The following is a 57,215-nucleotide window of genomic DNA, read 5'->3' on the forward strand; positions in this document are numbered from 1 at the left end:
TCATCCGACTCCGACTCCGACCCCGACTCGGAGTCAGACTCAGACTCGGCGGCGGCCTCGGCCGCGGGCTCCTCCTCGGCCTTGGGCGCGAACACCCACGCCACAAGGGCTCCTGGCACCAGAACCCATCCCGCTGCGGCCAGCACGACCTTGCCCGCCTGCACGGTCACCGGGTCGAACGGCCCACCGCCGAGCCTGCCCCCGGCGAGGAAGGCCAGCACGAACATGGCCAACCCGATCAGCACGGCGGCGACCGCGACGGCCTTCACCCGCTCGATCGGCTCGGGCGAGCACTTGCGGCAGCACCAGCCGACGAGCACGCCGACCAGCAGCGGCAGCACGAAGACCACGAGCCACCACCGGCTGGTGACCGGCGGCAGCGCGGCCAGCAGCGGCACCGAGGGCACCGGCGCCAGCGCCATGCCGATCGGCGCGATCACCGCTTTGCCCACCGCGAAGCCCGATCCGAGCGCGAAGGAACTCGCGGCGATCACGATGTTGGGCAGGTAGGCCAGGCACAGCAACGCGATGCCGAAGAACTCGGCGATGCCCTGGCCGGTGTCCAGGAACATGCCCGCGACCTTGGGCAGGGCCACCAGCAGCCCGACGGAGAACAGCAGCGCGCCCACCGCGAGGAGCGCGCCGAGCCCGAGAACGCCGACGTAGAGGCCGCGTCGCAGCGGCGCGTCCAGCCTGCTGATCAGCTCGGCCAGGCCGCACGTCTCGGCGAGCGCGATGGTCGCGGCGACACCGGAAACCAGTGCGGCACCGACGAAAGCGGTCGTCGGCGTCGCGACGGCCGCGCCTTCCGGCTGCACCGCGGCGAGCACGGCGGCGAAAACCCCGTGCGCTGCGGCGATGGTGCCGATCAGCTGCTGGGTCGGGCCGGGGGCGCGCAACCGCATCCGGCGCGCGGAGGCCCTGGCCGAGCGCGCCACGAGCAACGCCACGATGAGGGTGAGCAGCAGCGGCAGCACGCCGAGCGGGGCGCCGCGCAGGGTCACCGGCACCTGGTGGGCGGCCAGCCACAGCCAGCGGGCCGACGCGAGGACTTCGGGAACGGAGAAGACGGCGAGCGGGGCCGAGCCCACCACGACGGCGGACACGCTCGCCGCGACGAGGAACCCGAGCACCAACGGACCGAGCGCGGCTACTACGAGTAACCGGACCCGCAGGCCCCTCGGAGCCGCCCGCGGTCGCACGACCACCTCGTCTACCCCCTGGTCAGTAGGTTGAGCCGTGGTCATGCGGGCACACTCGCACCGGCGGATCGCCGTCCGGGTGAGGCACGCCGCGTGACCAGCCTCGGAAAAGCCGTCAGGGTGACACCGCGACCGCGGTGCCACCCCGACGAGAGGTCTTGCTCTATTTGATCAGCATCAGCTCTGCTGGAAACCACCGGGCGGGGTTCCGGGCTGACCGAACTGCTGGGTCTGCTGCGGCTGCTGCGGCTGCTGGGGGTAGCCCTGCTGCGGGTAGCCGCCGGGCTGCTGGCCGTAGGGCTGCGGGAATCCGCCGGAGGCCGGGTTCCAGCCGCCGGGCGGGCCGTACTGCGGCTTCGGCTGCAGCTTGATGATCTCGATGTCGGCGAGCAGCGCCACCACCGTCGCACCGGCCTGGAGCAGGCTGGCGATGAAGACCACCACGTACAGGCCGCTGACCGACGAGGACGCGATCAGGCCCTGCAGCAGCTGCAGCGCGGGCACCACGGCCAGCGGCGCGGCCGCCCAGAGCAGCTTGGGAGCCTTGGGCAGCACCGCGAGCCCGGCGAGCACACCGCCGGCGAGCTGGTACGCCGAGACGGCGCCGCGGGCGTCGGTGGCGAAGCCGCAGAAGAACGCGACGAGCGCCAGTCCCGCGGCGACGAGCGAGAGGATGAAGCCGAGGTCGAGGGGCTTTCCCGGCTGCCCGGGCATCCCGGGCTGCTGGGGATGGGGCTGGGGCGCGCCATAGGGCACGGACATGCTGGGTCTCCTCCTCGAACGAGGCGGCCACTGTGGACGCTTGAGGGTTGTGGCAGCGGAACGCTAGCCGATTCCACCGTCAGGACGACATCCGACACCCAGGGCTTCCCCCGGTGTGTCGAACCCGTTCGAGTCAACCACCACCGCTGCGTGACGACAGAGGCCGGGTGACCCGCGAAGGGTCACCCGGCCTCGTGTCCGAAAGCGGCTGTCAGGCGAGGGACTTCATGATCTCGCGCATCAGGTCGGCGGTCGCGGACGGCGTCTTGCCGACCTTCACGCCGGCGGCCTCGAGGGCCTCCTGCTTCGCGGCCGCGGTGCCGGAGGAACCCGACACGATCGCGCCCGCGTGGCCCATCGTCTTGCCCTCGGGGGCGGTGAAGCCCGCGACGTAGCCGACGACCGGCTTGGTGATGTGCTCGGCGATGTAGGCCGCCGCGCGCTCCTCGGCGTCGCCACCGATCTCGCCGATCATCACGATGGCGTCGGTCTCCGGGTCGTCCTGGAACGCCTGGAGGCAGTCGATGTGCGTGGTGCCGATGATCGGGTCACCGCCGATGCCGACCGCGGTGGAGAAACCGAACTCCCGCAGCTCGTGCATCATCTGGTAGGTCAGCGTGCCGGACTTGGACACCAGGCCGATCCGGCCCGCGCCGGAGATGTCGGCGGGGATGATGCCCGCGTTGGCCTTGCCGGGGCTGATCACGCCGGGGCAGTTCGGCCCGATGATCCGGGTCTTGTTGCCCTTGGCGCCCGCGTGGGCCCAGAAGTAGGCGGTGTCGTGCACCGGGATGCCCTCGGTGATGACGACGGCGAGCGCGATGCCCGCGTCGATCGCCTCGACCGCGGCGTCCTTGGCGAACTTCGGCGGAACGAAGATCACGGTGACGTCGGCGCCGGTGGCCTCCATGGCCTCGGCGACGGAGCCGAAGACCGGGACGACGGTGCCGTCGAAGTCGACCTTCTCGCCGGCCTTGCGCGGGTTCACGCCACCGACGATGTTCGTGCCGGAGGCCAGCATCCGCTTGGTGTGCTTGGTGCCCTCGGCACCGGTCATGCCCTGGACGATGACCTTGCTGTTCTCAGTGAGGAAGATAGCCATCTTGTTGTGTCACTTCCCCGCGGCAGCGAGTTCGGCGGCGCGGTCGGCCGCGTTGTCCATGGTGTCCACCACGGTGACCAGCGGGTGGTTCGCCTCGGCGAGGATGCGGCGACCCTCGACGACGTTGTTGCCGTCCAGGCGGACGACCAGCGGCTTGGTGGCCCCGTCACCGAGGATCTCCAGCGCCTTCACGATGCCGTTGGCGACCGCGTCGCAGGCGGTGATGCCGCCGAAGACGTTCACGAAGACGCTGCGCACGTCGGTGTCGGAGAGGATGATCTCCAGGCCGTTGGCCATCACCTCGGCGGAGGCACCGCCACCGATGTCGAGGAAGTTGGCGGGCTTGACGCCGCCGTGCTTCTCGCCCGCGTAGGCGACGACGTCCAGGGTGGACATCACCAGGCCGGCGCCGTTGCCGATGATGCCGACCTCGCCGTCCAGCTTGACGTAGTTGAGGTCCTTGGCCTTGGCGGCGGCCTCGAGCGGGTTCTCCGCGGCCTTGTCGACCAGCTCGGCGTGCGCCGGGTGGCGGAAGCCCGCGTTCTCGTCGAGGGTGACCTTGCCGTCGAGCGCGACGATCTTGCCGTGCGGGTCGCGCACGAGCGGGTTGACCTCGACCAGGGTGGCGTCCTCGGAGACGAAGGTCTCCCAGAGCTTCACGATGGTGTCGGCGACCTGGTCGGCGACCTCGGCGGGGAACTTCGCCGCGGCGACGATCTCGTTGGCCTTGGCCAGGTCGACGCCGGCGATCGGGTCGATCGCGATCTTGGCGAGCGCCTCCGGCTTGGAGACGGCCACCTCCTCGATGTCCATGCCGCCCTCGACGGAGGCCATGGCGAGGAAGGTCCTGTTGGAACGGTCCAGCAGGAAGGAGAAGTAGTACTCCTCCGCGATGTCGGACGCGGGGGTCACCAGCACGCGGTGCACGATGTGACCCTTGATGTCCAGCCCGAGGATGCCCTCGGCCTTGGTCTTGGTCTCCTCGGCGGTCTCGGCCAGCTTCACGCCGCCGGCCTTGCCGCGACCGCCGGTCTTCACCTGGGCCTTGACGACGACGGCGACGCCGTAGTCGGCGGCGATCGCCGCGGCCTCATCCGGGGTGGTGGCCACGGCGCCCGGCAACACCGGGACCCCGTGGGCGGCGAAGAGGTCCTTCGCCTGGTACTCGTACAGGTCCACTCAGAGTCTCCTGATCTCGCCAACGACACCGCTGTCGGACCGGGTGACCCTATCGACCAGCCACTAAGCATTCGCGCCCGCCTGCGGTGAAGTCGGTCACCGCGCACGCGAATCACCAGGAATCGCGTGCTCACTGAGACGAAGGCAACGCCGGGGAATCGTTCAAGTAGTGCGCGTGGCGTCACTCGGGCGGGGGTCGGCGCCCGTGAGCGATTCCACAATCTCGCCGGGTTCCGCTCCTGAGCGGAAGAGCACGACGTCCTCAGCACCCTGCGCCACAAGCAGATCGCGAAGTTCTTCCACGGATTCGGCGGGAACGTCGGTGAAGCCGACGGCGACGGCGTCCTCCTGCACGACGGCCGCGGCGACCTGCGCGGGGTCGCGCGACTCTCCTATGTGGACGACCTCGAAGCCCGCGTCCCGCAGCGCCCGCGCGAGCGGATCGGCACCGGCCCCGCCCGCGACCACCACTCGGGTCATCCGGTGGCCTTTTCCTTTCGGGACAAGGCGATTCCCGCTGCGATGAGCAACACCGCGAAACCACCCAGCGCGAACCACATTCCGGAAGCCGCCGCCGCGCCTTCGACTCGCTGCGCCGTCAACGGCAGTTCGGCGGCGCGCAGGCCCACGACGATCGCGGCTCCGAACAACAGCCCGGCGGCGCGGCGCGGGCGGCAGAACAAGGACAGCGCGCTCGCGGCGACGGCGGTCAGCATCGCGACGAGCACGCCCCACGAGGAGATGCGCAGCGGCGAGAGCAGTCCGGGCGCGATGAAGTCGGGAGCGGAGAGCACGGGCACGACGAAGGCCGCCGCGCTCAGCGCCACCGCGAGCCCGACCGGGGCGAAGAGCGCGTCGTTGCGGATCGGCTCGCTGAGGTCGACCTCGTCCCGCTCGACCCCGCCCGCGAGCCCGGCAGCGGCACCCGCGCCCAGCGCGAGCACCACGGCGGCGATCAGCGCCCAGGTGCCGGAGGCGACCTCGACACCGGCGACCCCGACAGCGCCGACCACCACGTCCAGCGCGACGGCGGCGGCGAGGACGACCCCGGCCCAGGCGACGGCGAGCACGGGGCGCAGCGCCCCGGCGAGACCGCGCACGGTCATCGCCAGCCCCAGTACTAGAAGGACGCCTCCGGCGGGCAGCAGCATCCGGGCCGGGTAGTTCACCAGGCTCGGCAGATCCGGCGGCACCTCGATGGTGTCGAGCAGCCCGCCCGCGAGCGAGGCCAGCCCGGAGAGCACGGCGAGGGCTCCGGCGACCATCTGCAACCGCTCCTGGCCGGGCAGCTCCACGTCATCGGTTCCCGAGGTGGGCTCCCCCCGCCCCCGTCCGGCCGGGATCGCCAGCACCGCGAGCACGAGCGCTCCGGCCAGTGCGACGAACGGCCCCCACGTGATGAAGAACTGGTCGGAGGCGACGGCGGAGGCGATCGGCGGCACGATCAGCCCGAGCACGGCGAGCACCAGGCCGAGCAGCTTGCCGCGGGCGGCGCCGGGCTCGGCCGAGCTGATGGCCAACGCGGCGGAGATCGGCACGGCGACCGCGACCAGGAGCACGCCGACGAGCACCCACGGCGGAGCGTCCAGCACCGCGGCGGGCAGAAGATAAGGATCGGTCGAGCGGAACGGTGCCGCCGCGAGACCGACGGAGACCAGCACGCCGACGCAGAGCGTGAAGGCGAACAGCCCGTGCCTGGGTTCTCCGGCCTCACCGGTCCTGGCGAGCGACTTGGCCGCGAAGAACCCGGCCGCGACCGTGGCGGCGTGGGCGACCAGCAGCGCGAGCAGTCCGGGCCCCGCGCCCAGCACGTTCAGGCTGTGCGGCAACAGCAGCTCCGGACGCGCGGCCAGGCTCGCGCCGTCCAGGAACTGGAGGTCGATCGCGGCGCGTCCGGGAGCGAGCAGCGCCGCCGGGACGAGGACCCCCGCGGCCAGCGCCACGCGACCGCGCGCGCGGGCGATGAGCGCCGCGAGCACGGGCAGCGCCGCGAGCAGGCCCAGCAGCGGCCAGGAGGTGAAGGCGGCGGGTTCGGCGGGCGCCGTCACGCCCAGCACCGGGGCGAGGGCGGCGGCGACCGCGGACAGCGCCGACAGGGCGATCGCCGTGGTCAGCGGCGGGGAGGCCGCGTCAGGACCGGGAGCCCGCGAAGGACTGCGATCCGCCGGAGGAGAAGGTGAGGTGGATGGCCGCGCGGTCACCGCGACCACGCTAGCGAAGTGCGGTGCCAAGAGCAGTACGACGCATCTTTTTCGCGGTGAAGGGGTATCCGCGAAAAGAAACCGATGTACTGACGCGCGAGTGGCGCAGATCACTTACCGTCACTCCATGGGGAAGATCGCGAGGTCCGACGTGCACGAGCTGGGGGAACACCTCCTCGGCCACGCACGCCGAGCCGCGGCCGTCGCCGAGACCGCGAAGGCGGTCGGCGAGGGCGTCGGCGTGGTGCTGCGCGGCATGGCCAGCCTCGGTGGCTTGCGCGGTGCCGCCGTTGAAGCGACCTGGTTGGCCGCGCACGCCGTCCTCTACCCCTGGGGAGCCCTGGCCGAGAAGCTGCGCCCCGGCGGCCACTACGAGCGCTACCGCACCGACGACCTGGCACCGTCGCAGCGCGGCCTCGTCGTCTCCAACCTGGAGGGCGCGGGCACCCCCGTGGTCCTGGTGCACGGCATCGGCGACAACCGCTCGATCTTCACCGTTCTCTCCGGCGCGCTGCGCAGGCGCGGCTTCGGCGTCGTGCACGCCGTGAACTACAGCATCCTGACCGCGGTCACCGGTGACATCAGGAGCGCCGCCGCCGAGCTGGGCGCGCACATCGAGCGGGTGTGCGAGGAGACCGGCTCCGACTCGGTGCACGTGGTCGGCCACTCGCTCGGCGGGATCATCGCCAGGTACTACGTGCAGCGCCAGGGCGGCGACGAGCGGGTGCGCACGCTCATCACGCTCGGCACCCCGCACACCGGGACGCTGTCCGCCTACCTGCTGCCGACCAAGCTCGTCCGCGAGCTGCGGCCCGGTTCGGAGCTGATGACCGAACTGGCCGAGCCGGCCCCCGGGTGCCGCACCCGGTTCGTGGTGGTCTGGAGCGAGCTGGACGAGGTGGTGATCCCGCAGGTCAACGCCCGTTTACGACACCCGGACCTCGACGTCGAGGAGCACTGCCTCCGTGACGTGGGACACCTCTCCCTGCCCATCGCCCGTCGCTGTGTGCACGCGGTGCTGGGCACTCTGACGCAGGTGAAGTACAGACGTCCGACCCGTTCGCACGTTGCTTGTGATCTGGATCACACTACCGAAAACACGCTCCGTTATCGCAGCGGGTCACACTCGTCCGCATGAGCGGCCGAACGGCAGATGACCCGATCAGGGATTTGCCCGTAGGGGTACCCCTTGGCTACTGTCGCCGCCGTCCGTTGTCACGGTCCGGTCACAAACCAGGACGCTGAGTCGGTTCCCATCGACTCGCCGGGATCCCCCGCCCGGAATGTCCGCCCGGACTCCCCGAAGACGGAAGGGCAGGCCTTGGCGCAACACCGCACCCCCGGCGGCAGTCAATCCTCCCCGGCACTCGCAGACGCGTTGTCGCAGACGGGTTCACGGCCCAAGGGAGCTCACCGGCTCCCGCCGCCGCCGTCCGCACTTCGCGGCAGGGTCGTCGTAGCGGCCGTCGCGGCAGGCGCGTTCGTCGCCGCCGGCGCCGGTCAGACCCTCGCGCCGGGCGGGAACTCTGCTTCCGCGTCAGACGAAGTGGCTCCACTGGCATCCGGTCGCAGCGCCGTCGCGGCGCTCGGCATGGGCGGTACCGCGCCCTCTCCCGAGGTCGTTCCGCTGTCCTCGCAGGTCTCCGACCCGTCTCTCGAGGTCGAGAAGCTGGCCAAGAGCCAGCAGCTGAGGGCGGAACTGGCCAAGCGCGCCGAGCAGGAAGCCGAGCGCAACCGGGTCAAGTTCGTGAAGCCCGCCTCCGGCACCTTCACCTCCGGCTACGGCGCCCGCTGGGGCGCGACCCACTACGGCCTGGACATCGCCAACCGCATCGGCACCCCGATCTACACGGTGGCCGACGGCACGATCATCGCGGCGGGCCCGGCGAGCGGCTTCGGCCTCTGGGTCAAGGTCCTGCACCACGACGGCACCACGACCGTGTACGGGCACGTGGACCGCATCCTGGTGAAGGAGGGCAAGAAGGTGAAGGCGGGCGAGCAGATCGCCACCATGGGCAACCGCGGTTTCTCCACCGGCCCGCACCTGCACTTCGAGGTCTGGAACTCGGGCGGGCGCAAGATCAACCCGCTGCCGTGGCTCAACGAGCGCGGCGTGTTCGTCAGGTAGAACCCCGTACGGCCAAGAGGCGATCGCTCATCGAGCGCTCGCCTTTTCGTCGTTCCTCTTTCGGTGACCGGCCTCGCTCCGGGGAGCTTCGGTGGGAGATCCGCAGTCGCCGGGTGTGCCCCCGACCGCACACCCGGCGACTGCGTGTCCCAACCCGTGCGGGGGTCTGCCTCTCACGTAGCCCGCCCGGCGCCCCGCCAAACCTCGCGGAAGCGTCGTTTCACCCGTTTCGACTACCGTCGCCGCCTCGCGCCCTGAGCACGCCGCTGAGCACAGTTCCGCCCACATCCGCCTCACGCGTGGACGAGCCACCCCACCGCACGCCACCGTTGAAGTGGGGGGTCCCCGGAGCGTGCGAAAGCCACCCTCGCCCGCCGAGGCGGGTCCGAGGGTGGCCGGGTGGGGCTCAGAGCTTGGTGAGCGGGACTCCACCGATCAGCATCAGGCGGACGGTGCCGCCGGTGCCGAAGTCGATGGTGGCGGTCGCCCTGGGGCCGGAGCCGTCGGTGGCGACCACGGTGCCGAGGCCGTACTTGTCGTGCGAGACGCGGTCGCCGACGTCGAGCTTCATCGCGGGCGTGTCCTGCCAGCCCTTGAACGGCGTGGAGCGCATGCCCCGCGCGCCCAGGCCCGCCTGAGCGGAGCCGCTGCCCGTCTGCGAGCGGTTGCTGCCCCAGCGGGTGGCCGAGGTCGGCGCGGAGGAGCGCACCGGCTCGACGCGCTTCCACTCGAGGAGGTCGGCGGGGATCTCGTCGAGGAAGCGCGAGGCCGGGTTGGCCATCGGCTGCCCCCACGCGGAGCGCACGAGCGCCCTGGAGACGTAGAGCCGCTGCCGCGCCCTGGTGATGCCGACGTAGGCGAGCCTGCGTTCCTCGGCCAGTTCGGTGGGGTCGCCGAGTGCGCGCTGGTGCGGGAAGAGCCCGTCCTCCCAGCCGGTGCAGAACACCACGGGGAACTCCAGGCCCTTCGCGGTGTGCAGCGTCATCATCGTGACGACGCCGTCGCCCGCGTCCGGGGTCTGGTCGGAGTCGGCGACGAGCGAGACGCGCTCCAGGAACGCCTCCAGCGAGCCCTGCGCGGGCTGCCCGGCGTCGTCGATCTCCGGTTCCTCCGGCTCCGGCACCGTGGCCTCGGCCTGGACGAACTCGCGGGCCACGGTGATCAGCTCGGTCAGGTTGTCCACCCGCGAGGCGTCCTGCGGGTCGTCGCTGGCCTCCAGCTCGCCCCGGTAGCCGGTGCGCTCCAGCACGGTGTCCAGCACCTCGGCGACGTCCTTGCCGTCGGTCACCAGCGCGCGCAGCTCGTCGGTCAGCTCGACGAACCCGGCGATCGCCCGCTGCGAGCGCGGGTTGAGCAGGCTGACCTTGCCGTCGGCCGCGTCGCGCAGCGCGGCGGCGAAGGAGACGCGCTCGCGCTCGGCGTGCGCGGCAACGCACGCCTCGGCGCGGTCGCCGATGCCGCGCTTGGGCACGTTGAGGACGCGGCGCAGGCTGACGGTGTCGTCCGGGTTGGACAGCAGCCGGAGGTAGGCCAGCGCGTCGCGGACCTCCCTGCGCTCGTAGAAGCGGACACCGCCGACGACCCGGTACGGCAGGCCGAGGCGGATGAACACCTCCTCGAAGGCGCGGGAGTTGTTGTTGGTGCGGTAGAAGAGCGCGATGTCGGAGAAGTTCGCGTCACCGGTGTCCACGAGCCGGTCGATCTCCGAGGCGACGAACGCGGCCTCGTCGTGCTCGTTGTCCCCGACGTAGCCGACGATCTTGTCGCCGTCGCCGAGGTCGGTCCACAGCCGCTTCTCCCTGCGGTTGGAGTTGCGGGCGATCACCGCGTTCGCGGCGGTGAGGATCGTCTGCGTCGAGCGGTAGTTCTGCTCCAGCGTGATCGTCCGCGCCTGCGGGTAGTCGCGCTCGAACTCCTCGATGTTGCGGATCGTGGCGCCGCGGAAGGCGTAGATCGACTGGTCGGCGTCACCGACGACGCACAGCTCGCCGGGCTCGATCCCGTCCTCGCCGCCGGTGCCGACGAGCGCGCGCACCAGCTCGTACTGGGCGTGGTTGGTGTCCTGGTACTCGTCGACCAGCACGTGCCGGAAGCGCCTGCGGTAGTGCTCGGCGACGTCGGGCCTGGTCTGCAGCAGCCGAACGGTGCGCATGATCAGGTCGTCGAAGTCGAAGGAGTTCGACTCGGTCAGCCTGCGCTGGTAGGCGGTGTAGACCTCGGCGACCCTGCGCTCCAGGTCGTTGCCCGCGCGGTCGGCGGCCTCGACCGGGTCGATCAGCTCGTTCTTCAGGTTCGAGATGTGCACCGCGAGCGTGCGGGCCGGGTAGCGCTTGGGGTCCAGGTCCAGCTCGCGGGAGACCAGCGTGATCAACCGGCGCGAGTCGTCGGCGTCGTAGACGGAGAAGTTGGAGCTGCGCAGGTCCAGGTTCTTCGCCTCGCGGCGCAGCAGCCGCACGCACATCGAGTGGAACGTGGACACCCACATCACGTTGGCGCGCCCGCCGACGAGCGCGGTGACGCGCTCCTTCATCTCCGCGGCGGCCTTGTTGGTGAAGGTGATCGCCATGATCTGGCCGGGGTGCACACCGCGCGCACCGAGCAGGTGGGCGATGCGACTGGTCAGCACCCGGGTCTTGCCGGAGCCCGCGCCCGCGACGACGAGCAGGGGTGAACCGCTGTGCTCGACGGCGGCGCGCTGCTGGGGATTCAGCCCCTCCAGCAACGCTTCTGGGCCGCGCGCCTGGCGAGCGACGGGACCGTGATCATCTGACTGGGAGACCTCGAACAGGGTGTCCATGGTGGTTCCCAGGCTACTCCGCCGGTCCCGTCGCCCACGCGCCCCCGCGCTCAGCCGACGTGAACGCGCAGCGTGGCCGTGTTGTTGGGGAAGACGTTCTCGGAGCGGCGGAACCCGGCGACGTGGAAGTCCATCGAGATGTCACCGCTGTCCGCCGTCGGGGTCAGCTCGACGCGAACCTTGGGGCGGTCGGTGCCGGGCAGGTGGTCGGCCTCGGAGCGGCAGAACAGGTACTGCCCGGAGGCGGGGTCGACTCGGCAGGCCCATCCGTCACCGCTGGCGGAGGTGATCTGCAGGCCCTCCTTGAACTGGGCCTCGATCCAGTCGCCGCCGTTGGGGACGGTGCCGTGGTTGGTCGCGGTCAGCTCGACGGCGACGCTCTGCCCCTTGGCTGCCTTCACCTCGGCGGGCGAGACGGTGAGCCCGATGTCCTGCTTGCGCTGGAGCACACCGAGATCGAACTTCGGGCAACTGGTCGCGCAGGAGAAAGTCGTTGTCTCCCAACCGTTCCAGTCGAAGTCGGAGTCGCGGGCGTCGTCGCCGGTGTTGGGTCGGGTGACGGTCAGCGCGAACGGCAGCGACTTCGGGCGCAGCTTGTAGGGCCCGCCGCTGAGCGGGAGCGAGTAGTGCCCGGCCTTGTTGGTGACGGCGGTGGCGGCCTCCGTGCCGTCCTCGCGGTAGGCGGCGACGGTGATGCCCGCCTTGCCCGCCTCGCCGCGCTCGCGGACCCCGTCGAAGTCGTCGTCGGCCCAGACGACTCCGGCGACGGCGGATTCGGGTGCTGCCGAAGCGGGCAGGGCGAGCGAGGTGAGCGACAGCAGCGCGAGCGCGGCGATCCCCGTGGTGCGGATGGTGTTTCTCAACTTCCCCTCCAGAATTGAGATGTGCTCGACCACGGTAGGACGCGCGGGGGCGCCACGGGTGGGTTCGGACGAACACGACGTGATCCGCGCGGGGCGCACTCGACTAGGCGAACAGCGCGTGTCAGACTGTCCTCGTGCTTCGCTCTGGCTTCTACTTTTTCTACGGGTACCGGACTCCGGTGCCCGTGGCCGAGTGACCGCACTCTGACACGGAACACCCCGGAGTCCACTGGACCCGGGGCTTTTTGCTGCCGGGGCCGGGAACCTCTCCGAGAACCCACCAGGGAGCATCGACGATGAACGCCACCGCGGACAGCGAGCCCGCAACCCAGCAGAGCACCACGGACGCCGCTCCGGACATCAACGCGCTGCGGCTGGAGATCGACCAGCTCGACGCCGAGATCCTCCGGCTGATCCAGCGGCGCAGCGAGGTCTCGCGCACCATCGGCGCCGCCAGGATGGCCGAGGGCGGCCCCAAGATCGTCTACAGCCGGGAGATGGCCGTGCTCGCCCGCTTCCGCGACCTCGGTCCCGAGGGCCGCGAGCTGGGCATGCTGCTGCTGCGCCTGGGCAGGGGCAGGCTGGGCCGCTAGGGGAACACCCCCGGCCAGTGCGGTGTGAGCGCGGCGAGAACGGCGGCCAGGTCGGCGTCGGTCACCGCCGCGTTGCGCACGGCGTCGTCGGGCACGTAGGCGATCGGATCGGGCAGCAGTGGCTGGGTGATCCCGAGCAGTCCCTCGACCAGCGCGTGCAGGCAGACCGCCGCGTACCCGCGCTGGTAGCCGCCCTCCTGGGTGAGCAGCAGACGACCGCCGGTCAGCTCGTCGGCCAACCCGGCGACCCGGCGGCCGATCGCCCGGTACCCCTCGGCGGTGACGTTGTGCCTGCCGTTGGGGTCGAAGGCGCTCGCGTCGAAACCCGACGCGCACAACAGGACGTCCGGGCGGAAGGCTCGCAGCAACGGCGCCGCGACCTCCTCCAGCGCTCGCAGGTACGCGCTGTCGCCCGCGCCGAGCGACAGCTCGATGTTGGCGTTGCGCCCCAGTGCTCCCAGTTCGTCGGGGGCTCCGGTCTGCGGGTGGCTGCCGCCCCACGAGCCGTGCCGCATGTGCACGGAGATCGTCAGCACGTCGGGATCGCTGAGGAACGCCTCTTGGGTGCCGTTGCCGTGGTGGACGTCCCAGTCGAGGATCGCGACCCGCCGCGCGCCCCCGCGCTTCGCCAGAGCCGCGGCGAGCGCGATGTTGTTGACCATGCAGTAGCCGTCGGCCGCCGCGGGCTGGGCGTGGTGACCGGGTGGGCGGACCATCGCGTAGGCGGTTCGCGCGCGACCGTCCAGCACCGCCTCCATCGCCGCGAGCGTGGTTCCCGCCGCCGCGAGGATCGCGGGCCAGGAGCCCGGCCCCACAACGGTGTTCTCCTCCAGCGCGACGCGCTCGGGTCCGGCGCAGGCCACCTTCAGCGCGTCGAGGTAGCCGCGGTCGTGGACGGTGGCCAGCTCCTCCTCCGTCGCCGCGCGGCCCTCATGCCAACGCAGTCGCGGGGCGATCGGTCCGCGCCGCAGCACGCCGAGCATCGTGCGGAGGCGGTCGGCGTTCTCCGGGTGCTGCTCGGCGACGTCGAGCCACGGCCAGTCCCCAGGCAGCTCCCACAGGCCGTGCCCGGCGTCGTGGGAGAAGCAGTCCTCGTGCCAGAACACGTCCACCGGCGCAGGTTACGGGCGCTCACGGACGCCGTGCAGGCGAATATCAGGGGCTTCTCAGGGTCACCGCGTCACCCGCGCGTGATGAGGAAGGCGCACACTGGAGGCATGGTGTTGCACCTCATCGCAGTGATCGTCGCAATTCTCGCCGTGGTCGCCGCGGTCGTGCACGGCGGCTACCTCGCCATGCTGAACTCGGCGGCGAAGCGCAGGCCCGGTGCCTCGCACATCTCCCAGTGGGTCAGCGGCCGCTGGGGCGTCGCGGGCGCGACCGGTGGTATCGCGCTGCTGGCGCTGTTCTTCACCGGCGGCGGAGTCTTCCTCGACGTCATCGCCATCCTCATCGGCGCGGGCAGCGGTGTCGCCTCCACCAAGGCCCTCCAGGAGACGCAGCAGCGCTTCCGCAACAGCTGACCAGCGCACATTGATCTTGGTGGGATCCTCCGACCGGGGGTCACACCGAGTGACAGACCGTCCCCGTAGCGCAACCACGAACGGCGCAGTCTTACTCTGTGCAAGATGACGAGCGCACAGGACGTCCAGGGTTCCCGGGTCAGCCGGGCGCTCGTCATCAGCGCACACCCCGACGACGTCGACTTCGGCGCCGCGGGCACCGTGGCCTCGTGGACCGCCTCCGGGATCGAGGTCGCCTACTGCGTGTGCACCTCCGGTGAGGCCACCGGCGACCTGGACACCCCGCGCGCCGAGATCGCCAGGCTGCGCGAGAACGAGCAGCGCGCCGCCGCGAAGGTGGTCGGCGTCGACGAGCTGCACTTCCTCGGCCACCCGGACGGCGGCCTGACCGCCTCGCTGGAGCTGCGCCGCGACATCACCCGGGTCATCCGCGCGTTCCGGCCGGACCGGGTGCTCACCTGGTCACCGGAGATCAACTGGGACCACATCGTCACCTCGCACCCGGACCACCGGGCCGCCGGCGAGGCCGCGTTCGCCGCCGTCTACCCGGACGCGCGCAACCCGCACGCCCACCCCGACCTGCTCGCCGAGGGACTGGGACCGTGGACCGTCCGTGAGCTCTGGCTCGCCGACGGCCCGCTCGACCGGCGCAACCACGCCGTCGACATCACCGACACGATGGCGGCGAAAATGGCCGCCCTGCGTTCCCACAAGTCCCAGACCGGCGATGCCGATGGACTTGAGGAAGGCATGCGGACGTTCCTGGAAGCAGCGGCACAGCGGCACGGTCTCGCTCCGGGCAGGCTCGCCGAGACGTTCCAGGTCGTCAACACCGGCTGACCCAAGGCGCGCGAAAGGGGTTTCGCGATGGACAGCGGGCAGGGGCCTGCGCAGCGGTACCGACCCCAGCGGGGGCGGCACCGCCCGGAAGCCAACGCGCTGGCCTGGACGCCGACCCCCGATGACTCCCCCGACGCGCCGGGCGCCGCGGCCGTCGACCCGATCGACGACACCAACACCGGCGGCCTGCGCAAGCTCGACCTCGGCATGGTCCCCGCCTCGGTCACACCGCCGGCCACCTGGAAGCGCGCGGCCTGGTTCGCCGGGCTGTCCTCGGCGACGGTGCTGGTCGTGCTCGTGACCGCCGCGGTCACCCTGGTCGGCCCGAAGGACGTCTTCGACCGGATCAACGCGCTTCCCGCGTACCCCAGCGAGCTGATGCTGGCGACCACGACGACCTCGACCCCGGCCAAGGCGGAGCAGGGCGCGCGCTCCGGGGGCCGCCCGTCCGGCGCGCAGGGCGCGGTCGGCCAGGAGGGCTCCGGCTCCGGTGGCGGTCCGCGGCGCACCACCGGCTCCTCGGCCGAGACCACCTCGCCGGGCACCGGGACGCCGAGCACGACCTCCAGCATGACCACGCCGCCGGTCACCACGATCCCCTCGTTCGGCCCGGAGCTGATCCCGGTGAGCCAGCTGACCGAGAGCACGGTGCGCTTCTTCTCCGCGGTCGCCAACGACGTCGAGAAGGCCTTCGCCGACCTCGCCAGCCCCGAACTGAAGAAGGAGGGCCTGCCCACCTTCCAGAAGCGGTTCGGCTCGCTGGAGGACCGGCTGGAGTTCAAGGGGATACGGGTGGACCCGGCGCGCGGTGTGACCACCTCGGTGCTCGAGATCAAGGAGAAGGACGGCAGAATCGTCGTCCAGGAGCGCGAACTCAGGTTCGTCCCGACCGCCGCTCCGCTGGTCGATGCCGAGCGCTTGGTGTCCTCAGCCCAACGGTGAACCAAACTCGCAAAAATCGGCTACTGCGGGTAGTTCGACACCCGTTCGGCTGGTCCAAAACGACCGTTCAGCGCTCCAAACAGGTGAAGTCGCATCAGAGTGTCGCGCCCGGAGCCGATGTCACGATACGAGTTCTGCCGACCACAGAACGTACGGAGGCAGCCACCGTGGAGCGCTCGACCACAGGTCGCCGGCACCAGCGCGCCGGTGCGGTCACCGTCGCCGAGCTGATCAGGAAGCAGCCCGGCGTGCCCAGGTACCCGGGCGCCGACGCCACGGGCGGCTACCACTTCCGGTCCGAGGTGTTCGAGCGCGTCGCCTCGGGCGCCACCTCCCCGCAGCCGGTCTACAGCTTCGACCCCGACCCGGACCCCGAGCCGGAGGAGGGCGAGCACCCGCTGCTCAAGCCGCTGCGCACGGTCGGCCTGGTGTTCGGCGCCCTGCTGCTGGCGGGCTCCGTCGTCGCCGCCTCGGTGATCACGGCCGACTACGGACCGCGCGGACCGCTCGTGCAGTACCAGGCCCCGCACCTGGGCGGCACCCTCGCACTTCGCCCCGACCTCGTGCTGGACCGGCTGACCAACGCCACCAAGGTCAACACCGCGCTCGGCGCCCCCGGCGCCAAGCAGCCGTCGACCTCCGCCAAGCCGGTCGCCCCGGTGGCCAGGCAGAACAGCACCTGGCAACCGAACGCGGTCACGCCGACCACGGCCGTCGAGGTCGTGCACGAGTTCTTCCAGCGGTTGCAGCACCGCCCCGACCTGGCGTTGCAGATGGTGGACGCCCGGCTCGTCGGCCAGGACCGCGCCGCCTTCCTCAAGGCGTGGGAGAGCGTGAAGTCGGTGCAGGTCAAGAACGTGGAGCAGAGCCGAAACGGCGTGCTCGGCACCGCGACGCTGGAGCTGCTCAACGGCACCAAGCTGCGGATGGAGCAGCTGCTGACCCTCAGCGTCGCCGAGCCGCGACAGATCGTGGCGGCGGAACTGCTCTCCGTGCAGCAGAGCTGAGAGCACTGCGACGTTAGGCGTTCGAAGTTGCTCCGAACGGGTGCTGACAGCTTTCACGTACCTCCGAATTGGTGACATTCTTCGCCGAGGTCCGGTATTCCAGTCACTGAACGTGTTCTGACTGGAAGGTGGATCAGCCGTGGCTGGCGACAAACGCGAGCGGGGCGCTAAGCGCACGCAGGTGCTCGTCTCCGACCTGCTGCACCGCGAGGGCCGGGCGGCCCAGCGTCCCGCGAACCAGCGCACCGTCATGCGCGCCATCGGCGTCGCGGCGGGCGTGGTCGGCGTCTGCGGCGCGATCGTCGCCGGAACCGTGCTCTTCACCGGTGAGGACGACAGCCAGGCGCAGAACACCTCCCGCGCGCAGAACTACTTCACCGGCGGCCGCGCGCTGCAGCCGAACCTGATCGGCGAGGCCGCCAAGGCCAACCCCGACGGCGTCGGCGGCGAGGAGGGCGAGCAGTCGCCCAGCACCGAGCCCACGACGACGACCACCGGCAAGCCCGCGCCGACGAACCCCGGCGGCGGGCCGGAGCAGCCGACGCAGGCACCCCAGCCGCCTCCTCAGCAGCCGCAACCGCAGCCGACCAGCGAAAACCGGCCGACGAGCCAGCCGAGCAGCACTCCGACGGCGGGTCCCGGTCAGCCGGGACCGACCACCCAGCCGTCGAAGCCGACGCAGAAGCCGGGCAACAACGGCGGGCTGCTCGATCCCGTGCTGGACCTGCTGACCGGGTTCTTCCGCGCGGCGCCCGACGCGCCGTCGGAGGCCTACGAGATGCTCGCCCCGCAGATGCGCTCCACGGGCGGCGTCGAGGAGTTCCGCGAGTCGTGGCGGGGTGTGCGTTCCGCCACTCTCACCTCCGCCAAGGCCGCCGGGGCCAACACCGCGCGGGTCGTGGTCGAGTACGTCTGGGCTGATGGGCGCCGCGTCCGCTCCGAGCAGCGGATCGTTGTCACGGAAGGGTCAGCGCCACGTATCGCCGACGCAACGGTGCTCTCGGCACGCAACCGCTGATCCTCCAGGGGCGTCCCCTTTCGGACTTGCGAACACAAACGGCCCTCCGGGCGCAGAACCACCCGTACGAGTGGTGGCTCTAACCTGGGTGCCGTGACCGACACGGGGAGCCGCACGGTGACCAAGCAGAGCGAGGCGGCAGCGTGAGCGAAGAAGGTCGCCTTGTCGCCGGGCGCTACCGGCTGGAACGACGGATCGGCGCCGGTGCGATGGGCGTGGTCTGGCAGGCCCGGGACGAGCGGCTGCACCGCGTCGTCGCGGTGAAGCAGCTGCTGTTGCAGTCCGGCATGGAGGCTGGCGAGGCCGAGGAGGCCAAGCAGCGCGCCATGCGCGAGGGCCGGATCGCCGCCCGGTTGCAGCACCCGAACGCCATCGGCGTGTTCGACGTCGCCGAGGACAACGGCCTGCCGTGCCTGGTGATGGAGTACCTGCCGTCGCGCAGCCTGGCCAACGTCGTCTACGACGAGGGCAAGCTGCCGCCGCGCGAGGTGGCCAGGATCGGCTCGCACGTCGCGGTCGCGCTGGCCGCCGCGCACGCGGCCGGGATCGTGCACCGCGACATCAAGCCGGGCAACATCCTGCTCGGCGACGACGGCTCGGTGAAGATCACCGACTTCGGCATCTCCCGCGCCACCGGCGACGTCACGGTCACCAAGACCGGCATGCTCGCGGGCACCCCCGCCTACCTGGCGCCCGAGGTGGCCAAGGGCTACGAGCCCGGACCGGCATCGGACATCTTCTCGCTCGGCTCGACGCTGTACGCGGCCGTCGAGGGCGAGCCGCCGTTCGGGCTCAACGAGAACACCCTGGCGCTGCTGCACCTGGTCGCGGCGGGCATCGTGCGCCCGCCCCAGCTGGCCGGCCCGCTGACCTCGGTGCTGATGCACCTGCTGCGCCCGCAGCCCACCGACCGGCCGACCATGACCCAGGCCGCGGAGTCGCTGCGCGCCATCGCAGAGGGCCGGGCGGCCCCGCTGGTGACGCCGCCGCAGGGTTGGGGCGCGGTGCCGCCGACCACCCAGATGCCCGGTGGTCCCTCGGCGCCGACCCAGGCCGTGCACCCCGGGCTGCGCAGCGGCCCGCGCACGCCGATTCCCGGCAACCCCGGCAGCAACCCGAACAACCCGGCGATGACCCGGCTGGACGCGCGACCGCTCAGCGACGCGCCCGCCACCAGGGTCGGCCCCGGCGCGACCAGCATCGGCGGCGCGGGCGGCGTCGGCGGGGGCGGCAGCCGTCCCGGCACCGGGCGGGACCGCGACCGGGATCGCGACCGCAGGGACGAGCCGCAGGAGCGCCGCTCCAACACCAAGCCGATCCTGATCGCGGTCGGCGCGGTGATCGCGGCCGCGCTGCTGGGCATCCTGCTGAGCAGCTTGTTCAGCAAGAAGGACAACAACAGCGGCAGCGGGGGCGCGTACCCGAGCAGCGAACAGCCGAGCCAGACCGCCTCCTCGCCGAAGCGGTCTAGCCCGTCCAAGTCGAGCACGACAACCGAGACGACGACCACCACGCCTCCGCCGACGACGACCACCACCTCGGCCGTTCCGACGGAGAAGGACTACGTCAACGCGGTCAAGAACTACTACAAGCTGGTGCCGGGCAACCCGGAGGTCGCGTTCAACAAGTTCTGCGAGTCCTACCGCAGGTCGCAGAACTACACCCTGTACAAGAGCTACTGGGAAAAGATCAAGAGCGTCAAGGTCAGCGACGTGGAGATGACCTCGGACAAGGTCGTGTCCTTCGAGATGGAGACCCTGGCCAAGGACGCGGAGAAGCCGACCACCGAGAAGAAGACGCTGCGGATGTCCTACGAGAACAGCCAGGTCTGCCTCAACAGCATCTGAGCGCCGCTCACCGCGCGGCGGCCGCCGAAGCCGCCGCGCGCAGCGCTCGCAGCAGCCCGAGCGTCGCCGGGTTCTCCGCGTCGGCCTCGGGCGTCGCCGCGTAGATGCGCCGCACCGGCTCCGGATTGCGCAGCCTGCGGACCAGCACGTTCGGGTTCACCGCGCGCAGAGCCATCGCCGGGATCAGTGAGACGCCCAGTCCGGCGGCGACGAAGCCCTGCGCGCTGACGTACTCCCCCGCCTGCACGGCGAAGTCGGGCTGGAACCCGGCGGAGCGGCAGGACTCCAGCACCACCTCGCGGCACTGGCCGGGCAGCGGCTCGTTGTCCACCCACGGCTGGTCGGCCAGCTGCGCGAGGTCGACGACGCGCTGCCGACCCAGCGGGTGCCCCTTCGGCAGCACCGCGCGGTAGGGGTCGTCGAGCAGGTGCTGGAAGCGGATTCCCGGCGCGTACGGCTCCTCCTCGCGCAGCGTGACGGTGATGGCCACGTCGGCGCGGTCGGCCTTGACCTCCTGCAACGGGTCCTCGGGATCGGTGACCGTGAGGTCGAGCGCGGTCGCGGGGAACTCACCGCGGAACTCGGCGACGGCGGGCGGCACCAGGACGGCCCCGGCGGTGGTGAAGTAGGTGACGCGCATCCGCCCGGTGCGCCCGGCCCTGAGGTCGGACAGCGCGGTCTCGGCCTCGGCGAGCTTGTTGGTGATCACCGCTGCGTGCTCGGCGAGCAGGCGGCCCGCCGCGGTGGGGCGCACTCCCCTGCCCGCCTTGCTCAACAGGGTCAGCCCGGCCTCGCGCTCCAGCGTGCTGATCTGCTGGCTGATCGCGGACGGCGTGTAACCGAGATTGGCTGCGGCGGAGCTGACCGAACCGGTGCTCACGACGGCAAGGAGAACACGAAGGCGACGCACGTCCAGCATGCTGGAATCGTACAGTTCTCCTTAAAGATCGACCAGAAGTATTCACTTGTCCTGATGCTTGCGCGGGCGCACGCTTGGTCTCGGAACACCGTGAACCAGGAGGTCAGCGTGACGTCGTCCGGCAGTCTCACCAGGATCGCCCTGCTCGCACTGCTGTGGGGCTCCAGCTTCCTGTGGATCGAACTGGCGCTGAAGGCGCTCTCCCCCGTGCAGATCGTCTTCGTCCGCGTCGGCCTCGGCGCGCTGGTGCTGGTGGCGATCTGCAAGGCCATGAAGCTGCCGCTGCCCAAGGGCGGCAAGACCTGGCTGCACCTGGGCGTCGCGGCGCTGTTCGCCAACGTGCTGCCGTTCATCCTCTTCGGCGTCGGCCAGCAGACCGTCGACTCCAGCATGGCGGGCGTGCTCAACGCGACGACCCCGCTGTGGACGCTGCTGATCGCCGCGGGCCTCGGCCAGGAGAAGTCCTTCGGCCCGCTGCGCGTGCTGGGCATGGTGCTCGGCTTCGCCGGGGTGATGCTGATCTTCGCGCCGTGGCGGGCCGGAGCGGGCTCGGCGCTGCCGGGCAGCATCGCGATCCTCGTCGCCGCGCTCAGCTACGGCATCGGCGCGGTGTACGTCGGCCGCAACCTCAGCAACAAGGGCATCGCGCCCACCTCGACCGCGGCCGGTCAGATGCTGATGGCGACCGCGCTCACCGGTGTGCTCATCCCCGTCGCGGGCACCCAGCCGGTGCACTGGGAGCTCACCAGCGCACTCCTGGCCGCCGCCGTGCTCGGCGTCTTCGGCACGGGGTTCTCGTTCCTGCTCTTCTTCCGGCTGATCTCCGACGAGGGCGCGACCGCCACCACGACGGTCACCTACCTGATGCCGGTGGTGTCGGTGGCGCTCGGCGCGATCGTGCTCGGCGAGGAGCTGAGCATCCGGGTCGTCATCGGGATGCTGGTGGTGGTCGGCGGCGTGATGCTCACCCGGCCGAGGAAGGCCAGGACGCCGCTCATCGTTCCGCCCACCGAAACGGCGAAGGCTACCAGCCAGTAACCAGCTCGGTACAGTGGGTGGTTGCTCACAGGTCGGTTCCGGATTGGTCCATCAGTTCGCTTTGGTTCCCCCCAAGGCTCTAGCCTCCCTCTCCGTGGATGGCGCGGATCACACGCTCGCCGGGCGGTACCGCCTGCTGGACCGCATCGGCAGCGGCGCGATGGGCATCGTCTGGCGCGCGACCGACGAGCTGCTCAGCCGGACGGTCGCGGTGAAGCAGCTGCTGCTGCCGCCGGGCATGGACGCGGAGGAGGCCGAGGAGGCCACCCTGCGCGCGATGCGCGAGGGCCGGATCGCCGCCCGGCTGCACCACCCGAACGCGATCACCGTGTTCGACGTGGTGCAGTCCGACGGCGTGCCGTGGCTGGTGATGGAGTACCTGCCTTCGCAGAGCCTGGCCGCGCTGGTGCACGAACGCGGGCCGCTGGAGCCGCGCGAGGTCGCCAAGATCGGCTACCAGGTCGCCGCCGCGCTGACCGCCGCCCACGAGGCCGGGATCGTGCACCGCGACATCAAGCCGGGCAACGTGCTGATCAGCCCGAGCGGCACGGTCAAGATCACCGACTTCGGCATCTCCCGCGCCACCGGCGACGCCACCCTGACCAGGACCGGCATGCTCTCCGGCACCCCCGCCTACCTGGCACCGGAGGTGGCCGACGGCGCCGAACCGGGCATGCCGTCGGACGTCTTCTCGCTCGGCTCCACCCTGTACGCGGCGGTGGAGGGCGTTCCGCCGTTCGGGCTCAACGAGAACACCTTCGCGCTGCTGCGCGCCGTCGCCTCCGGCGAGGTCCGCAAGCCGGAGCGCGCGGGCGAGCTGGACGAGCTGCTGGCCTGCCTGCTCACCCGCGACCCCAGGACCCGCCCAACCGCGGCCGAGGCGCTGCCGATGCTGGAGGCCATCGCGGGCGGCTCCCGGCCCAAGATCGTGGCGGTGCCGAACTGGACCTCGCCGCAGGCTCTCGAGGACAAGACGCTGCGCCGCCGCAGGGCTGGCGTGATCGCCGTCGCGGTCGCGTTCGCCGCGGTGGTCGGCGCGCTGGTGACCGCGCTGCTGGTGCTCAACCAGCGCCAGGTGGCGACCGCGGGCCCGCCCGGTGAGATCAGGACCATCACCTTCGGACCCGGCCCGGGGGTCAGCGGCACGATCGGCCCGACGAGCACGTCCTCGCCGGGAAGCCGTGTGACGACCCTGCCCGGCGGAGCCGTTGTGCCCCTCCCCGGCGACGACCAGCAGGCTGCTCCCCCTCCTTCCGGCGGGCCGGCGCAGCCGAGCCAGAGCCAGCCGCCGCCCGCACCGACCACGACTCCGGAGACGCCGAGGAACCGGCTGATCAAGGAGGCCGTCCGGCAGTTCTACGACCTGCTCCCGGGCAACACCACGGCCGCCTACCAACGTCTCGCCCCGGCGACGCGGCCCACCCTCGCGGCCTTCCAGGCCCAGTGGGCCGACGTCGAGTCGGTGAAGATCCAGCGCGGCATGCGCGTGGTCGGCGACGCCGTGCACCTCACCCTGAAGATCAAGAAGACGGGCATCTCCGCCGCCTCGGCCGCCTACGTGGTCTCCACGGTGGTCTCCGGCGACCAGGTGCAGATCGGCACCGTCAAGCAGGGCGGCTCCGGCGGCGAAGGCCCCTGACGCCTCAGCCGCATCAGGGGCGGACCGCGAAAGCCCCGTTTGGTGCGGTGAACTCCCTGAACGACCCGTTTGGTGCGTCCAAGGCACTGAACGGGTCGTTTGGTGCGTCTAGCGCACTGAACGGGTCGTTCAGCGCGTTAGCGGGCGTTCAGACAAGGCGGCGGTCGGAGGCCCAGCGGGAGAGCTCGTAGCGGTTGGACAGCTGGGTCTTGCGCAGGACGCTGGAGACGTGGGTCTCGACCGTCTTGATCGAGATGAACAGCTCCGAGGCGATCTCCTTGTACGCGTAGCCCCTGGCCAGCAGGCGCAGCACGTCGCGCTCGCGCGGGGTCAGCAGGTCCAGCTCGGGGTCGCGGATGGGCGCGGCGCCCGGCCGGTCGGCGAAGGCGTCCAGCACGAAGCCCGCGAGCCTCGGCGAGAACACGGCGTCGCCCTCGGCCACCCGGCACACCGCGTCGGCCAGCTCGCGGCCGGAGATCGTCTTGGTGACGTAGCCGCGCGCGCCGTTGCGGATGACGGCGATGACGTCCTCGGCGGCGTCGGAGACCGACAGCGCCAGGAAGACCACCTCCGGCTGCGCGGGCCGGGCCCGGCGCAGCACCTCGGCGCCGCCGCCGTCGGGCATGTGCACGTCCAGCAGCACCACGTCGGGCTTGAAGTGCGCGATGCCCGCGACGGCCTCGTCGACGGAGCCGGCCTCGCCGACCACCTCGACCTGGTCCTTGGCCGCGTCGAGCTCGGCCTTGACCCCCGTGCGGAACAGCGCGTGGTCGTCGACGAGGAAGACCCGGACGGGGCCGGTGCGCGCCACCGGGGCGGCGGTCTCCTCGGGCTGCTGCTCGCTCTCGCTCACGGCGCGTGCCTCCTCAGTTCGGGCTTCGTGGCATGGTCAGCTGGATCTCGGTGCCCTCGCCCAGCGCGGTGCGCAGGCGGACCGAACCACCGTGCCGCTCCATCCTGCCGTGAATGGAGTCCGCCAGCCCGTGGCGGTCCCCGGGAACCGACTCCGGGTCGAAGCCCGCGCCCCGGTCCCTGACGAACACGTGCACCTTGTCGCCCTCGACCTCGGCGTAGACGCTGATCTCGCCGACGCCCGCGTGCTTGGCCGCGTTGACCATGGCCTCGCGAGCGGCCTGCACGAGCGCGCCGATCTTCTCGTCGACCGGGCAGTCGCCGACGACGACCTGCTGGACGGTGATGGCGAAGGTGTCCTCGACCTCGCCGCAGGCGGTGGGCACGGCCTCGGACAGCGTCCCGCCGGGCACCGCCGCGAAGCCGGGGCCGTCGACCCCGTCCTCGCCGTCGGCCTCGCCCCGGGTCTTCGCGCCGTAACCGGACGGCCCGTACAACCAGCTGCGCAGCTGGCGCTCCTGGCCTCGGGCGAGCCTGCGCACCTCGCGGGCGGTGTCGGCCTGCTTCTGGATGAGCGCGAGGGTCTGCAGCACCGAGTCGTGCAGGTGCGCGGCGATCTCCGCCCGCTCCTCGGTGCGGATGCGGACGCGGCGCTCCTCGTTGAGGTCGCGGACCAGCCTGATCCACCACGGCACGGTCAGCACCGCGACACCGATCAGGGTGGTGACGACCGCGAGCAGCACGAACTGGAGCTGGCCGATCCGGCTGCTGCTGCTGGTCAGCAAGGTCGCGAGACCGGCGATCAGCAGGCCGACGCCCGCGAGCATCCTGGCCGCTGCCGACCAGCCCCCGGTGCCGAGCACGGCGCCGGTGATGCCGGAGCGCGCGCCGTCGCGCCATCGCCTGCGCTGGGCGTCGTCGGCCTCCCGCCAGACCACGCCCGCACCTGCGAGCGCGACCGCGAACGCGCCAAGCAGCATGAAGTTGACCTGGCTCTGGAACGACAGCACCGCAATGCCGAGACCAGCGCCGACGGTGATCACACCGATGGCCTGCTGGCGCTGCTTCGGGGAGTCCTCGTTGCCGCCTGCGCGCTTCTGCTGCGGCACGAACACCCACAGCATCGCGTAGGCGAGCGCGCCCGCCCCGAGCAGGCCGGAGAGCGCGACGAAGCCGATGCGCACCCACAGCACGTCCATGCCGATGTGGTCGGCGACCCCGCCCGCGACCCCCGCGACGACCTTGCCGCGGCGTCGGCGGAACAGCTTCGGGGGTTCTCCGGGCCGCTGCGACAGCGATCGCCCCGGCAGAACTGGCACCGTGCCGGTCTCGCCCTGATGGACCTGCGCATTCACACTGGGCATCGTCACACGCGCGCGGGCCCGCGGTCATCAGGGATGAACCCCGAAGCACTCGAGGAGCAACCCCGAGACGGGATTTCAGGGGTGCTCCCCGATGTGGGGCGCGGCGCGCGGCGGCAGTCTTGTCATCGTGAACGGGACAGGCGGGAACATGAGCGTCGAGGAGACGCTGCGGGACTTCTGGAAGACACGCCCGCGGCGTCCGAAGAGAGGCCGCAAGGTCGCGGGTGTCGCGACGGCCATCGGCAACAGGTACGGCATCGACCCGGTGCTGGTGCGGGTCGCCTTCGTCGTGTTCGCCATCTACGGCGGCCTCGGCATCATGCTCTACCTGCTCGCCGTGCTGTTCTTCCCGCAGGAGGGCGACACCGGCTCCCCGGCGGGTGCCCTGCTCGGCAGGGGCTCGAGCTCCACCTCCGCGCTGGCCACCGTGCTGCTCGCGCTGATGCTGCTACCGCTGAGCGGTCTGCTGCTCGCGCTGCACATCTGGTCGGCGATCATGGTCGCCGCGCTCGGCGCCGGGCTCTACGTGCTGCACAAGAACCGCGGCACGCACCGGCAGCCGGCCACCGCGACCGGTCCCGTGGTGGTGAGCACCCCGATGACCACCGACAACGGCTTCCAGGGCTCGGAATTCCGCACGGAGACCCTGCGCCAGCCCGGTCACCAGGAGACCCAGACGATGACGACCGACCCGCAGGCCAGCTCCGCTCACGGTGACGGCGAGCAGGTGCGTCGGGAGACCGCCGAGCACGCGCAGGAGAACCCGCCCGCCTGGGACCCGCTGGGCGCCGCGCCGTTCGCGTGGGACCTGCCGGAGCCCGCCGCCGCCCCGGTCGACGACGACATCGAGCCGCAGCCGCAACCCCGCTCCAAGATCACCGCCGTCACCGTGGCCGTGAGCATCATCGTGGCCGGTGTGATGGGCCTCGGCGTGCTGGACGGCTGGGTGCCCGACCACGTCGCGGCGGGCGCGGTGACCGCGGTGCTCGCGGCCGGTCTGCTCGTCGGCGCTTTCCGCAAGGGCGGAAAGGGTCTGGTGCTGCTGGCCGTCCCGGCGATCGCGGCGACCGTGACGCTGGCCAACGACGCCAGCTGGCGCGACTACCAGACCCGTTTCCAGGGCTACGACGACACGCGGAGCTCCTACTACGACAACAGCGGCAACTACTACGGCACGCAGACCTGGACCCCGCGCAGCTGGGACGAGGTCAAGCGGGGCAGCAACCTCGTGAGCGCCTCGACGTCCACCAACTCCGGCTCGTTCCTGCTGGAGCGGGGGACGGCCCGGCTGGACCTCAGCCAGCTGCCCCCGCTGCCCTCCGGTGAGCAGGTCGAGGTCCGCGCCTGGGTCGACCAGGGCACGCTGTCGGTGACGCTGCCGCAGGGCGAGGCCGACGTCGACATCACCTGCTACGCCAAGAGCGGCACGGTGAACTGCCTCGACCAGGTCGGACGCGGCGGCGAGGTGCGCAGGGCCGCGGTCAGCCACGGCACGGACAACGCCGTCGGCGGCGGGCGGATCACGCTGAACGCCGAGGTCAAGAGCGGAAAGGTGGAGGTCACCCGATGACGGACGAACAGCAGCCGCAGGGCGGCCAGCAGCCCTCGCGCAAGGGTTTCAGCGTGATCTTGTTCCTGGTCGGCCTGGTCGCGGTGTGGGCCTCGCTCTACGGCTTCACCAAGGGCCGGATCGTCGACGTGATCGAGCCGAACTGGCTGCTCGCCGGGGCCGCGGTGCTGGTGGGCTCGCTGATGCTGATCAACACGCTCAGGCCGCAGCGCAAGCGCTGAGTCCCGGGTGCGCTGAGTTCCTGGGTGCACGGTGCCGCCGGAGAAGGTGTACAACCCTCCGGCGGCACTTTCGCATAGGCTGCCCGAACCGAACGCGCGATGGGGGTGACGGAGCTGTCCAGCACAACGCGTGGGAGCAGCAGGCCGACGCTGGAGGACGTGGCCAACGCCGCCGGCGTCTCCAGGGCGACGGTCTCCCGAGTGATCAACTCCTCGCCCAAGGTGAGCCCCGAGGTGCGCGAGACCGTGCACAACGCGGTGCGCAAGCTCGGCTACATCCCGAACCGGGCGGCCCGGACACTGGTCACCAGGCGCACCGACGCCATCGCGCTCGTGCTCTCCGAGCCGGACAACAAGTTCTTCGCCGACCCGTACTTCGCCACCGTCGTCAGGGGCGCGGCCACCGAACTGTCCACCTTGGACATCCAGCTCGTGCTGATGCTCGCCGACCAGGGCGAGGACAGCGGCCGCATCCTGCGCTTCCTGTCCGGCGGGCACGTGGACGGGGCGCTCGTGCTGGCCCCGCACCGCGACGACCCGCTGCCCGCGCAGATCGCCGCACTGCCGCTGCCCTCGGTGTTCGGCGGCAAGCCGTGGCTGCCGGAGTCCGAGGTGCACGCGGTCGACAACGACAACGTCGCGGGCGGTCGGGTCGCGACGGAGCACCTGCTCGGCCTCGGCAGGCGCACAGTGGTCAGCGTGCTCGGCCCCGCCGACGAGCAGTCCGCGCGGGACCGGCTCCAGGGCTGGCAGGAGGCGACCGGGGCGGACGCCGCGCGCACGGAGGCGTGGACGGCTCAGGGCGACTTCACCCAGGAGGGTGGTGAGCGCGCCATGGCCGAACTGCTGGAGCGCGTGCCCGACCTCGACGCGGTGTTCGTGGGCAGCGACCTGATGGCCGTTGGCGCGCTGCACGCCCTGCGCGCCGCGGGCAAGCGCGTGCCGGAGGACGTCGCGGTGGTCGGCTTCGACGACCAGCCGACGATCGCGCCCTACACCGACCCGCCGCTGACCTCGGTCAAGCAGGACTCCGCCGAGCAGATGCGCACGATGGTCCAGCGCCTGTTCGAACTCCTCAACGGCGAGGACGTCCCCACCGGCCGCGAGGTCCTCCCCGTCGAACTCGTCCGCCGCGCCTCCGCCTGACCCTCAGCGCGGTCGTTCTCGCGTTTTGGCTACGTGTTGCGATTTGAGAGCGCTCTCATTCGCAACGAGTTGCCAAAACGCGGGAATTACGGCCTGGCCGTGGGCGGGTTTGGGGCCCGCCCACGGCTGGCGGTCACTCCCACTCGATGGTGCCCGGGGGCTTGCTGGTCACGTCGAGCACGACGCGGTTCACGTCGGGGACCTCGTTGGTGATGCGGGTGGAGATCCGCTCGAGGACGTCGTAGGGCAGGCGGGTCCAGTCCGCCGTCATCGCGTCCTCGCTGGAGACCGGGCGCAGCACGATGGGGTGGCCGTAGGTGCGGCCGTCGCCCTGCACGCCGACCGAGCGCACGTCGGCCAGCAGCACCACCGGGCACTGCCAGATGGTGCGGTCGAGACCGGCCGAGGTCAGCTCCTCGCGGGCGATGGAGTCGGCTGAGCGCAGGATCTCCAGGTTGTGCGCGGTGACCTCGCCGATGATGCGGATGCCGAGACCGGGGCCCGGGAAGGGCTGGCGCTGCACGATGGTCTCCGGCAGGCCGACCTCGAGGCCGACGCGGCGCACCTCGTCCTTGAACAGCGCGCGCAGCGGCTCGACCAGGTCGAACTTCAGGTCGTCCGGCAGGCCACCGACGTTGTGGTGGCTCTTGATGTTCGCCGCGCCGGTGCCGCCGCCGGACTCCACGACATCCGGGTAGAGCGTGCCCTGCACGAGGTAGTCGAAGTGCTCGCCGGACTCCCCCGCCTCGGCCTGGAGGTCGCGGGCGGACTGCTCGAAGACGCGGATGAACTCGCGGCCGATGATCTTGCGCTTCTCCTCGGGGTCGGTCACCCCGGCCAGCGCGCCGAGGAAGCGGTCCTTGGCGTCCACGGTCACCAGGCGCACGCCGGTCGCGGCGACGAAGTCCCGCTCGACCTGGGTGCGCTCACCGGCGCGGAGCAGGCCGTGATCAACGAAGACGCAGGTCAGGCGGTCACCGATGGCGCGGTGCACCAGCGCGGCGGCCACGGCGGAGTCCACGCCGCCGGAGAGCGCGCAGATCGCCTTGCCGGTCTCGCCGACCTGGGCCCGCACCGCGGCGACGGAATCGTCCACGATGGACGAGGTCGTCCACTGCGGACGGAGCCCCGCGATGTCGTGCAGGAAGCGGCGCAGCACCTCCTGGCCGTGCGGGGAGTGCAGGACCTCCGGGTGGTACTGCACACCGGCGAAGCGGCGCGCGGTGTCCTCGAAGGCGGCGACCGGGGCGCCCGTGCTGGTCGCGGTGACCGTGAAGCCCTCGGGGGCCTTGGTCACGCAGTCGCCGTGGCTCATCCACACCGGGTGCCCGGCGGGCAGGTCCTGGTGCAGCGCGCCGCCGTCGCCGACCACGGTGAGGTCGGTGCGGCCGTACTCGCGGGTGCCGGTGTGCTCGACGCCGCCGTCGAGCGCGCTGGCCATGGCCTGGAAGCCGTAGCAGATGCCGAAGACCGGGACGCCCTGCTCGAACAGCGCCGGGTCGATCTGGGGCGCGCCATCGGCGTAGACGCTGGAGGGGCCGCCGGAGAGCACGATCGCGGCCGGGTCGCGGGCGATCATCTCGCTGACCGGCATCGTGTGCGGGACGACCTCGGAGTAGACCTGTGCTTCGCGCACCCGCCGCGCGATCAGCTGGGCGTACTGCGCCCCGAAGTCGACGACGAGCACGGGACGCTGGTTGCTGCTGGGCACGTCGGAGATACCTCCTGGTCAAGGGCGCACGACGGGCCCTCATCGTCTCAGCCCGCCCGCCGACCGGCCTAATCGGGCCAGTGCCTGTGTGACCAGAAGATCACCTGTTGGGGGCGACGGCCGCCGCATACGGTGTGGCCCATGACTGCGGACGACGAGATGACCGCCGTGACCCCCGCTCCGCGCCAGTTCTGGATCGCGGGCCGAACCGCGACCGGCGAGGACGTGACGGTCGTGCGGCACCCCTACGACGACTCCGAGGTGGCGTCGGTCTCCGTGCCGACCGCGGAGCAGGTCGAGCGGGCCGTCTCCGCCGCCGTCGATGTCGCGGCGGCCTTCCGCGGCACCCCCGCGCACGAGCGGGCGGGCGCGCTGGAGCACGTGTCGAAGCGCCTGCTGGAGCGGACCGAGGAGATCGCCGAGGTGATCACCGCGGAGAACGGCAAGCCGCTGCGGTGGGCGCGCCTGGAGGTCGCCCGCGCGGCCAACACCTTCCGCTTCGCCGCCGAGGAGGCCAAGCGCTTCACCGGCGAGCTGATGCGGCTGGACACCGACCCGGCCGCCGAGGGCCGGATGGCGATGGTGCGGCGGTCCCCGCGCGGGCCCGTGCTCGGCATCGCGCCGTTCAACTTCCCGCTGAACCTGGTGGCGCACAAGGTCGCCCCCGCGCTCGCGGTGGGCGCTCCGGTGATCATCAAGCCCGCGCCACGCACTCCGCTCACCGCACTGCTGCTCGGCGAACTGCTGGCCGAGACCAAGCTCCCCGAGGGCGCGTTCTCGGTGCTGCCGGTCGGCAACGAGGCCACCATGGAGCTGGTCCGCGACCCGCGCCTGCCCGTGGTGTCCTTCACCGGCTCCGGCCCGGTCGGCTGGTCGATCATGGACGCCGCGCCGCGCAAGCACGTCGTGCTGGAGCTGGGCGGCAACGCCGCTGCGGTGGTCTGCGGCGACTGGCAGGACCTGGACTTCGCGGCGCGGCGGATCGCGTTGTTCTCCAACTACCAGGCGGGCCAGTCCTGCATCGCGGTGCAGCGGGTGATCGTGGACCGCTCGGTGGCCGAGGAGTTCACCGCGCGCCTGGTCGACGCCGTGCGCGACCTGCGGACCGGGAACCCGCACGACCCCGAGGTGGAGGTCGGCCCGCTGGTCGACGAGGCCGCGGCGGAGCGGGTCGAGGAGTGGATCAACGAGGCGACCTCGGCGGGCGCGAAGGTGCTCGTCGGCGGTGAGCGCGAAGGGTCGACCGTCTCCCCGACCGTGCTCGTGGACGTGCCCGCCGACGCCAAGGTCTGGGCGGAGGAGATCTTCGGCCCGGTGCTCGCCGTCTCCGTGGTCGACGGGGTCAACGAAGCGTTCGCGCAGGTCAACGACTCCGCGTACGGCTTGCAGGCCGGGGTGTTCACGCGCGACGTGCAGGTGGCCTTCCGCGCATCCGCCGAACTGGAGGTCGGCGGCGTGGTCATCGGCGACGTGCCGTCCTACCGCGCGGACCAGATGCCCTACGGCGGCGTGAAGTCCTCCGGGTTCGGGCGTGAGGGCGTCACCTCGACGATGAACGACTTCACCGAGGAGAAGGTCACGGTGTTCGCCGGAATCCGGCTGTAGTCACCGCGTCCGGATGCCCTGGGCAAAGGCGAAGACCCCGTCCGGGTCGTAGGTGCTGGAGATCTGGCGCAGGCGGTGCAGGTTGTTGCCGTAGTACGCCTGCGGCCAGTCCCGCTGCGCCGGGTCGATGTAGTTCACGTAGGCGCCGCGGCCGGTCAGATCGGCGATCGCGCGCTGCGCGGTGTCCACGTGCGAAGCCACGGCGCGGGCCTGGCCCGCCTCGGTGTCCGCGTAGACCTGCACCGTGGCGAGGGCGCCGCGGTGCGGGAACGCGCTCGCCGTCGCGTCCACTGTGGACACTGCGCCGCCGAGCGGGTCGAAGAGCAGGTCCATGTCCGGCAGGTCGTTGACCAGCGAGACGAGCTTGCCCGGCTCGTCCATCCGCTTCTCCACCACGCGCGAGGACGCGACGAAGCCCGTCTTGCCCGAGCTGCCCGCGAAGTGCCGCATGGCGGAGATGTAGTTCATCGTCTGCGTGTTCCGGTTGGTGATCCGCGCGCCGGAGTTCTTGGCGAGCTGGTTCAGCAGCGTGCTGACCCGCCCGGCCGTTCCGACGAAGCAGCCGCTCACCCTCGGCTTCGGCGGGCTGCCGCCCTCGATCACGCAGTTCGCCCACAGCTCCTGCGGTGCCTCGGAGATCCAGTCCTGCCACGCCCCGAGCACCTCGGCGGCCGAGCCCGGCGCGAACTCCAGGTGGAAGACGGTGAGCTGGGACGGCGCCGCCTCGGTGCTGAACTCGAAGGAGGTGACGATGCCGAAGTTGCCGCCACCGCCGCCCCGCAGCGCCCAGTGCAGGTCGGAGTCGCCGTCCGCGGAGGCCATGCGGTTGACCCCGTCGGCGGTGACGATCCGCGCGGAGAGCAGGTGGTCAGCGGTGAGGCCGAACTTGCGGGTCAGCACGCCGAGCCCACCGCCGAGCGCGAGCCCCGCGATGCCGACCGTGGGGCACGTTCCCGCTGGCAGACAACGCCCCTTGGCCGCGAGCGCCGCGTAGACGTCGGAGAGCCGGGCCCCGGCGCCGATCTCCGCGACACCGTCGTCGCGGACCTCGACCGAGCCGAGCGAACGGAGGTCGACCACCAGCGCCTTGTCCGGGCAGCTGTAGCCGGCGTAGCTGTGCCCACCGCTGCGCGCGGCGATCGGGGTGTGCGAGCGCCGCGCCATGTCGATGCAGGTCTGCACGTCCTCGACGCCGCGCACCTGGGCGACGGCCTCCGGGGAAGTCTTGGCGAGCGCGGTGTTGAACGGCCGCGCCGCGTCGTATCCGGGCTGGCCGGGACGGGCCAGGGAGCCCTTGAGCCGCGACTTCAGGCCGTCCCAGTCCATCGGCGCGGCGGTCGTGGTGCTCGGCGGGGCCGTTGTCGGGGTCGGGGTGGCTGTGGGTGTCGGTGTTGTCGCCGGGCCGCTCTCACCGCAGGCTGTCAGCAGCGCGAGCGCGCCGAGCCCGCCCGCGGCGCGCAGAAAGTTCCGACGATCGACGGCAGACACCCGGATCACCTCCGAGAAGAGCGGTCGGCGGACCGCGACACGAGAAACACCAACGAGAAGGCCGGCGTCAGGGCGAACTCTTCACCATCCTGATGCCCGACGCAGCGCACTGACCAACGCCGCGCCGAGGTAACCGTCCCGGAAGAGTGCGGCGAGGTGACCATCGGGCCGGACCAGGGCAGCGGAGCCCGGGGAAACGCGAAGGGCATCCGCGAGCGCCCCGTTGTCGTCGGCCTCTTCCAAGGACTGCACCTGCACCGGAGGGCCGTCGACGGGCAGCCGCACCGGGATGTCCAGCGTCAGCAGCGTGAAGACCGGACCGAACGTCGGCCGCAGCCGACCACCCCCGGTGAGCGGCGCGTCCGGGCACAGGACCCCGGGCAGCGGCGGGCGGGGCACCCCGGGCTCACGCGGGAACGCGGCGACCTCGGTGGGCTGCGCGGGCGTGGTCAGCGGGGAGTCGAGGTAGTAGTAGGGCTCGGCGAGCTTGCCGGAGTCGATCCAGCTGCGCGCTCCGGGATCGACGACGCTGCGTTGCAGCACCTCGTTGCGGTAGGCCCGATCCGCGGCCGTGCGGGGCACGAGGAAGCGCATGGTGTCGCCGGTGACGCGCAGGTTCTCCTGGGCCGCCGCGCGCCGCTCCACGTTGTAGGAGTGCAGCAGCGCGGGCCCGGCCCAGCCCTGCCGGTCGAAGGCGATCTTCCACGCGGCGTTCTCCGCGTCCTGCGCGCCGGAGTTCAGCCCGCGCGCGCCGAACGGGCTCATCACGTGCGCGGCGTCGCCGGCGAGCAGCACCCTGCCGACCCGCATCGTCGGGACGCAGCGCTGGTGGAACCGGTACGCCGAGGCCCACACGACCTCGAAGTCCTTGTCCCCCACGACTTTCCGGATGCGCTCGGTCAGCCCGCCGTTGGCGTCCTCCGCCGCGAGGTCGAACTCCTCCGGCACCTGCCAGTCGATCCGCCACACCCTGCCGGGCTGCGGGTGCACCAGCACCTGGCGGCCGGGGTTCCACTCCGGGTCGAAGAAGAAACGGCGCTCCGGCGGCAGGTCGAGGTCGGCCTTGATGTCGGCGATCAGGAACTTGTCCGGGAACGAGTGGCCGCGGAAGGGCAGCCGCAGCAGCCTGCGCACCGTGGAGTGCGGGCCGTCCGCTGCGATGCAGTGCGTGCCGCGCACCGTGACCAGACCGTCCGAAGTGGACGATCGCGCGATCGTGGCCGCGCGGACGGTCACGCCTTCCTCGTCCTGGTCGACCTCGACGACCTGGTGCCCGCAGCGCAGGTCGATCAGGGGCTCCTCGGCGACCCGCTCCAGCAGCATCCGCTCCAGGTCGGGCTGCGGGAGGTTCACGAACGGCGGGAAGCCACCGGCCTCCGGGTGCGGCAGCTCCATCGTCAGCAGCTCGTGCTCGCGGTAGTACGTGCGCCCGAGGTACCAGGTCACGCCCTCGTGCGCGGCGCGCGCGCCGACTCCGATGCGTTCAAGCAGGTCCAGCACGTCGCGCTGGATGCAGATCGACCGGCTGCCGACCGGGGTGTGCTCGGGCAGCGCCTCCAGCACGACCGTCGGCACGTCCGCCCTGGCGAGCAGCAGCGCGCCGATGAGGCCGACGGGGCCGCCCCCGACGATGACGACCGGCTCGTCGCGGCTCATCCCCGGTCCTGCAACAGCGCCCAGACCTCACGGTCGCGTTCCGGTGTCCAGATCTCGGGGTGCTCGACGCCGTCCAGCTCGTCCCAGAAGCGCTGCACGTCGAAGGGCAGGCAGTGCTCGAAGATCGGCCACTTCCCGTAGGTCGGCTCCAGCTCGCGGTGCGCCGCGTCGAAGGCGTCCCGGATGTCGCCGCCCGCCTCGTGCACCGACGCGACGGCGCCCGTCAGGCCGAGCAGGAAGCCCCGCGTCTGGGTGATCGCGGCGGTCACGTTCTCGCGGCCGTGCACGACCGCGCCCCTGCCGCCGACCAGGACCTCCGCCTCCAGCAGCTCCAGGTTCTCCAGCGTGCCGAGCCACTCGCGGTGGTAGGCGTCGCCGGTGTAGAGCGCGGCCTCGGACTCGACCAGGTCCCCGGCGAAGAGGATCTTGCGGTCAGGCAGCCACAGGTAGGCGTCGCCCCTGGTGTGCCCGCGCCCGGCGTGCCCGAGCACGAGGTCACCGCGGTCGCCGCCCAGCGAGATCGACATCGTGCCGTCGAAGCAGAGGGTCGGCCAGGTCAGCCCCGGGATGGACTCGGGCTCCTTGAACAGCCTCGGCATCCTGGCGAACTCGCTCGCCCAGTCCTGCTCGCCGCGCTCGCGCACCAGGCCGAGGGTGTCGACGTGCATCACGACCTCGCTGGCCTCGAACGCGCTGGCCCCGAGCGCGCGCACCGCGTGGTAGTGGCTCAGCACCAGGTACTTCACCGGTTTGTCGGTGTGCTCGCGCAGTGCGTCCAGCCAGTCCCGCGCGGAGGCGGGGGTGGCGCGCGCGTCGAAGCAGACGAGGAAGTCCTCCCCCTCGACCGCTCCCACGTTCGGATCGCCCTCGGAGGTCAGTGCGTAGACACCGTCGGCCAGGACCTCCAGCGTCTCGGACTTGGGCGAGGTGTCGGCGCTGGACGCGAACGGCTTGGGCACCCCACTACTGTGCCAGCGATCACGGCGCGTGGGAACTCCGCTACCCGGAGGAAGCGCGCCGCGTCGTGGGGTCGGGGTGCCGCACCTCGACCACCGGCAGCCGCAACGCTCCGGGCGCCTCAGCAGGGACGACCGGCCCGCGGGGTGCCACCGGGCGCACCCGCCGGTACTCCGCGCCTTGCTCCGGCCGGGCGTCGGCCTCGCCCTTGTTCGGCCACATCGAGAACGCCCGCTCGGCCTGGGCGGTGATCGTCAGCGACGGGTTCACGCCCAGGTTCGCGGTGATCGCCGAGCCGTCCACCACCGACAGCGTCGGGTAGTTGTGCACGCGGTGGTAGGGATCGATCACCCCGCGGTCGGCGTCCTCGGAGATCACGCAGCCGCCGATGAAGTGCGCGGTCAGCGGGATGTCGAAGATCTCCGTCCAGGTGCCGCCCGCCATCCCGCCGATGTGCCCGGCCACCCGCTCCGCGGCCTCGGCCCCCTGCGGAATCCAGGTCGGGTTCGGCGCGCCCTCGTTCTGCACCGAGGTCAGCCACCGCCTGCCGAACGCGCGCTTCGTCCTGGTGGTGATTGAGTTGTCCAAGGCCTGCATGACCAGCAGGATCACCGTCTTCTGACTCCACTGGCGGACGGAGAGGTTGCGCATCGCCTGGAGCGGGTTCCTGCCCATCTCCGCGAGCAGCTGCTTCCACCTCGGCGTCGGCAGGTCGCCGTTGGTGGCCATGGTCTGCAACAACCCCATGGCGTTGCTGCCCTTGCCGTAGCGGACCGGTTCGATGTGCGTGCGGTCGTCCGGGTGGAACGACGAGGTGATCGCCACGCCCTCGCTGAAGTCCGAATCCGGGTTCACCCGCTCCGCCCGCGCACCCAGGATCGCCTCGGAGTTCGTCCTGGTCAGCTCGCCCAGCCTCGGTGAGAGCTCCGGCAGCTCGCCAGTGTCGCGCATGCTGTGCAGCAGCTTCTGCGTGCCCCAGGTCCCCGCCGCGAGCACCACGTGCCCTGCCCGCAGCACCCTGCGGCGCTTGTCCAGCCACGCGCCCGTGCGCTCCGTGCGGACCGTCCAGCTACCGTCCGACCGGCGGCTCAGCCCGGTCACCGTCCTCAGCGGCAGCACCTTCGCCCCGGCCCGCTCCGCGAGGTACAGGTAGTTCTTGACCAGCGTGTTCTTCGCCCCGACCCGGCAGCCCGTCATGCACGAACCGCACTCCGTGCACCCCGTGCGCTCCGGCCCGGCCCCGCCGAAGTAGGGGTCCGGCGCGGGCGTGCCCGGCTCGTCGAAGAACACCCCGACCGGCGTCGCGTGGTAGCTGTCGCCGACGCCCATCTCCTCGGCGACCTTCCTGATCACCTTGTCCGCCGGGGTGTCCGTCGGGTTGGTGACCACGCCCAGCATCCGGCTCGCCTGGTCGTAGAACGGCGAGAGCTCCGACTCCCAGTCCGTGATGTGCGCCCACTGGCGGTCGGCGAAGAACGGCCGCAACGGCCGGTAGAGCGTGTTCGCGTAGTTCAGCGAGCCGCCGCCGACCCCCGCCCCCGCGAGCACCAGCACGTCGCGCAGCAGGTGGATGCGCTGCACCCCGAAGCAGCCGAGCTTCGGCGCCCACAGGAACCGCTTCAGGTCCCACGAGGTGCGCGCGAACTCGTCGTCGGCGAAGCGGCGCCCCGCCTCCAGCACAGCGACCCGGTAGCCCTTCTCCACCAGCCGCAGGGCCGCCACGCTGCCACCGAACCCCGAACCCACGACCACCACGTCGAAGTCCAGGTCGGCGCCCTTGTTACTCGCCAGTCGGGTCATGCCCAGGAGGTTAGGCCGAACCACGCCCGCCCGCCTAGAGGGTGTTACCGCCAGTAACGACAAACACCCCAACGGCCCAGGGCGAACCGGCTCAGGTCAGAGCTGAGAGGAGGGCGATGGCGAGGAAGAGCAGGGAAGCGGCGATGAGGCCCCAGCCGGTCAACTGCTCCTGCTCCTCGTTGCTGCGCTTGCGGCCGAGCTTGGCCTTGGCGCGCTTGCTGAACCACCCGGCGATCCCGACGAGCAGCAGCACGACGATGAGCAGCAGCGGACCGAGCACGAGCAGACCCGGTACGGCGGCCTGGCTCGCGTCGAGGCCGTAGTCGAAGGCGGGGTGCGCCTGGGGTGGAACACGCCCGAACGAGGCCATCAGCCCGAACGCCAGCCAGACCACGTTGACGACGGTCCACACCGCCTTGCCCCGGTAGCCGAGGAAAGGCGCGTAGAGCACGTACACGCCGAGCAGGACGATCGCGCCGCCGCCGGGCAGCCAGCCGAGCACGACCGCCATCGGCGCGTTGCCGCCGACGATCTTGTCGACCGCCGTGAAGTAGCCCGTCATCACCGAAGAGCGGGCGAAAGCGAGCGCCACGAACAGCACGAGGACGCCGATGGACTTCGGCCACCTCGGTTTGCGGCCCATCCAGGCGACGAACGTCCCGAACGGCGTGACGGGCTTGGGCTCGACCGGCTGCCCGCAGCGCTTGCGGTTGGCCACGGCTAGCGGCGAACGGTGAGGCCGACCTTCTGGAACTCCTTCAGGTCGGAGTAGCCGGTCTTGGCCATCGCCCTGCGCAGCGCGCCGAACAGGTTGACCGTGCCGAACGGGTTGGAGGACGGCCCGAACAGCAGGGTCTCCAGGTCGTAGCTGCCCCCGGAGAAGCCGAACACGTCGCTGCGCGGCAGTGACGGGTGCGCGGCCGCGGCGGTCCAGTAGAAGCCCTGGCCGGGCGCCTCGTCGGCGTTGGTCAGCGACTCGCCGAGCATCACCGCGTCGGCACCGCAGGCGATGGCCTTGGCGATGTCACCGGAGTGCTTCATCGAGCCGTCAGCGATGATGTGCACGTAGCGGCCACCGGTCTCGTCCAGGTAGTCGCGGCGCGCGGCGGCGGCGTCGGCGATCGCGGAGGCCATCGGCACCCCGATCCCCAGGACCTGGTTCGTGGTGGTCGCGTGCGACTCGCCGAAGCCGACGATCACGCCGGCCGCGCCGGTGCGCATGAGGTGCATGGCGGTGCGGTAGTCACCGGCACCACCGGCGATCACCGGGACGTCGAGGTCGGCGATGAAGCGCTTGAGGTTCAGCGGCTCGCCGTCGCGCTCCACGTGCTCGGCCGAGATGATCGTGCCCTGCAGGATCAGGATCTCCACGCCCGCGGCCAGCAGGTCCGGGGTCAGCTCCTGCGCGTGCTGCGGGCTGACGCGGGCCGCGACGGTGACGCCGGACTCGCGAACGGTGCGGATCGCCTCGGTCAGCAGGTCCACCCGCACCGGAGCCGCGTGCAGCTCCTGGAGCAGCTTGACCGCCGCGTCGCCGTCCTCCTCCTCGGCCGCCTGCACGACCCGGAGCAGCGCCTCCTCGGGGTCGGCGTGCCGCGCCCACAGGCCCTCGGCGTTGAGCACGCCGAGCCCGCCCAGCTCACCGACGCGGACGGCGGTGCCCGGCGAGACGATGGCGTCCGTCGGGTGGGTGATCAGCGGGATCTCGAAGCGGTAGGCATCGATCTGCCACGCGAGCGACACGTCCTTCGAGGACCGGGTGCGCCGCGAGGGAACGATCTCCACGTCGTCCAGACCGTAGGCCCGCATGGCCGTCCGGTTCATCCCGATCTCAACAAGATCCCGCACGTCAGTCCTTTCTCAGCCAGGAGCAGGGGGTCACCGGGTGGTGTAGTTGGGCGCTTCCACCGTCATGGTGATGTCGTGCGGGTGGCTCTCCTTCAGCCCGGCGGCGGTGATCCGCACGAGCTGGGCCTGCTGGAGCTCGGCGATCCCGGCGGAGCCGGTGTAGCCCATGGCCGAGCGCAGACCGCCGACGAGCTGGTGCACGACCTGGGAGAGCGGGCCGCGGAACGGCGTGCGGCCCTCGATGCCCTCGGGGACGAGCTTGTCCTCGGAGAGCACGTCGTCCTGGAAGTAGCGGTCCTTGGAGTAGGACTTCGCCTGGCCGCGCGACTGCATCGCGCCGAGCGAGCCCATGCCCCGGTAGGTCTTGAACTGCTTGCCGTTGACCAGGATCAGATCGCCCGGCGATTCGGCGGTGCCCGCGAGCAGGCTGCCGAGCATGACGGTGCTGGCGCCCGCCGCGATGGCCTTGGCGATGTCACCGGAGTACTGGATGCCGCCGTCGCCGATCAGCGGGACGCCCGCGGCCTGGCAGGCCAGGCTGGCCTCGTAGATGGCGGTGATCTGCGGGGCACCGACACCGGCGACGACGCGCGTGGTGCAGATGGAGCCGGGCCCGACGCCGACCTTGATCGCGTCCGCGCCCGCGTCGATCAGCGCCTGGGCGCCCGCGCGGGTGGCCACGTTGCCGCCGACCACGTCGACGTTGTCGCCGAGCTCGCCCTTGAGCTTGGCCACCATCTCCAGCACGTTGCGCTGGTGGCCGTGGGCGCTGTCCACCACGATCACGTCGACGCCGGCCTCGTTGAGCAGCATCGCGCGCTGGTAGGACTCCTCGCCCGTGCCGACCGCGGCGCCGACGACGAGCCTGCCGTCCGGGTCCTTGGTGGCCAGCGGGTACTTCTCGGTCTTGACGAAGTCCTTGACGGTGATCAGCCCGCGCAGCCGGTTGTCGCCGTCCACGATCGGCAGCTTCTCGATCTTGTGGCGGCGCAGCAGGCCGAGCGCGGCCTCCGCCGAGACGCCGATCTGGGCGGTGACCAGCGGTCCCTTGGTCATCACCTCGTGCACCGGCTTGCTGTGGTCCATCTCGAACCGCATGTCGCGGTTGGTGATGATGCCGACCAGGATGCCGTCGTCGTCGGTCACCGGGACACCGGAGATGCGGAAGCGGGCGCACAGCGCGTCCACCTCGGCCAACGTGTCACCGGGCGAACAGGTCACCGGGTCGGTCACCATGCCGGCCTCGGAGCGCTTGACCACCTCGACCAGCGCGGCCTGGGCCTCGGCGGCGATGTTGCGGTGCAGCACGCCCATGCCACCGGCGCGGGACATGGCGATCGCCATCCGCGCCTCGGTGACGGTGTCCATCGCCGAGGAGACCAGCGGCACGCGCAGGGTGATGTTGCGGGAGATCCGGGTGCTGGTGTCGACCTCGTTCGGCACCACGTCCGACGCGGCTGGCAACAGCAGCACGTCGTCGAAGGTCAACCCGAGCATTGCGAACTTGGACGGAACGCCGTGAGCGGAGAGCTCGCTGGTCATGGCGGGTAGTAGACCTTCCTGCGGTACCGGTTGCTTCTGACTGCTGACGTGGGTCACCGGCCTGGTGGGATCAGGCGTCCATGCTAACCGCACGGCACCATCACGAATCGCACCGCCGCTGGTCGCGCCCATCACGTCCGGGGCCCTCCGGAGACCGGTCCTGACACCGTTGTCAAGGGCTCCGGCAACCGCTCCCAGCGCGTGGCGCGCCTATAGCAGATTCCATCGGACCACCGAGGGACGCCGAGCGGGCGGGGCGGGTACGGTGCCAGACGTGCCGCACGACGCCTTGCCCCCTGACCCGTTCGCGGGCGACCCGAACGATCCCGCTCGGGCGCTGGACGCGGTCCAGGAGGACCCGGCCGAGCCGCTGACCGAGCACGAGCGCGCGGAACTGCTCTCCGACCTCACCGACCTCGCCGTCTACCAGGCACTGCTGGAGCCGCGCGAGATCCGGGGCATCGTGGTCGACTGCGGGGACTGCAGCGAACCGCACTACCACGACTGGGAGCTGCTGCGGGCGAGCCTGCACCAGCTGCTCAAGGACGGCAGGATGCGGCCGCACGAGCCCGCGTTCGACCCCGACCCCTCGGCCTACGTGACCTGGGAGTACTGCCGTGGTTTCGCCGATGGCGTGACCACCATCGAGAGCAGGCGCTAACCCCGGAAAAGAGAGATCCCGCAGCACGCGTGCGCGCTGCGGGATCTTCAGTCTGTGCTTCTCCGGCTCAGCCGCCGGTCGTTGCTCCGACGACCGGGCCGGGGGCCTGCGGCTGCGGGGGCTGACCCGCCCGGGGGCTGCCCTCGGTGGTGCCACCGTTGGGGCTGGTCCCGGTTCCGCCCGTCTCGCTGCCACCCGTGGTGGAGTCGGTGGTCGACGGCGTGGTCGTCACCGGCGGGGTGGTCGTGGTCGGCGGGACCGTGGTGGTCGTCGGCGGGACCGTGGTGGTCGTCGAGGACGAGGTGTTGGAGTTGCTCTGCTGCACCGTGGTCGGCGACGGGTTGCCCGGGGTCGGCGACGGGGTCACCGAGGGGTTGTTCACCGGCGGCGGCGGAGGCGTCTGCGGCGAGGAGGTCACCAGCTGCTTGACCAGGTTCTGGTGCTGGTCGATCAGCGCGGCTGCCCCGTCCTCGACGGCGATGACCTCGAGCTTCTTCACCGCGCGGGTCAGCGCGGCCGCGGCCTCGTTGTAGTTGCCGTGGCGCAGCGCGAAGGCGGCCAGGTTGAGGTCGTCCTTGGCGGAGACCGCTGCCTCGACCGACTTGGTGTGGTCGGAGTAGAGCACCTTGGCCAGGCCCCAGAGCGCGTCGCCCGGCTGGGCGTCGCGGGCGGCGAGGCCGACGCCGGTGAAGGCGATGGCCAGCACGGCGGCCGCGGAGGCCAGCGGGATCAGCAGGCGGTGCCGGGGGCGGCGCTTCGCCTTGGCCGCCTCGATGGTGGCGACGGCCGTCTCCAGGTCGACCAGCTCGCCGATCGACTCCGAGTCGACCTCCCTGCGCCACGAGAGCAGCAGGGCGGACAGCTCGGGGTCGGCGATGCCGCCGCTCACGGAGTCGGAGGAGCGCAGCGTGTCCAGCAGCGCGTCGTCCGCCTGCACCGCGACGAAGTCGAGAGCCTCGCCGTTGTCGTCGCCGTCCTCGGCGGACCAAGCGGTGTCCGAGTGCAAGCCCACGGAGGACCGCCGCTGTCGACCGATCCGTCGCACGGTCGGCCCGTCCAGGTCGTCGTTCCGCTCAACCATTCAGTACACCTCCTCCGCCGCTAACGTCTTCCGCAACCTGGCCAGCGCGCGGTGCTGGGCGACCCGAACGGCTCCCGGAGTGGAGCCGACCGCGTCGGCCGTCTCCTCGGCGGAGAGACCGACGACCACCCGCAGCATGAGGATCTCGCGCTGCTTGGGCGGGAGCACCCGCATGATCTGCGCCATGCGCTCGGAGAGTTCGCCCTGCATGGCCCGCTGTTCCGGACCGGCACCCATTTCCGGGGAGTCCGGTACCTCCGAAACCGGTTCGGACCGGTTGCGTGCGGCCGAACGGTGCGCGTCCGCGACCTTGTGCGCGGCAATGCCGTACACGAAGGCCAGGAACGGCCTTCCCTGGTCCCGGTAGTTCGGCAGCGCCGTCAGCACGGCGAGACACACCTCCTGGGCCACGTCGTCCGCGGAAGCGTACGACCGCTCTTGCCTTCCGACTCTGGCGCGGCAGTACCGCACCACAAGGGGACGGATAGCTGCCAGTAGGCGCTCGATCGCCTGGCGGTCGCCATCGAGCGAAGCACCTACAAGGGCGTCCAGCCCGTCCCCCATGTTGGTCATCGTTGAGAGCAGCCCAAGTGTTACGAGTTGGCGGACCGATAGTTGTTTTTCGGTAACCGGTTCCGCCGCTCCGGTCACTTCTCACCGTACCCGGCGTCGTGGCCGGTTCGGCGAAGCGGGGCGGAATCGGTACCGGATCACAGAGATCCACCTGCGGAAACGAAGGGAGCCCGGCGCGTTGGCCGGGCTCCCCGCGTTGATGACGAGTGCCTTGTGGTGCGGCGCGGAGGTCAGGAGACCAGGCCGCGCCGGAAGCCGTGGGCGACTGCTGGGCACGGTCGCGGACGCCGAGCTTGCGGAACAAGCGGCGCGCGTGGGTCTTGACCGTGTCCTCGGACAGGTAGAGCTCGCGGCCGATCTGGCCGTTGCTCTTGCCCTGGCTCATCCCGCGCAGCACCTGGAGCTCCCGCTCGGTGAGCTGGACCCCCGGGTCGGAGGGCTGGCGCGGGGCGGGGACGGAGGTGCTGGCGAGCGTGTGCGCCAGCGCGGCGACCAGTTCCGGACGCGAGGCGTCCCACCTCAGGTAGCCACGTGCCCCTCCAGCGATGGCGGCCGCGATGCTTCCGGCGTCGTCAGGAGCGCCGAAAACGATCACGTTCGCCTGCGGGTGGGCGGAGACGAGCCGACGAGTTGCCTCGACGCCCGTCGGAACAGCGCGTTGAGTTCCCACCAGGACGACGTCGACTGCCTGCCGTGAGAAGCGCGCGAGCAGCTCATCACCGTGAGCCACACAATCGATGCGACTCACACCGGGGACAGCCGACATCACGCGGGTGAGACCCTCCCGGACGCTGCGCCGGTCATCACAGATCAGGACCGTCGTCACGGGAACCCCTTCCTACAGCCGAGTGACGTTCAACATCCCTATCGGACGCTTCGAGCCGAACCTTGACACGATCCGGTGCTTTATCCGTCAAGAAATTCGTCCACTCGTTCGTGGCACTCCGGTCACCGGAACGGAGCAACCACGAGGGTAGCCACGGAGAGGCCGGGAGCAGCTCGGCCTCACGTGCCGCGCAACCTGCGATGACGTGCGACAACGCGCTCCTGGCCAGCCCGTTCCAGTGTTCCCGCTCGACGGGGACGGCCGTCGCCAGGACGAGTGCCGAGGGCCACGCGAGTGACGCGAGTCTCAGCTCCCACGTCCGGGCTACCACCTTTCGGAGCAGCGGAACGGCCTCCGATGAGCCCAGAGTGTTCAGGGCGACCCCGAGAACGATCTCCGTCTTGAGGTGGTGACGTAACGAATCCAGGGTCGACAGAAGATGAAACCCTTTTTGAGCCTCGTTCAGCGCGCGGTGTGGATCATCACCGGCGAGCGCCAGCTCGGCCGCCACCCAGCGCAACCGCAGCCGCCCGCGCCAGCCGAGCGGGCGCTCCCGGAAGGCTTCCTCCGCCCGGGCGTGCAGGCGCCGCGCCAGGATTAGCCCGCCGAGGCCGAGCGCGTCGGCGGCCAGCCCGAGCCGCGCGTCCAGCTCGGCCCCCGCCGCGTCCACGTCGTCCGGGTCGGTCTCCCCCGCCTCCCGAGCGCCGAGGACGAGCGCGAGCGCCCGTGCGTCGAGATCGCGGGCGGGACCGTGGCAGCCGACCTGGCGGTGGTGCGAGGCGAGGGTGCTCGCGGCGAGCGAGGCGAACAGCGGATCGCGATCATGTCCTTTTACTAAGGGGGCCAGCGCGGTGGCCGCCGCCGCGTAGGAGCCCTGGCCGCCGAGCGCCACCCCCGCGAGCCAACGCCGTCGCCGATCGGCGCTGCGGGCGGCGCCGTGCACGTCCGCGTCGGGGTGGGCGCCGAAGGCCGCGTCGCGGAGGTGCACCCGGCGCGGAGGCACCTCTGGGCGCTCAGGCACCCGGGATGACGGCGCGGACGATGCGCTCGGTGCCGCTGCTCAGGTCGTCGAGGTGCTGCACGTGCCGGGGCAGGTCGATCGCGGCCCAGCCCGGACCGCCGACGAACAGCCGCGTCCGCTGCCGCGTCTTCGGGAGCGCGTCGAAGACCGAGGCGTCGGCGTTGCGCGGCAGGTGCGCCCAGAGCACCACGGCGGCGGGGGCGAGCCTGCGCGCGGCGGCGACCAGGGCGTCGACGGGCAGGGAGGCGCCGAGCCTGCGCACCGAGACCCCGTTGAGCGCGAGCGAACAGGACAGTGGGTAGAGAGGAAGGCTGTGCTGCTCCTCCGGGACGCACGCGAGCAGGACCGGCCGCGGGTTGCGGGGCGGCGGGGCCAGGGCGATCACCCGGCTGAGCGCCACGATGATCTCCTCGCTGAGCAGCCGCTCGATCTCCACACCGACCCCGGCGTGCTCCCAGCGCTCCGCCAGCGCGCACAGCACCGGCCGGATGACCTCGTCCCAGGTGGACACGACGCCGTCCTCGGCCAGTGCCTTCGCGAGGACCTGCTGGATGGCGTCGGCGTCCATGGCCAGCGCGGCCCGGCTCAGCCCGCGCGCGGTGCGACTGGCCCCGGGCAGCTTCAGCCCGCGCCCGCCCTGACGCCCCCGGTCACCGCCCAGTGAGCCGCCGTCGCCCCCGCTGATCAACAGGGGCGGGTTCTCGTCGTCCTCGTACTCGTAGTCCTCGGCCGCTCCGCTGCGCCCACCGCTGACGAGCAGCTCGATGCCGACCGGGCGCGCGGCGACCTGCTCGACCCTGGCGGGGGCGGCGGGCAGCTGGACGCTGAGCGCGTAGCGGGCGGCGTCGGCGGGTGAGGCCCCGCGCAGCAGCGCCCGCTGCATCAGCTCCAGCCGCGCGATGTCCTTGGTGCCGTACCGGCGGTGCCTGCCGCTGGTGTGGCCGCTCGGTCCGAGTCCGTACCGCCGGTCCCACGTCCGCAGCGTCGCGGGGGCCACGCCGAGCCTGCTGGCCACCGCCGCGACCGTCAGCCGCGGCTCCTCGTGCGCGCCATCGGAACAGGCGCCCGCGAAGTCCTCCAGCCCGGCTTGAAATGCGGCCCCGAGGGGTACACCGCGCCCAGGCTGAATCGTCACGACGCAAATGTTCCGGCTCCATCACCCGGACGGCAACCCGGATCGTGATCTCAAGGTCGTCACCAGGGGCGCTTGGTCACCCGCAGTTGAACAAGGTATGACGCGAAAGGTTATTGAACAAGTTTTGACTCGGTTCTACGGTTGACCCAGCACCGTGCGGGAAAGACCAAGGCAGCACAACCCAGACTTTGGTGAGGAGGCGGTCGGCGATGGCGGACACTCGGCGACTTCCGGGGCCCAACGCGGACCTGTGGGACTGGCAGCTGGAAGGTTCGTGCCGCGGCATGGACAGCGCGTTCTTCTTCCATCCCGACGGTGAACGAGGACCAGCACGATCACGGCGCGAGGCCAGGGCGAAAGCCGTGTGCCAGCGCTGTCCCGTGCTCGACATGTGTCGCAAGCACGCGCTCGCCGTGCAGGAGCCCTACGGCATCTGGGGCGGCATGTCGGAATCGGAGCGCGAGACGATCATCAGTGCCCGTCGGCGCAAGATCGCGCTGGCACCCACCGCCTGACGCGGTGCCCCAGCCTTCTCACCAGGCTGCCCGAAACGAGGAAGAGGCCGGACGCCCAGGGCGTCCGGCCTCTTCTTTGTCCGTTACGGCTCAACTACCGTCAGTGACGGTGTCCGTGGCCGTGCCCGTGACCGCCCGCGGACTCGGGAGCGTCCTCCCTCTTCTCCACGATCGCGCTCTCCGTGGTGAGCACCATCCTGGCGATGGAGGCGGCGTTGGCGACCGCGAAGCGGGTCACCTTCACCGGGTCGACCACGCCGTCGTCGATGAGGTCGCCGTAGGTGAGGTTCGCGGCGTTGAAGCCCTGACCCCACTCCAGTTCGCGCACCTTGTGCACGACGACGGCGCCCTCCAGACCGGCGTTGGCCGCGATCCAGAACAGCGGCGAGGCCAGCGCCTCGCGCACGATGGCGACACCGGTCGCCTCGTCGCCGTCCAGGCCGAGGCCGTTGTCCAGCACCTTGGCGGCGTGCACCAGCGCGGAACCGCCGCCGGGCACGATGCCCTCCTCGACCGCGGCCCTGGTGGCGGCGACCGCGTCCTCGATGCGGTGCTTGCGCTCCTTGGCCTCGGTCTCGGTGGCGGCACCGACCTTGATCACCGCGACGCCGCCGGAGAGCTTGGCCAGCCGCTCCTGCAGCTTCTCGCGGTCCCAGTCGGAGTCGGTCGCGGCGATCTCGCGGCGGATCTGCTCGATCCTGCCGTCCACCTCGGCCTTGTCCCCGCCGCCGTCGACGAAGGTGGTCGCGTCCTTGGTGACCACGACGCGGCGGACCTTGCCGAGCACGTCGAGACCGGCCTCGGCCAGCTTCAGCCCGACCTCCGGCGCGATGACCTTGCCGCCGGTGACGATGGCCAGGTCGTCCAGGAACGCCTTGCGGCGGTCGCCGAAGAACGGCGCCTTGACCGCGACGACGCGCAGGGTCTTGCGCACGGCGTTGACCACCAGGGTGGACAGCGCCTCGCCCTCGACGTCCTCGGCGACGATCAGCAGCGGCTTGCCCGCCTCGACGACCTTCTCCAGCACGGGGAGCAGGTCGGCGATCGCGCCGATCTTGTCGCGGTGCAGCAGGACGAAGGCGTCCTCCAGCACGGCTTCCTGCGACTCGGCGTCGGTGACGAAGTGCGCCGAGATGAAGCCCTTGTCGAAGTCCAGGCCCTCGGTGATGTCGAGCTCGGTGGTCAGCGTCGAGGACTCCTCGATGGTGATGACACCGTTCTCGCCGACCTTCTCCATGGCCTCGCCGAGCAGCGCGCCGATCGTCTCGTCCCGCGAGGAGACGGTGCCGACCTGCGCGATGTTCTCGCGCCCCTTGACCGGGGTGGCCTTGGCCTTGAGCGCCTCGACGACGGCCTCGGCGGCCGCCTCGATGCCCTTGCCGAGCGCGGTGGGGTTGGCACCGGCGGCCACGTTGCGCAGGCCGACCCGGACCATGGCCTGGGCCAGCACGGTCGCGGTGGTGGTGCCGTCACCGGCGACGTCGTTGGTCTTGGTGGCGACGGTCTTCGCCAGCTGCGCGCCGAGGTTCTCGAACGCGTCGTCCAGCTCGACCTCGCGCGCGATGGTCACACCGTCGTTGGTGACGGTCGGGCCACCGAACTTCTTGTCCAGCACGACGTGCCGACCGCGCGGGCCGAGCGTCACCTTGACGACGTCGGCCAGCTGGTTGACACCCCGCTCGAGGGCGCGGCGGGCGTCCTCGTCGAAGCTGATCTGCTTGGGCATGTACCCGTCTCTCTCCTGCTGTGTGGCACGAGTGCTTGGTGACACGAGAACGCCCCGGAAGCCCCTGGGGGCCGCCGGGGCGGATGCGCGCTAGTGGTGCGGCGACGTCACTTCTCGATGACGGCCAGCACGTCGCGAGCCGAGAGGATCAGGTACTCCTCGCCGTTGTACTTGACCTCGGTGCCGCCGTACTTGGAGTAGATGACGGTGTCACCCACGTTGACGTCCAGCGGGACGCGGTTGCCCTTGTCGTCGATGCGGCCGGGGCCCACGGCGAGGACAGCGCCCTCCTGGGGCTTCTCCTTCGCCGTGTCCGGGATGACGAGGCCCGACGCGGTCGTCGTCTCGGGCTCGCTCGCCTGGACGACGATCTTGTCCTCGAGCGGCTTGATGTTCACCTTGACGTTCACGCTCGTCACGGTGTGACCTCCACGGTCTTGAAAGCGTTGGCAGGTACCGGACGGCACCTGCTGTCCCGCCGTCGCGGGTGCCGGGGCAGGTCGGCGCCGTGCGATTGGCACTCTACCCACGAGAGTGCCAGCGCTCAACGTCAGGGCCGCGATTTTCCCGCTCCCGACATGGCTAGCACCGGCTCCCGACGGGGGTCAACACCCCAGAACGGCGGTGTGTTCCCAGGACGTCCGCGCTGGTCAGGATGGGTTCGACCGCTCCCCCTGACCCGGAGGTAGACCCCATGTCCAAGCTGCGCAGCGTCCTCACCGTAGCCGCCGCCACGGGCGCGCTGGCGCTCTCCGGCGGCGCGCTGGCCTCCGCCGCGCCCATCACCAACTGGTACGACGGCCAGGGCTTCAGCAGCATCAGCTCGCTGGCCGTGATGCAGGCGGAGAACGACGCGTACTGGCGCGCGAGCATCGGCGGGTACAGCCGCTTCCAGTGCTACCGCGTCGGCATCCCGCAGATCACGCAGACCGGCTCCAGCTACTGGGCGCGCGTCACCATCCTCTGCAACCGCCCCTGAGCGAGCGCTCGCCCTGATGGTTCCTCCCTGGCGCGGAACCATCAGGGTGTCTTCCTGGCCAACCCCGCTCCGGCCGGGGTGGGATTCGGCCCATGCGAGAGATCTCCCGGCGCGCGCTGATCGGCGGGCTCACCGCCCTCGGCGCGGTCACCCTCGGCGGAGCCGCCACCGCGGGCCCCGCGAACCCGTTCACCCTCGGTGTCGCGTCCGGCGATCCGTGCCCCGACGGCGTGGTCCTGTGGACCAGGCTCGCCCCGACCCCGCTCGCCGAGGACGGCATGGGCGGTATGGGCTCCCGCGCGGTCGAGGTGGAGTGGGAGCTGGCCGACGACGAGCGCTTCACCAGGATCGTCCGGCGCGGCGTCGAGACCGCGGTCCCCGAGCTGGGCCACAGCGTGCACGTGGAGCTCGCCGGGCTCCGCCCCGGCCGCCCGTACCTCTACCGCTTTCGCGCGGACGGGCACCTCTCCCCCGCCGGGCGCACGAGGACCGCGCCGTCCGCGCGTTCGGTCACCTCTCCGCTGACCATGTGCTTCGCCTCCTGCGCCCAGTACGAGCACGGCCACTTCACGGCCTACCGGCGGCTCGCGGAGGACTGCCCGGACCTGGTGCTGCACCTGGGCGACTACCAGTACGAGTACGCGCCGAACGTGTACGTGGCGCCCGGCGGGAACGTGCGGCACCACGTCGGTCCGGAGACCACGACGCTGGCGAACTACCGGCAGCGCTACGCCCAGTACAAGAGCGACCTCGACCTCCAGGCCGCGCACGCGGTGGCGCCGTGGGTGGTGGTGCTCGACGACCACGAGGTGGAGAACAACTGGGCGGGCACGGTGCCCGAGAAGCCGGACCCCGGGTTCGCGCTGCGCAGGAAGGCCGCTTTCCAGGCGTACTACGAGAACATGCCGCTGCGCCGCTCCGCGCTGCCGAGCGGGCCGGAGCTGCGGCTGTACCGGCGGATCGGCTGGGGCGGACTGGCCACCTTCCACATGCTCGACACCCGGCAGTACCGCGACGACCAGGCATGCGGCGACGGCAAGAAGGACTGCCCCGAGCGGTTCGACCCGAAGCGGACGATCACCGGCGCGGAGCAGGAGGCGTGGCTGCTGGACGGGTTCCGCTCGTCACGGGCGCGCTGGGACGTCCTGGGGCAGCAGGTGTTCTTCTCCCAACTGGACTCCAAGCCCGGCGAGGGCGAGCTGAACAGCATGGACGCCTGGGACGGCTACGCCGCCAACCGGGACCGGATCGTGGACGGCTGGACCTCGGCGGGGGTGCGCAACGCGATCGTGCTGACCGGTGACGTGCACGCCGCGTGGGGCGCCAACGTGCACCAGAGGTGGAACGACCCGACCTCGCCGTCGGTCGGCGTCGAGCTGGTGACGAGCTCGATCAGCAGCGGCGGCGACGGGTCGGAAACGCGCGCCGACACCGAGGCCGTGCTCAAGGAGAATCCGCACATCCAGTTCTTCAATAATCGTCGCGGATACGTGCGGACGCGGTTCACCGCACAGGAGGTCCAGGTGGACTACCGCGCGGTGCAGAAGGTGTCCACGCCAGGTGAGTCCATTCGGACGAAAGCCTCGTTCCGCATCGTGGACGGAATTCCGAAACTGTTCAGGAACGTTTAGCCGAGCGTCAGCCCGCTTCACGGTCGCCTCATTAACTTCACGCGCGAAACGATTCTGACGCGTGGGAGACCTGTGAAAATCGGAAGAATCCTCGGAACGGCCGCGCTCGCGCTGGGAATGGCGCTCGTGACGGTGCCCAGCGCGAGCGCGGTCAACAACCCCAAGTTGTCCTGCTACAAGAAGGTCTTCTGTCAGCTGGAGTTCGGCGGGTTCCCCGGCGGCACGCTCGCCGTCGACGCGGACGCGCTCAACGGCCCCAACATGAAGATCCTGCTGATCCTGCTGCGCGTGCAGACCGAGACCGGGCACAAGTGCGTCACCGAGTTCTGGGCAGCCGAGCCGGCCCGATCCTGGTTGTGCCACAACATGCCGCCCGGCAAGATCCGGGTCACCACGACCGAGGCGTACGTCAACGAGTACGACTTTCACGTAGGAGCGCGTTGGTGAAAATCGGAAAATCATTCGCTGTCGTCGCGGTCGCCATCGCGATGGTGTTCGCCGCGACTCCCAGCGCATTCGCGGGCGGGAGCAACCGGAGCTGCGGGTACGACCACATCTGCAGGCTCGAGGGCGGGGGTTTTCCCGGCGGCACGGTCAGCATCGACGTGGACGTGATCGGCGGCGCGAACCGGCTCGTCGAGTGGCGGTACAAGGGCGACAACGGGTTCCGGTGCGGCACCACGTTCTGGGTGAACGACCCGCCGAAGTCCTGGGTATGCCACGGCGCGGACCCGGGCGGCTACCGGCTCATCGTCTCCGACACCGAGTACCACGACGGCTACCGGCTCGGGATCAGGTGGTGAGCGGCGTGCTGAAGAAATCCATCGCGGCCGTGCTCGCGATCGGCATCGCGCTCGTGACCACGCCCAGTGCGAGCGCGGGGGGCCGCAGCAAGACCTGCACGTCGGACCGGGCCTGCCTGGTCGACGGGTACGACTTCCCCGGCGGCACGCTGAGCATCGACGCGGACGTCGTCGGCGGACCGAACACCGTCGTGCACATGCGCTACAAGGGCGATCACGGCGAGCGCTGCGTCGCCGACTTCTGGGTGAACGACCCGCCCCGCTCCTGGGTGTGCCACAACGTGCACCCGGGGCACTACCGCGTGGTCATCGACGCACCGGACGGGCACGACGTGCTCGTGGTGGGCGTCCGCTGGTGAGGGCTCTCGGGAAGTCCGCCGCGACGGCGGTCCTCGCGCTCGGCATGGCGTTGGTGACCGTGCCCAGCGCGAGCGCCGGGGGCAACAGCAAGACCTGCAACGGTTCCGGTGGTCACTGCCTCCTCACCGGGAGCGGTTTCCCCGGGTACACCGGACACGTCGACATCGACGTCATCGGCGGAGAGAACGTCTCCGTGCACTGGGTCTTCAGGACCGGTCTCCGACGCTGCGAGGGCAACGTGCGGGTCAACGACCCCGCCAGCTCGTGGACCTGCACCACCATGTCGGCGCCGCACCCCGGCGACTACGCCGTCGAGGTGTTCAGCAGCAGCAGCCACAGGACGATCAAGGTCGGCCTGCGCTGGTGAGGGCTCAGCTGCCGTAGACCAGCGGCAGCGACGTGTCGGCGGCGAGGGTGGCGGGTGAGGGCTTGGCCCCGCTCGCCACCACGTGCGCGCCCAGCGCCGCGATCATCGCGCCGTTGTCGGTGCACAGCCTGGGTCGCGGGACCCGCAGCGTGATCCCGGCCTCGGCGCAGCGCTCGCGGGCCAGCTCGCCGAGCCGCGAGTTGGCCGCGACGCCGCCGGAGATGACCATCGTGTCGACCCCGTGCTCGCGCGCGGCGCGGATCGCCTTGGCGGTGAGCACGTCGGCGACGGCCTCCTGGAAGCTCGCCGCGACGTCGGCCAGCGGGATCTCGGCCCCGGTCGCCTCGTGCTTCTCCACCCACCGCGCGACAGCGGTCTTGAGCCCGGAGAAGGAGAAGTCGAACGGCGCGTCGCGCTGGCCGGTCAGCCCGCGCGGGAAGGCGATCGCGCGCGGATCCCCCTGCTTGGCCAGCTTGTCGATGGGCGGACCGCCCGGGTAGGGCAGGCCGAGGATTCTGGCGACCTTGTCGTAGGCCTCGCCTGCGGCGTCGTCGATCGTGGCGCCGAGCTCGGTGATCTTCTCGGTCAGCCCCTCGACCAGCAGCAGCTGGCTGTGGCCGCCGGAGACCAGCAGCGCGAGGCAGCGCGGCGGCAGCGGACCGTGCTCGATGGTGTCGGCGGCGACGTGGCCCGCGAGGTGGTTGACGCCGTAGAGCGGCTTGCCCGACGCGGTCGCGTAGGCCTTGGCCGCGGCGATCCCGACCATCAGCGCACCGGAGAGCCCAGGGCCTGCGGTGACCGCGATGGCGTCCACCGCGGACAGTTCGATGCCCGCGGTGTCCAGCGCCCTGCGCATGGTCGGCGCCATGGCCTGCAGGTGCGCGCGGCTGGCGATCTCGGGCACGACACCGCCGAAGCGGGCGTGCTCCTCGACGCTGGAGGCCACCTCGTCGGCGAGCAGCTCCAGCGTGCCGTCGGCGTCGCGGCGGAGGATGCCGACGCCGGTCTCGTCGCAGGAGGTCTCGATGCCGAGCACGATCATGACGTCTTCTTCCCCTCGCGCTCGGTCAGCGACGGACGGCGCATCGTGTGCGCGTCCGCGCCCGAGGGCTGGTAGTAGCGCTTGCGCAGGCCGACGACCTCGAAGTCGTTGGCGGTGTAGAGGCCCTTCGCCGACTCGTTGTCGGTGCGGACCTCCAGGAAGGTCACGGCGTTGACGGCGTCGGCCCGGTCCAGCAGCTGCCGAAGCAGCGCCTTGCCGATGCCCTCGCCCTGCCGCTTCGGGTCGACGGCGATGGTGTGCACCTCGGCCTCGGCGTTGGGCGGCGAGCCGATCACGGCCAACCCGGCGTAGCCGACGAGGTGGTCGTCCTCCTCGAAGGCGCCGATGTAGAAGGCGCCCGCCTCGATCTCGCTGACGAACATGCCGACCGACCACGGGTCCTCGCCGGCGAAGATCTCCTGCTCCAGCTCGGCGCAGCGCGGCACGTCCTTGCGCAGCAAGGTGCCCAGCCGCACGGTCATGCCTGGCTCACCCGCTTGCGCGCGCCCGGCTCGACGGCGTCGGGCTGCCGCAGGTACAGCGGGGTCAGCGGCGCGGGCTCGGCGCCTTCGCGCAGTTCGCGGGCGGCAGCGCCGACCAGGCCGGTCGGGGTCGGGTAGGTCGTCGGCAGCACGGTCAGGCCGAAGAGCTCGGCGTGCTGCTCGGCGACGGGACCGGAAACCTCCGTGATGCCGATGTCCGCGAGCTCGTCGGCGAGCTTCGCCGCGACCGCGTCCGGGCGGTCCACGTGCGGGCCCGCGACGCGCCAGCCCTGGTCGCAGTAGACCGACCAGTAGACCTCGCGGCGGCGCGCGTCGGTGACCACGAGCAGCGAGGTGTGGAACGGGGTCGCGAACGCGATGGCGTCCAATGTGGACACGGGGTGCACGGGGATGTTCAGCACCTGGCCGAGCGCGGCGGCGGTGACCATGCCGACGCGCAGCCCGGTGAACGGTCCCGGCCCGGAGCCGCAGACGATCGCGTCGAGCTGGTCGAGCCCGACCCCCGCCTCGTCCAGCGCGGCGGTGAGGTGCGGGGTGAGCAGCTCGGTGTGCGCTCGCGGGTCGACGGTCACCCGCTCGGCGAGCAGCTCCGGCAGGGCGTCACCGTCGAGGGCGACAACACCGGCCGTGACGGCGGGGGTTGCGGTGTCCAGCGCGAGCACGAGCACGACTGACGAGTCTACGACCGCACTGGTCAGGCCGTGAGGGCGGCCACCACGCGGGGCAGCCCGGTGAGGGAGACCTCGCGGACGTCGTCCGGGCGGCGGTCGATGCGCACGAGCAGGTGGTCCTCGGCGAGGCGTTCGGCGAAGCCCTCGCCCCACTCGATCACCACGACGGCGTCTTCGAGATCGGTGTCCAGGTCGAGGTCGTCCAGCTCGAGGGCGTCCCCGCCGAGCCGGTAGGCGTCCACGTGCACCAGGGTGGCGCGCTCGCCGGGGTGCACGCGCGAGATGACGAAGGTCGGCGAGCTGACCCGCCCGCGCACTCCGAGCCCCTCGGCGATGCCCTTGACCAGCACGGTCTTCCCGGCGCCGAGCGGACCCGCGAGCAGCACCAGGTCCCCTCGGCCGAGCAGGGCGCCCAGCCGCCTGCCCAGGGCCATGGTGTCCTCGTGCTCGGCCAGCTCAGCCGTCCACGCCGTCACGTTCACCGGGTTCACGCCCGCTTCCACCAGCGCTTCCTCTCCCCACTCCGACCGACGCACCTGCCGAACAGCTCGGCGAGGCGCTCGTTGACCAGCACGGGCTGCTCCAGCATCAGCACGTGCCCAGCGCCCTCGGCCAGCACCAGCTCCGCGTCGGGCAGCTCGGCCGCGATCACCTCGGAGTGCGAGTACGGCGTGAGCCGGTCCGCGTCCGCGCCGATCACCAGCACGTGGGTGTGCCGAAGGCCCGCGAGCGCGGAGACCCGGTTGTGCGTGCCCAGGGTCTCCAGGAACTCCGTCAGCACCTGCACCGAGGTGCTGGAGATCATGTCATCGACGAGGTCGACCAGTGCCGGGCTGACCTTGCGGTCGCCGAAGGCCAGCCTGCGGATGAGTCCCCAGACGATCTGCCCGCCGACGCCGCGCACCCGCTCGACGAGCCCGGGGGTCCAGCTGGCCAGCCTGCCGACGCCGAGGGTGACGGGGTTGTGCCGGGACAGCACCGGCCGGGGCAGCCCGGAGCGGCCGATCTCGCCGGCGGAGGTGCCGAGGAAGGCCACCCCGGCTACGCGGTCGCGGAACAGCTCGGGCCGCTGCTCGGCCAGCGCCATGATCGTCATGCCGCCCATCGAGTGCCCGACCAGCACCATCTGCCCCTTGGGCACCATCGCGCGCAGCACCGCGTCGAGGTCGTGGCCGAGCTGGTCGATCGTGGAGGTCTCGGGGGCGCCGCGACCGGAGCGGCCGTGGCTGCGCTGGTCGTAGATCACCAGGCGCACGCGCGGATCGGTCAGCTGCGGCAGGTCGCGGCGCTGGAAGTGCCAGGTCCTGCGGTCCAGCGCGAAGCCGTGCACCAGCACCACGGTCAGCTCGGGCTTGCCGCCGTCGGCCGGGCCGACCTCCTCGACGTAGATCGGCACGCCGTCGTCGGCGGCCACGGTCGAGGTGCGGTCGGGCTTGAGCGCGCCGAGCGGTTCGTCCGCGTAGCGGTCGAGGATGGCCGCGCCCTCGCGGCGGTGCTTGATCTGGGAGCTCTTGGCCGCCGCGCCCACGGCGGTGCCCGCGACAGCGGCACCGAGCACGCCACCGGCGACTCCGACGGCCTTCCAGACGCGGCTCATGCTCCTCCGACCGGGACGACCGTTCTGACGACGCGCGGGCGGGTCATGCCCGTGACGATCTCGTAGTGGATCGTGCCGAGGGTGTCGGCCCACTCGGTCGCGGTCGGCTCGCCCCTGGTGCCGGGGCCGAACAGGACGACCTCGTCGCCCTCGCGGACCGCGTCGTCCCCGCAGTCGACCATGACCTGGTCCATGCAGACCCGGCCGACGACCTGCCGCCGCTTGCCGCCGAGGAGGACCTCCATCCGCCCGGAGAGCGCGCGCGGCACCCCGTCGGCGTACCCGGCCGGGACCAGCGCGATGGTGGTCTCGCGCGGAGCAGTCCACGAGAGCCCGTAGGACACGCCCTCACCAGCGGCGATGC

General features: G+C 71.2%; 55 protein-coding genes and 1 pseudogene (2 of these 56 cut by a window edge). 23 read left to right on the forward strand and 33 right to left on the reverse strand.

The features are described from left to right. The 6 genes from CCN37_RS12635 to CCN37_RS12660 all read right to left on the reverse strand — a co-directional run. Window positions 1–1,202, reverse strand: partial view of a DUF6350 family protein gene (locus CCN37_RS12635; RefSeq protein ID WP_143261575.1) — the 5' portion only. It extends 373 nt beyond the left edge of the window; the window shows 1,202 of its 1,575 coding nt (coding positions 1–1,202); its start codon is at window positions 1,200–1,202; its stop codon lies beyond the left edge, outside the window. A gap of 177 nt (window positions 1,203–1,379) precedes the next feature. Beyond that, on the reverse strand, window positions 1,380–1,964 hold the full coding sequence (locus CCN37_RS12640) for a DUF5336 domain-containing protein (RefSeq protein WP_086820932.1): 585 nt from the start codon (window positions 1,962–1,964) through the stop codon (window positions 1,380–1,382). A gap of 211 nt (window positions 1,965–2,175) precedes the next feature. Continuing rightward, the gene (gene sucD / locus CCN37_RS12645) at window positions 2,176–3,066 is read right to left on the reverse strand and encodes a succinate--CoA ligase subunit alpha (protein ID WP_086820933.1); all 891 of its coding nucleotides are present in this window, start codon (window positions 3,064–3,066) and stop codon (window positions 2,176–2,178) included. Window positions 3,067–3,075: 9 nt separating this feature from the next. Next, entirely contained in the window at window positions 3,076–4,245 is a 1,170-nt protein-coding gene (gene sucC, locus CCN37_RS12650) for an ADP-forming succinate--CoA ligase subunit beta (RefSeq protein ID WP_086820934.1), read from the reverse strand. 162 nt (window positions 4,246–4,407) lie between these two features. Then, window positions 4,408–4,725 carry a cobalamin-dependent protein gene (locus CCN37_RS12655; RefSeq protein WP_143261576.1) on the reverse strand — a complete coding sequence of 106 codons (318 nt, stop codon included), beginning with the start codon at window positions 4,723–4,725 and terminating at the stop codon, window positions 4,408–4,410. After that, entirely contained in the window at window positions 4,722–6,446 is a 1,725-nt protein-coding gene (locus tag CCN37_RS12660) for a hypothetical protein (protein WP_143261577.1), read from the reverse strand. The genes CCN37_RS12655 and CCN37_RS12660 overlap by 4 nt, the downstream gene beginning before the upstream one ends. 127 nt (window positions 6,447–6,573) lie before the next feature. Here CCN37_RS12660 and CCN37_RS12665 point away from each other — a divergent pair, with 127 nt between their 5' ends. Both CCN37_RS12665 and CCN37_RS12670 read left to right on the forward strand, forming a co-directional pair. After that, a complete protein-coding gene (locus tag CCN37_RS12665) occupies window positions 6,574–7,584 on the forward strand; it encodes a triacylglycerol lipase (protein ID WP_246842989.1) in 1,011 nt (336 codons plus the stop codon). A gap of 408 nt (window positions 7,585–7,992) precedes the next feature. Then, window positions 7,993–8,574, forward strand: coding sequence for a M23 family metallopeptidase (locus CCN37_RS12670; protein WP_371504071.1), 582 nt, complete (start codon window positions 7,993–7,995; stop codon window positions 8,572–8,574). A gap of 406 nt (window positions 8,575–8,980) precedes the next feature. On the opposite strand, the gene pcrA is transcribed toward CCN37_RS12670, so the two are convergent. Next, window positions 8,981–11,371 (reverse strand): DNA helicase PcrA, encoded by a 2,391-nt coding sequence (pcrA, locus tag CCN37_RS12675; protein ID WP_086820938.1) that lies wholly within the window; start codon window positions 11,369–11,371, stop codon window positions 8,981–8,983. Between the two features lie 50 nt (window positions 11,372–11,421). Next, window positions 11,422–12,234 carry an SdrD B-like domain-containing protein gene (locus CCN37_RS12680; RefSeq protein ID WP_168200645.1) on the reverse strand — a complete coding sequence of 271 codons (813 nt, stop codon included), beginning with the start codon at window positions 12,232–12,234 and terminating at the stop codon, window positions 11,422–11,424. 248 nt (window positions 12,235–12,482) lie between these two features. Here CCN37_RS12680 and CCN37_RS12685 point away from each other — a divergent pair, with 248 nt between their 5' ends. Next, entirely contained in the window at window positions 12,483–12,827 is a 345-nt protein-coding gene (locus CCN37_RS12685) for a chorismate mutase (protein WP_256388040.1), read from the forward strand. On the opposite strand, the gene CCN37_RS12690 is transcribed toward CCN37_RS12685, so the two are convergent. Then, window positions 12,824–13,939 carry a histone deacetylase gene (locus CCN37_RS12690; RefSeq protein WP_168200646.1) on the reverse strand — a complete coding sequence of 372 codons (1,116 nt, stop codon included), beginning with the start codon at window positions 13,937–13,939 and terminating at the stop codon, window positions 12,824–12,826. The two genes, CCN37_RS12685 and CCN37_RS12690, sit on opposite strands and share 4 nt — an antisense overlap. Before the next feature lie 105 nt (window positions 13,940–14,044). On the opposite strand from CCN37_RS12690, the gene CCN37_RS12695 reads away from it, so the two are divergent. The 6 genes from CCN37_RS12695 to CCN37_RS40755 all read left to right on the forward strand — a co-directional run bounded on the left by CCN37_RS12695 (window position 14,045) and on the right by CCN37_RS40755 (window position 20,004). Then, entirely contained in the window at window positions 14,045–14,350 is a 306-nt protein-coding gene (locus CCN37_RS12695; RefSeq protein WP_086820941.1) for a hypothetical protein, read from the forward strand. Window positions 14,351–14,455: 105 nt separating this feature from the next. After that, complete coding sequence (locus tag CCN37_RS12700) at window positions 14,456–15,190, forward strand: PIG-L deacetylase family protein (RefSeq protein WP_086820942.1); 735 nt, start codon at window positions 14,456–14,458, stop codon at window positions 15,188–15,190. Between the two features lie 27 nt (window positions 15,191–15,217). Further along, the gene (locus CCN37_RS12705) at window positions 15,218–16,132 is read left to right on the forward strand and encodes a hypothetical protein (RefSeq protein ID WP_086820943.1); all 915 of its coding nucleotides are present in this window, start codon (window positions 15,218–15,220) and stop codon (window positions 16,130–16,132) included. A gap of 167 nt (window positions 16,133–16,299) precedes the next feature. Then, complete coding sequence (locus CCN37_RS12710) at window positions 16,300–17,139, forward strand: hypothetical protein (protein WP_086820944.1); 840 nt, start codon at window positions 16,300–16,302, stop codon at window positions 17,137–17,139. A 139-nt stretch (window positions 17,140–17,278) separates the two neighbouring features. Beyond that, entirely contained in the window at window positions 17,279–18,157 is an 879-nt protein-coding gene (locus CCN37_RS12715; protein WP_086820945.1) for a hypothetical protein, read from the forward strand. A gap of 143 nt (window positions 18,158–18,300) precedes the next feature. After that, window positions 18,301–20,004 (forward strand): serine/threonine-protein kinase, encoded by a 1,704-nt coding sequence (locus CCN37_RS40755; protein WP_086820946.1) that lies wholly within the window; start codon window positions 18,301–18,303, stop codon window positions 20,002–20,004. A 7-nt stretch (window positions 20,005–20,011) separates the two neighbouring features. Here CCN37_RS40755 and CCN37_RS12725 read toward each other — a convergent pair whose 3' ends face one another. After that, window positions 20,012–20,923: a LysR family transcriptional regulator gene (locus tag CCN37_RS12725; protein WP_086820947.1), complete on the reverse strand. Its 912-nt coding sequence runs from the start codon at window positions 20,921–20,923 to the stop codon at window positions 20,012–20,014. Between the two features lie 108 nt (window positions 20,924–21,031). On the opposite strand from CCN37_RS12725, the gene CCN37_RS12730 reads away from it, so the two are divergent. After that, entirely contained in the window at window positions 21,032–21,961 is a 930-nt protein-coding gene (locus CCN37_RS12730) for a DMT family transporter (RefSeq protein ID WP_246842991.1), read from the forward strand. A gap of 94 nt (window positions 21,962–22,055) precedes the next feature. Beyond that, window positions 22,056–23,600, forward strand: a complete 1,545-nt coding sequence (locus tag CCN37_RS40760; RefSeq protein ID WP_246842992.1) for a serine/threonine-protein kinase — start codon at window positions 22,056–22,058, stop codon at window positions 23,598–23,600. A gap of 148 nt (window positions 23,601–23,748) precedes the next feature. Here the strand turns inward: CCN37_RS40760 and CCN37_RS12740 are convergent, their stop codons facing one another. Together CCN37_RS12740 and CCN37_RS12745 are read right to left on the reverse strand one after the other, a co-directional pair. Further along, complete coding sequence (locus CCN37_RS12740; RefSeq protein ID WP_305764709.1) at window positions 23,749–24,453, reverse strand: response regulator transcription factor; 705 nt, start codon at window positions 24,451–24,453, stop codon at window positions 23,749–23,751. Window positions 24,454–24,466: 13 nt separating this feature from the next. After that, a complete protein-coding gene (locus CCN37_RS12745) occupies window positions 24,467–25,807 on the reverse strand; it encodes a PspC domain-containing protein (protein WP_371504075.1) in 1,341 nt (446 codons plus the stop codon). A gap of 136 nt (window positions 25,808–25,943) precedes the next feature. On the opposite strand from CCN37_RS12745, the gene CCN37_RS12750 reads away from it, so the two are divergent. From CCN37_RS12750 to CCN37_RS12760, 3 genes are all read left to right on the forward strand, one after another. Then, window positions 25,944–27,386, forward strand: coding sequence for a PspC domain-containing protein (locus tag CCN37_RS12750; RefSeq protein ID WP_210407990.1), 1,443 nt, complete (start codon window positions 25,944–25,946; stop codon window positions 27,384–27,386). Then, the gene (locus tag CCN37_RS12755) at window positions 27,383–27,607 is read left to right on the forward strand and encodes a hypothetical protein (RefSeq protein ID WP_086820950.1); all 225 of its coding nucleotides are present in this window, start codon (window positions 27,383–27,385) and stop codon (window positions 27,605–27,607) included. The genes CCN37_RS12750 and CCN37_RS12755 overlap by 4 nt, the downstream gene beginning before the upstream one ends. Before the next feature lie 99 nt (window positions 27,608–27,706). Beyond that, window positions 27,707–28,753: a LacI family DNA-binding transcriptional regulator gene (locus CCN37_RS12760; protein WP_086820951.1), complete on the forward strand. Its 1,047-nt coding sequence runs from the start codon at window positions 27,707–27,709 to the stop codon at window positions 28,751–28,753. Between the two features lie 133 nt (window positions 28,754–28,886). Here the strand turns inward: CCN37_RS12760 and guaA are convergent, their stop codons facing one another. Next, on the reverse strand, window positions 28,887–30,464 hold the full coding sequence (gene guaA, locus CCN37_RS12765; RefSeq protein ID WP_086820952.1) for a glutamine-hydrolyzing GMP synthase: 1,578 nt from the start codon (window positions 30,462–30,464) through the stop codon (window positions 28,887–28,889). A gap of 159 nt (window positions 30,465–30,623) precedes the next feature. Between guaA and CCN37_RS12770 the strand changes: the two genes are divergently transcribed. Further along, complete coding sequence (locus CCN37_RS12770; RefSeq protein ID WP_086820996.1) at window positions 30,624–32,069, forward strand: aldehyde dehydrogenase family protein; 1,446 nt, start codon at window positions 30,624–30,626, stop codon at window positions 32,067–32,069. Here the strand turns inward: CCN37_RS12770 and CCN37_RS12775 are convergent, their stop codons facing one another. From CCN37_RS12775 to guaB, 7 genes are all read right to left on the reverse strand, one after another. After that, entirely contained in the window at window positions 32,070–33,557 is a 1,488-nt protein-coding gene (locus CCN37_RS12775; protein WP_371504079.1) for an FAD-binding oxidoreductase, read from the reverse strand. Window positions 33,558–33,638: 81 nt separating this feature from the next. Next, on the reverse strand, window positions 33,639–35,213 hold the full coding sequence (locus CCN37_RS12780) for an FAD-dependent monooxygenase (protein WP_086820954.1): 1,575 nt from the start codon (window positions 35,211–35,213) through the stop codon (window positions 33,639–33,641). Then, on the reverse strand, window positions 35,210–36,172 hold the full coding sequence (locus CCN37_RS12785) for an MBL fold metallo-hydrolase (protein WP_086820955.1): 963 nt from the start codon (window positions 36,170–36,172) through the stop codon (window positions 35,210–35,212). The genes CCN37_RS12780 and CCN37_RS12785 overlap by 4 nt, the downstream gene beginning before the upstream one ends. A 40-nt stretch (window positions 36,173–36,212) precedes the next feature. Further along, the gene (locus tag CCN37_RS12790; protein ID WP_086820956.1) at window positions 36,213–37,970 is read right to left on the reverse strand and encodes a GMC family oxidoreductase; all 1,758 of its coding nucleotides are present in this window, start codon (window positions 37,968–37,970) and stop codon (window positions 36,213–36,215) included. A gap of 91 nt (window positions 37,971–38,061) precedes the next feature. Further along, the gene (locus tag CCN37_RS12795; RefSeq protein WP_086820957.1) at window positions 38,062–38,688 is read right to left on the reverse strand and encodes a hypothetical protein; all 627 of its coding nucleotides are present in this window, start codon (window positions 38,686–38,688) and stop codon (window positions 38,062–38,064) included. 2 nt (window positions 38,689–38,690) lie between these two features. After that, on the reverse strand, window positions 38,691–39,818 hold the full coding sequence (locus CCN37_RS12800; RefSeq protein ID WP_086820958.1) for a GuaB3 family IMP dehydrogenase-related protein: 1,128 nt from the start codon (window positions 39,816–39,818) through the stop codon (window positions 38,691–38,693). 30 nt (window positions 39,819–39,848) lie between these two features. Then, window positions 39,849–41,360 (reverse strand): IMP dehydrogenase, encoded by a 1,512-nt coding sequence (guaB, locus tag CCN37_RS12805; RefSeq protein WP_086820959.1) that lies wholly within the window; start codon window positions 41,358–41,360, stop codon window positions 39,849–39,851. 274 nt (window positions 41,361–41,634) lie between these two features. On the opposite strand from guaB, the gene CCN37_RS12810 reads away from it, so the two are divergent. Beyond that, window positions 41,635–42,021: a DUF5319 domain-containing protein gene (locus CCN37_RS12810; RefSeq protein WP_030427457.1), complete on the forward strand. Its 387-nt coding sequence runs from the start codon at window positions 41,635–41,637 to the stop codon at window positions 42,019–42,021. A 67-nt stretch (window positions 42,022–42,088) separates the two neighbouring features. Here the strand turns inward: CCN37_RS12810 and CCN37_RS40765 are convergent, their stop codons facing one another. The 5 genes and pseudogenes from CCN37_RS40765 to CCN37_RS12835 all read right to left on the reverse strand — a co-directional run bounded on the left by CCN37_RS40765 (window position 42,089) and on the right by CCN37_RS12835 (window position 46,603). Continuing rightward, window positions 42,089–43,102 (reverse strand): anti-sigma-D factor RsdA, encoded by a 1,014-nt coding sequence (locus tag CCN37_RS40765; RefSeq protein WP_086820960.1) that lies wholly within the window; start codon window positions 43,100–43,102, stop codon window positions 42,089–42,091. After that, complete coding sequence (locus CCN37_RS12820) at window positions 43,103–43,675, reverse strand: sigma-70 family RNA polymerase sigma factor (RefSeq protein WP_086820961.1); 573 nt, start codon at window positions 43,673–43,675, stop codon at window positions 43,103–43,105. A gap of 230 nt (window positions 43,676–43,905) precedes the next feature. After that, a pseudogene (locus tag CCN37_RS12825) lies at window positions 43,906–44,501 on the reverse strand (response regulator transcription factor). Further along, window positions 44,479–45,522: a hypothetical protein gene (locus CCN37_RS12830; protein ID WP_143261578.1), complete on the reverse strand. Its 1,044-nt coding sequence runs from the start codon at window positions 45,520–45,522 to the stop codon at window positions 44,479–44,481. Before CCN37_RS12830 ends, CCN37_RS12825 begins: the two are co-directional and overlap by 23 nt. Continuing rightward, the gene (locus tag CCN37_RS12835; protein ID WP_143261582.1) at window positions 45,515–46,603 is read right to left on the reverse strand and encodes a MerR family transcriptional regulator; all 1,089 of its coding nucleotides are present in this window, start codon (window positions 46,601–46,603) and stop codon (window positions 45,515–45,517) included. Before CCN37_RS12835 ends, CCN37_RS12830 begins: the two co-directional genes overlap by 8 nt. A 263-nt stretch (window positions 46,604–46,866) precedes the next feature. Here CCN37_RS12835 and CCN37_RS12840 point away from each other — a divergent pair, with 263 nt between their 5' ends. Then, the gene (locus CCN37_RS12840) at window positions 46,867–47,172 is read left to right on the forward strand and encodes a WhiB family transcriptional regulator (protein WP_086820963.1); all 306 of its coding nucleotides are present in this window, start codon (window positions 46,867–46,869) and stop codon (window positions 47,170–47,172) included. Window positions 47,173–47,272: 100 nt separating this feature from the next. On the opposite strand, the gene groL is transcribed toward CCN37_RS12840, so the two are convergent. Next, on the reverse strand, window positions 47,273–48,898 hold the full coding sequence (gene groL, locus CCN37_RS12845) for a chaperonin GroEL (protein WP_086820964.1): 1,626 nt from the start codon (window positions 48,896–48,898) through the stop codon (window positions 47,273–47,275). 107 nt (window positions 48,899–49,005) lie between these two features. Further along, window positions 49,006–49,308, reverse strand: a complete 303-nt coding sequence (gene groES, locus CCN37_RS12850; RefSeq protein ID WP_086820998.1) for a co-chaperone GroES — start codon at window positions 49,306–49,308, stop codon at window positions 49,006–49,008. 284 nt (window positions 49,309–49,592) lie between these two features. On the opposite strand from groES, the gene CCN37_RS12855 reads away from it, so the two are divergent. From CCN37_RS12855 to CCN37_RS12880, 6 genes are all read left to right on the forward strand, one after another. Continuing rightward, the gene (locus CCN37_RS12855; protein ID WP_086820965.1) at window positions 49,593–49,877 is read left to right on the forward strand and encodes a hypothetical protein; all 285 of its coding nucleotides are present in this window, start codon (window positions 49,593–49,595) and stop codon (window positions 49,875–49,877) included. 92 nt (window positions 49,878–49,969) lie between these two features. Further along, window positions 49,970–51,508, forward strand: a complete 1,539-nt coding sequence (locus CCN37_RS12860) for an alkaline phosphatase (RefSeq protein WP_086820966.1) — start codon at window positions 49,970–49,972, stop codon at window positions 51,506–51,508. A 72-nt stretch (window positions 51,509–51,580) separates the two neighbouring features. Continuing rightward, window positions 51,581–51,955, forward strand: a complete 375-nt coding sequence (locus CCN37_RS12865; protein WP_143261579.1) for a hypothetical protein — start codon at window positions 51,581–51,583, stop codon at window positions 51,953–51,955. Further along, entirely contained in the window at window positions 51,952–52,311 is a 360-nt protein-coding gene (locus CCN37_RS12870; RefSeq protein ID WP_086820968.1) for a hypothetical protein, read from the forward strand. The genes CCN37_RS12865 and CCN37_RS12870 overlap by 4 nt, the downstream gene beginning before the upstream one ends. Window positions 52,312–52,316: 5 nt before the next feature. Further along, window positions 52,317–52,670, forward strand: a complete 354-nt coding sequence (locus CCN37_RS12875; protein ID WP_143261580.1) for a hypothetical protein — start codon at window positions 52,317–52,319, stop codon at window positions 52,668–52,670. After that, a complete protein-coding gene (locus CCN37_RS12880) occupies window positions 52,667–53,038 on the forward strand; it encodes a hypothetical protein (RefSeq protein ID WP_086820970.1) in 372 nt (123 codons plus the stop codon). Before CCN37_RS12875 ends, CCN37_RS12880 begins: the two co-directional genes overlap by 4 nt. Window positions 53,039–53,042: 4 nt before the next feature. Here the strand turns inward: CCN37_RS12880 and tsaD are convergent, their stop codons facing one another. The 6 genes in view from tsaD to alr are tightly spaced (at most 26 nt apart) and all read right to left on the reverse strand, a layout consistent with a single transcriptional unit that may run on beyond the window. Further along, window positions 53,043–54,080: a tRNA (adenosine(37)-N6)-threonylcarbamoyltransferase complex transferase subunit TsaD gene (gene tsaD / locus CCN37_RS12885; RefSeq protein ID WP_086820971.1), complete on the reverse strand. Its 1,038-nt coding sequence runs from the start codon at window positions 54,078–54,080 to the stop codon at window positions 53,043–53,045. Beyond that, window positions 54,077–54,556, reverse strand: a complete 480-nt coding sequence (gene rimI / locus CCN37_RS12890) for a ribosomal protein S18-alanine N-acetyltransferase (protein WP_086820999.1) — start codon at window positions 54,554–54,556, stop codon at window positions 54,077–54,079. Before rimI ends, tsaD begins: the two co-directional genes overlap by 4 nt. 2 nt (window positions 54,557–54,558) lie before the next feature. Beyond that, window positions 54,559–55,251 carry a tRNA (adenosine(37)-N6)-threonylcarbamoyltransferase complex dimerization subunit type 1 TsaB gene (tsaB, locus tag CCN37_RS12895; protein WP_086820972.1) on the reverse strand — a complete coding sequence of 231 codons (693 nt, stop codon included), beginning with the start codon at window positions 55,249–55,251 and terminating at the stop codon, window positions 54,559–54,561. A 26-nt stretch (window positions 55,252–55,277) separates the two neighbouring features. Then, window positions 55,278–55,730 carry a tRNA (adenosine(37)-N6)-threonylcarbamoyltransferase complex ATPase subunit type 1 TsaE gene (tsaE, locus tag CCN37_RS12900; RefSeq protein ID WP_371504090.1) on the reverse strand — a complete coding sequence of 151 codons (453 nt, stop codon included), beginning with the start codon at window positions 55,728–55,730 and terminating at the stop codon, window positions 55,278–55,280. An 11-nt stretch (window positions 55,731–55,741) separates the two neighbouring features. After that, on the reverse strand, window positions 55,742–56,851 hold the full coding sequence (locus CCN37_RS12905) for an alpha/beta fold hydrolase (protein ID WP_086820973.1): 1,110 nt from the start codon (window positions 56,849–56,851) through the stop codon (window positions 55,742–55,744). After that, window positions 56,848–57,215, reverse strand: partial view of an alanine racemase gene (gene alr / locus CCN37_RS12910; RefSeq protein WP_086820974.1) — the end only. It continues 787 nt past the right edge of the window; only the last 368 of its 1,155 coding nucleotides appear in the window; the start codon falls outside the window, past its right edge — the gene reads right to left on this strand; it ends in the stop codon at window positions 56,848–56,850. Before alr ends, CCN37_RS12905 begins: the two co-directional genes overlap by 4 nt.

It is taken from the genome of Allokutzneria sp. NRRL B-24872, from assembly GCF_002155965.1.
In the GTDB taxonomy this organism is placed as follows: Bacteria; Actinomycetota; Actinomycetes; order Mycobacteriales; family Pseudonocardiaceae; genus Allokutzneria.

Excerpts from the sequence above, each read along its gene's own strand:
- CCN37_RS12640 (WP_086820932.1), bottom strand. The coding sequence starts at position 1,964 with ATGTCCGTGCCCTATGGCGCGCCCCAGCCCCATCCCCAGCAGCCCGGG.
- sucD (WP_086820933.1), bottom strand. The coding sequence starts at position 3,066 with ATGGCTATCTTCCTCACTGAGAACAGCAAGGTCATCGTCCAGGGCATG.
- CCN37_RS12655 (WP_143261576.1), bottom strand. The coding sequence starts at position 4,725 with ATGACCCGAGTGGTGGTCGCGGGCGGGGCCGGTGCCGATCCGCTCGCG.
- CCN37_RS12665 (WP_246842989.1), top strand. The coding sequence starts at position 6,574 with ATGGGGAAGATCGCGAGGTCCGACGTGCACGAGCTGGGGGAACACCTC.
- pcrA (WP_086820938.1), bottom strand. The coding sequence starts at position 11,371 with ATGGACACCCTGTTCGAGGTCTCCCAGTCAGATGATCACGGTCCCGTC.
- CCN37_RS12695 (WP_086820941.1), top strand. The coding sequence starts at position 14,045 with ATGGTGTTGCACCTCATCGCAGTGATCGTCGCAATTCTCGCCGTGGTC.
- CCN37_RS12700 (WP_086820942.1), top strand. The coding sequence starts at position 14,456 with ATGACGAGCGCACAGGACGTCCAGGGTTCCCGGGTCAGCCGGGCGCTC.
- CCN37_RS12705 (WP_086820943.1), top strand. The coding sequence starts at position 15,218 with ATGGACAGCGGGCAGGGGCCTGCGCAGCGGTACCGACCCCAGCGGGGG.
- CCN37_RS12725 (WP_086820947.1), bottom strand. The coding sequence starts at position 20,923 with ATGCTGGACGTGCGTCGCCTTCGTGTTCTCCTTGCCGTCGTGAGCACC.
- CCN37_RS12755 (WP_086820950.1), top strand. The coding sequence starts at position 27,383 with ATGACGGACGAACAGCAGCCGCAGGGCGGCCAGCAGCCCTCGCGCAAG.
- CCN37_RS12760 (WP_086820951.1), top strand. The coding sequence starts at position 27,707 with ATGGGGGTGACGGAGCTGTCCAGCACAACGCGTGGGAGCAGCAGGCCG.
- CCN37_RS12770 (WP_086820996.1), top strand. The coding sequence starts at position 30,624 with ATGACCGCCGTGACCCCCGCTCCGCGCCAGTTCTGGATCGCGGGCCGA.
- CCN37_RS12780 (WP_086820954.1), bottom strand. The coding sequence starts at position 35,213 with ATGAGCCGCGACGAGCCGGTCGTCATCGTCGGGGGCGGCCCCGTCGGC.
- CCN37_RS12790 (WP_086820956.1), bottom strand. The coding sequence starts at position 37,970 with ATGACCCGACTGGCGAGTAACAAGGGCGCCGACCTGGACTTCGACGTG.
- guaB (WP_086820959.1), bottom strand. The coding sequence starts at position 41,360 with ATGACCAGCGAGCTCTCCGCTCACGGCGTTCCGTCCAAGTTCGCAATG.
- CCN37_RS40765 (WP_086820960.1), bottom strand. The coding sequence starts at position 43,102 with ATGGTTGAGCGGAACGACGACCTGGACGGGCCGACCGTGCGACGGATC.
- CCN37_RS12820 (WP_086820961.1), bottom strand. The coding sequence starts at position 43,675 with ATGACCAACATGGGGGACGGGCTGGACGCCCTTGTAGGTGCTTCGCTC.
- CCN37_RS12840 (WP_086820963.1), top strand. The coding sequence starts at position 46,867 with ATGGCGGACACTCGGCGACTTCCGGGGCCCAACGCGGACCTGTGGGAC.
- groL (WP_086820964.1), bottom strand. The coding sequence starts at position 48,898 with ATGCCCAAGCAGATCAGCTTCGACGAGGACGCCCGCCGCGCCCTCGAG.
- CCN37_RS12855 (WP_086820965.1), top strand. The coding sequence starts at position 49,593 with ATGTCCAAGCTGCGCAGCGTCCTCACCGTAGCCGCCGCCACGGGCGCG.
- CCN37_RS12860 (WP_086820966.1), top strand. The coding sequence starts at position 49,970 with ATGCGAGAGATCTCCCGGCGCGCGCTGATCGGCGGGCTCACCGCCCTC.
- tsaD (WP_086820971.1), bottom strand. The coding sequence starts at position 54,080 with ATGATCGTGCTCGGCATCGAGACCTCCTGCGACGAGACCGGCGTCGGC.
- CCN37_RS12905 (WP_086820973.1), bottom strand. The coding sequence starts at position 56,851 with ATGAGCCGCGTCTGGAAGGCCGTCGGAGTCGCCGGTGGCGTGCTCGGT.